Genomic DNA, 54,224 nt, shown 5'->3' on the forward strand with positions numbered 1-54,224 from the left:
GGGGCGCCCCCTGGGGGGGCCGCCTGTTACCCCCATTAAAAACCCCCACCCAAGGGGGCGCTTCACGGTGAGCGTTCTAGTGAATTGGACTTCCATTCGACCGATGACTCGATCGACCGTCCCATGCGTTCATTCCCGATACTAGAAAAGTTGATGCGGCGTGTGCGAGGATTTCGCGTGCCCGTTCGTCTTTGTGACGGCTCGGCCCCTTCTCAAGAGAACGAAACGTTCTTCCGGTTGGCACGGCACCGCCACTTTGACATATAAGAATGAAATCTGTCACACTCCTCGATCTAGCCCACCTTTTCCTTGGCGTATAACCGCAACTACGCGACCCGCTTCCCCAAAGAAACATGTTCGTCTGCCTCTCACGTCAGAGCGTGAGATCGGCGACAGCAAAAGGAGTAGGGAACAGTCCCACAATCGGGTTTACGCAAGCTGTCTCTCGTTTCACCGAGCCGGCATCGGTCAAACGTCTCGAAGATCGTTTCATCCGTCGCCCCCTTTCACTCCAATCTGTTGAATGAGGACTACATTAATACAATAGCCGTTTTCGCGGCCGTCAAATCCGTGTTCACCATTTCTCCAAATCTCTGATTCATACGTATTGATCCAAGGCGTAGGCGACGCCGTCAGCCTCGACGTCTCTCGTAATATGGGTGCTGATGTCTTTTAACGCATCTACCGCATTCCCCATCGCAATACACGTCTCCGCCACTTCGAACATGGAGACGTCGTTTAAATTATCGCCGATCGCCACGATATCTTGTTTTGCGATGTGATGATGTGCTGCCAACTGTTCGAGCGCCATCCCTTTACTCGCTTTCGGATGACCGATTTCGATTTTCGTCCACCCGGCTGTCGTGATCAAAATATCGGTCCGGGGCTCGTACAACTTCCGAAGCTTGTGGAGTTTACGCCGATCGAACGAGTAGATGAACACCTTATACACTTCATCCGCCTCAAAATCGATGTCTTCAATCGTCTCGACGTACGTCAACCCGAACTGTTCGTTTTGAATCTCAATCTCCCGCTCTCCCCATTCCCGCGTGAACGATTGATCGTGCGGGAGCACCTCGTCAAGCTCGCCTTTCAATAAATCCGTCCCTGAGCGGAGCACCTTCACGCCCGCATTCGTATAAAATTCAACGTACGTGTCGTGGGCGCGGGCGATGTCCCATAACTCTTGGACGACCTGTTTCGGAAGCGAATGATAGTAAATCCGCTCATTTTCATAAAAGGCGATCGCCCCGTTGCCCGATAAAATCGGACACGTCAAGTTGCTCCGTTTTAAAATTTCCTCGATATCATGAATCGAACGGCCTGACGAGATGGCGACGATATCGCCTTGGTCTTGCCGCCGTCGAATCGCCTCCTGGTTCGTCTCTGTGATGACACCCTTTCGCGACAACAGCGTCCCGTCTAAATCGATCGCAATCAACTTCATATGGGTCCCTCCTTTTTTTGCAGTCTTCTTCTTTCCCTTTCCCTGATTTTCAGCAGCTCAATGTCAAGATTGCACAATCGATGAAATTCTCGTTTCCTGATTTTATTTTTAGGGAATAATAATTACGCCTACATACTCGTTTTAGTTATAGGAAGGAGACCGTATGAATCATTCATCGAATAAGCCACGGCTGAACCGTGTGTTTTATATTTCGGCAAGCGTCATCGCCTTGCTCGTATTGTTCGGGGCCGTACGTCCGGCGTTGTTCGCAGAAATTGCCGGCAACATCTTCACTTTCACGACCCAGTCGTTTGGTTGGCTTTACTTGTTGGCCGTCTTTTTCTTCGTCCTCTTTCTCGTCTTCCTCGCGTTCAGTAAATACGGGAAGATTCGTCTCGGTACGGACAGCGACCGACCGCAGTATCCGTTCTTCACGTGGATCGGGATGCTCTTTTCGGCCGGATTCGGCGTCGGGCTCGTCTTTTGGGGCGTCGCTGAGCCGATGAGCCACTTTTTTACACCGCCTTATGCGGACACCGAAGCGTTGACGGTCGAAAGTGCCCGTCTCGCCATGGCATACTCGTTCTTTCACTGGGGAGTGAGTCAATGGTCCGTATTCGCCATCGTCGGTTTGATCATCGCTTATTTCCAGTTCCGGAGAAACGCTGATGGCCTCATCTCGACGAGTTTGTCCCCGCTCATGAAAGAGCGGCCGTATACGCGCCCGCTCAACCAGACGATTGACATTTTCGCTGTCATCGCGACGGTCATGGGTGTCGCCACGTCGCTCGGTTTAGGTGTGCTTCAAATCAACGGAGGGCTAAACAGCGTTTTCGGCTTGCCGAACACGGCACTCGTTCAAGTGTTGATCATCATCGTCTTGACCGCCCTGTTCTTGACGTCGACGACGACCGGGCTCGACCGCGGCATTAAATGGCTGAGTAACCTCAACTTGGCGACGGCGCTCACCCTTATGATTTTCGTCTTCTTCGCCGGTCCGACCGTCTTCATCCTCGAAACGTTCACGCTCGGGTTCGGTGACTATTTGCAAAACTTTATCCGCTATAGTCTCCGGCTCCAACCGTATCAACAAGGGACGTGGGTACAGGACTGGACGATTTTCTACTGGGCGTGGGCCATCGCGTGGTCGCCGTTCGTCGGGGCGTTCGTCGCCCGCGTCTCGCGCGGCCGCACCATCCGTGAGTTCATCATCGGCGTGCTCGTCGTGCCTCCGGTCATCGCACTTCTATGGATCGCGGTATTCGGCGGAACGGCGCTTCATCTCGATCTGTTCGAAGGGACATCGATCGCCCAGGCTGTCGATGCGGACGTCACGAGCGCCTTGTTCGTCACCTTCGCGGAATTACCGTTCAGCTTCATCCTATCGACCTTGTCGATCCTATTGATTCTGACGTTTTTGATCACGTCCGCCGACTCGGCGACGTATATCATCAGCAGCATGACGACGAATGGCAGCTTGAACCCGCCCCTCGCCGTACGCATCGTCTGGGGTGTGTTGCTCGGCGGCATCGCGGCCGTCCTGCTCATCGCGAGCGGTCTTGAAGGGTTGCAGACCGCTTCCCTGATCTCGGCGTTGCCATTCACCATCATCCTCATTTTGATGGTGTACACGCTGTTCAGTCTATTGCGGAAAGAAAACATGAAGAAAATCAAATGATGCCGCAAGAGCCGCCTTTTTCCTCGGCCGCTCTTTTAAGTCGATCGGCTCCACTCAGTTGACACAGTTGACGCCGATTGCTACGCTTTTGTCAGAATTGCACGACGAATTTTAGGGGGATGAACATGCTACACGATTTCACACGGGCTCACGCCGAGACGCTTGATAAAGGCGATACTCTGGCACGCTATCGGGGAGAATTTTATTTGCCGCAAGACGGGATTTACATGGACGGGAACTCGCTCGGATTGTTGTCTAAACGGGCTGAACAGACATTACTCGAGTCGCTCCAAGACTGGAAAGAGCTCGGGATTGACGGGTGGATGTCGGGGCGCCACCCATGGTTCAACTTGTCAGAACAACTCGCCGGCTTGAACGCCCCGCTCATCGGGGCCCGGGCAGAAGAAGTCATGGTGACGGGGTCGACGACGGTCAACTTGCATCAACTCGTCGCCACGTTCTTCAAACCAAAAGGAACCCGGACCAAAATTTTGGCCGACACGTTGACGTTTCCTTCAGACATCTACGCGCTCAAGAGCCAACTCGACCTGCACGGGCTCGACCCGGCTGAACATTTGATTCAAGTCGACAGTCCGGACGGCCGCTACTTGCGCGAAGATGACATCATCCGTGCCATGACCGACGACGTCGCCCTCATCGTCTTGCCGACGGTGCTTTATCGGAGCGGGCAAATTCTCGACATGGCGCGTCTTGCGAAGGCAGCTCACGAACGGGACATCTTGATCGGATTTGACGCCTGTCATTCGGTCGGTGCCATCCCGCACGCGTTTCACGATTGGGGTGTCGACTTTGCTTACTGGTGTAACTACAAACATTTGAACGGCGGACCTGGGAGCGTCGGAGGATTGTTCGTGCACGAACGTCATTTCGGAACGGCGCCAGGACTTGCCGGCTGGTTCGGCTCACGCAAAGACAAACAGTTCGACATGGACCACACGATGACACCGGCCGATCACGCCGGGGCGTTTCAAATCGGCACACCCCACGTCTTGAGCCTCGCCCCGCAACTCGGCGCCCTCGAGATGTTCAACGAAGTCGGGATGGAAGCGATTCGCGAGAAATCGCTCGCCTTGACGACATATATGATGGATTTGGTCGAGACGGTGCTCGCGCCTTATGGGTTTGTCATCGGCAGTCCGCGCGACGAGGTTCAACGCGGGGCCCATATCAGCCTCGAGCATCCGGAGGCTGCGCGCATTTGTAAAGCGCTGAAACAGCATCGCGTCATTCCAGATTTCCGCGCCCCGAACATCATCCGGCTCGCCCCGGTCGCTCTCTATAACACGTTCACCGACGTATATGACGTCGTGCACATATTAAAAACGATCATGGACGATAAAGAATACGAGGCGTTCGCGAACGTTCGCGAAGTCGTGGCGTGAGGAGGAAGAACGATGAGTGAACGAATTGAACATAAAGTCGAGACGACGATTCAAACCGATTTTTCAAAAGACATGTCCTACGGGGACTATTTGCAGCTAGAGCCGATTCTTTCAAGCCAACATCGCCTGTCGGACCACCACGACGAGATGCTCTTCATCATCATTCACCAGACGAGTGAGTTATGGATGAAACTCATCTTGCACGAGTTGACGGCCGCGACGACGGCCATCGCGAACGAAGACCTTGAACGATCGTTCAAGATGCTCGCCCGCGTGTCGAAAATTCAACAACAGCTCATTCAATCGTGGGGCGTGCTCGCCACCCTCACACCGGCCGAGTATCTCGAGTTCCGGGACAAGCTCGGCTCATCATCCGGCTTCCAATCGTATCAAAACCGTCAAATCGAATTCGCCCTCGGGTTCAAAAACGCACGGACACTGAGCGTGTATGCGCATGACGAGACGCTGTATCCGCTTTTAGAGGCATCACTTCACGCCCCAAGCATTTATGATGTGACGGTGCGTGAGATGCATCGCCGCGGCCTCGCGATCGATCAAGCCGTACTTGACCGTGACGTGACCGAAGATTGGGAATGGAATGAGAGCGTCGAAGCGGCGTGGGTCGAGGTGTATCGGGACGTCGACACGTACTGGGACTTGTATGAGCTCGGTGAGAAGCTGCTCGACATCGGCAGCCAGCAACAGATGTGGCGTTTCAATCACATGACCACCGTCGAGCGTATCATCGGCCAAAAAATGGGCACCGGCGGTTCGTCTGGCGTGAACTATTTGCGACGGGTGCTCGACCACCGCTTCTTCCCTGAACTTTGGACCGTTCGCACGAAACTATGAGGAGGGAAAATGAGATGACTTGGATTGATGTATCCCAACCGCTCGAGGACACGATCACGACGTGGCCGGGCGATACTCCGTTTCACTATGAGATCGCATGGCCGATGGCAGACAGCGGCTCGGTCAACGTCGGGAAAGTGACGATGAGCTTGCATACCGGCACCCACATCGACGCCCCGTTCCACTTTGACGATGCCGGCAAGCGTGTCATCGACCTTGACCCGGGTCTGTATATTGGGCCGGCCCGCGTCATCCATCTGCCTCGCCGCGATCGTATCGAGGCTTCTGATTTGGACGGCTTCGACTTGACCGGTGTGGAACGGCTCATCTTAAAGACAGACGGCTGGCCGGAGAAACACGTGTTTCCGGCGCGCATCCCCGAGCTGACCCCTTCCTTAGCCGACCGGCTCGGTGAACTCGGCATTTATTTGATTGGTCTCGATTTGCCGTCGGTCGACGCGATTGATAGCAAAGAGATGGCGGCCCATCACGCGCTCGCAAGAAACGGCGTCCATATCCTTGAAGGACTCGTCCTCGACCATATCGCGCCAGGTGATTACGAACTGAACGCCGTCCCGCTCCCAATCGTCGAAGGAGACGGCAGTCCGGTCCGGGCGTTGCTCCGTTCGCTCGACTAATTTGACATCCATCCGGACCCCCCGGGTGGATTTTTTTGTGGGAAACTGTGGGACGACGCTTGATTGTACGCCGAAGAGGGAAAAGAGGTACTACGCAAACTGTGTAGAAAGGAGTGTTTTTTTATGAAAGTCATCTCATTTATTCTCCCCGCCTATAACGAAGAAAAAAACATTCCACTCGTCTTTGAAGCTATCCGTGAGCAGTTCGAGGGGACGTCTTATGACTATGAGATCGTGTTCATCAACGACGCGAGCTCTGACAATACGCTAGATGCCATCAAACATTTAGCAACAGGACATCCCGAAGTGCGATACGTCTCATTTTCCCGGAATTTTGGAAAAGAAGCGGCCATTCTCGCCGGCCTGCAACACGTAACCGGGGATGCCGCCATTTTAATGGACACCGACTTGCAACATCCCCCGGCCCTCATCCCGCAAATGATCTCCGGTTATGAGGAAGGATATGACCAAGTCATCGCCAAGCGCGACCGGACCGGCGAGAGCGGATTCCGAAAGTTCGCCTCTCAGACGTACTATAAACTGATCAATAAAATTGTCGACGTCGAGCTTGAAGACGGGGTCGGCGACTTCCGTCTCTTGAGCCGTGAAGCGATCGACGCGCTGTTACGGATGAACGAGAATCACCGCTTCTCGAAAGGGTTGTTCTCTTGGATCGGGATGGAGCAAAAAATCGTCACGTACGAGAACGTCCTGCGTCAAAACGGTGAGACGAAATGGTCGTTCAATCAGCTGTTCAATTACGGCATCGACGGCTTGATTTCCTTTAACTCGAAGCCGCTCCGTTTCTGCTTTTATACGGGCGTCTCGATTTTGATGTTGTCGATGCTCTATATTTTGTTCACGCTGTTCGGCATCATTCAAGACGGTGTCGAGACACCAGGTTACTTCACGCTCATCTCGGCGATCCTGTTACTCGGCGGCATCCAACTCGTCAGCCTCGGGATTATCGGCGAATACGTCGGACGCATCTATTTTGAGACGAAACAGCGTCCCGCTTATTTGATTCAAGAAACCAATATGCAAAGGAAGAGTGTGAATGAACAAGCGAAAGGCAGAGTTTATAAGATTCATCGTCATCGGGGGAATTAACACCCTCAATTATTACTTGGTATACATGTTGTTTCATCACGTATGGAAAGTCGGCTACGGGGTCTCTCATGTGGTGGCGTTCACGCTCAGCATGGTCGCCTCTTTCTTTTTGAACAGCTATTTCACGTTCAAAGTGAAGCCGACCCTCCGCAAGTTCTTGCAGTTCCCGTTGACGCAAGTCGTCAACTTCACGGTCACGACCGTCTGCATCTACTTGCTCGTCGAACAGCTCGACGTCTCGACGTCGATCGCGCCGCTGTTCGCCATCTTCATCGCTGTGCCGGCGACGTTTATTGTCACGAGTAAAATTTTGAAGCGCGAGCATTCGGCCGTATGAAAAAAATCATACTCGTCGTCGCAGCTTTTCTCGTGTCAATCGTCGCCCATGCCTTTTTCATCTACTATCAATCACAAGGCGGCTACATCGCCGGCCCGAACGATGGATTGTCTCAGATGGTCCCGTTCAAACATTTCTTATACGAGACGTTCCATAACGGCAACCTCGTCTACGCCGAGAACTTCGGGTTCGGCGGCGGCGTCATCACGCAACTCGCCTACTATTACGCGACGTCTGTCGTCTTTTGGGCCACGGTCGCTGTCGTCTCTTTGTTCGATGTACTCGGCCTCGTCACGCCTGACCTTGAGTTATGGTTACGACTTTCTCTTGTCGTGAGCGTGTTCCGCCTGGCCATTGTGTTACTGCTCGCCACGTATGCCTATCGGCTGTTCCACGTAAAGATGCCTCATGCTTTCACAGGGGCCGTCCTTTACGGTGTGTCGGTCATGTACATTCGTCACGTGACGTTTTGGGAGTTTTTCGCAGACGCTTTTTTATGGGTCCCGCTCCTCGTCATCGGGCTCGAGCGGATCATCCGTCTCGGGCGGGCTGACTTTTTCATCGTTGTCAGTGCCATCATGCTCATCAACAATTTTTACTTCGCCTACATCAACTTGGTGTTCGTACTCGTTTACGTCTTGTTTCGCCAGTTCATCCGTTTCCCGGAAGATCGGACGAGACGCCGGCAACAATGGCTGCTCTATAGCGGGTCTGGCGTCATCGCGCTCTTATTGAGCGCGTTCGCTTTCGTACCAGCCACCTATGGGTTCTTGCAAAACGAACGTCCGTCACTGGCGCACGACATCCCATGGTTCCGTCCCGATAACGTGTTGTACGATAGCACCATTTTAATTATTCCAGCAGCCTTCTTACTGTTCGCACTCTATCGTCCGCTCTATCGCCACTCCGCGTTCCGCTTGTTCGCAGCGATGAGTCTGCTATTCGTCATGCTCCACTTCAGCCCGCACGTCGGCAGCTTTTTCAATGGCTTCTCGGCCCCGCAATTCCGCTGGGAGTATCTCGCGAGCTTCACGATCGGCGGTGCGGTCGCGGTCGGCTTGTCACATTGGCGGTTTGAGACCCGGGCATTTCTCGTCGCAGCAGCCGGAACGATCATCGTTTATCTCGGGTTCGGGCTGTTCGGCAACGTGTCTTCGTCTGTCGCTCTCGTCGTCTTTGGACTGATGATCGCCGCAGTCGTCTCGCTCTGGTGGAAACCGGTCGTTGCACCGTACATCCTCATCGCGTCATGTCTCATCGTCTTCAATGGGTATACGAAGCTCATCCTCCACGACAAATCGATCGTCAATACGAATGAGACGTTCGTGAACAGCTCAAGTTACGACAGTGCCGAACAACGGGAACTGATTGATATCGTGAAGGACGAGGCCGGACCACTCGAACGACTCGACTGGATGGTCCATCTGCGTAACAATACGCCGATCGTCCAATCGTTCCTCGGCACGAGCCTATATTCGAGCATTTTGAACGGCAACTTGCTGACGTTTTATTGGCGCGACCTCGAGATCGACATGTTGCGTGAAAGCGTGAGCCGCTACGGGACGCTCGGCAATCGCGCGAACTTGCACCATCTGTTGTCGAGCCCGTATTGGATGCGAAATCAAAACGTGTCGAGCGAAGCGCCTTACGGCTTTAGCTTGCTCGCCGAGACAGAACGGTACGCCGTCTATGAGAGCGGGACGCGGCTCCCGTTCGTCCGGACGACGACGTCCACGTATCGTCAAGCCGAACTTGAGGATGCCTCGATGTTGACCCGCGAACAAGCGATGCTCTCGGGCGTCATTTTAGAAGACGGGAGTGAGACGCCGAGTCCGGCCCGATCGATCGACTTCACGACGGAAGACGTCGATGCCGTAAGCGACGGGGAAACCGTTCGTGTGAGCGGCGATGAAGGTGGAATCGACTTGATTCCAGACATCCCAGAAACGGCCACAGGCGACTTGTACGTCTCCTTCAACATCCGAAAGCTTGAAGGTGACGGGTTCTTCATCAAACTCGGCGGTTACCGGACGACACGGAAGCCGGAGGCATCGATCTACCGGACCGACCTCACCTCGATGACGCTTCGCACCCCGTTGTCCGAGCGTGTGCCGCTACGCCTCCCGGAAGGCACGTACGCGCTCGAAGACGTGACGGTCGAGTGGGAAGATTATGCGACGCTCGAGTCTGTGCTCGACGAGACGAGTACGCGTCCTGACATCCCGGTCACTTGGGACGGTCCTGATCTCGACTTCACGGTCGAAGCAGCGTCGACCGAAACGTACGCCGTCTTGCCGGTCCCGTTCGAACGGGGCTGGAGCGCCAAAGTGAACGGCGAGCGCCGGGACATCTTACAAGCGAACTACGCGTTCAGCGCCATCGCTCTCGACGAAGGCCGAAACGAGGTCGAGTTGACGTATCGTCCGCCGTTTTTCACCGTCACGACCGCGATGACGCTGCTTGGCCTCGCCTTGTTCGTCGGTTATCTTCTGTATCTACGCCGTAAAGAGCATCCGTTCACGTGAACGGATGCTCTTTTTCTTGCATGATTTCGCTCGAACTTTTCCGATGATCGAACCGTTTTGAAATTTGAATCTTATACTTAAGATTTTCATCATAGTCTTTTGCAAACACACCGGCGTATAAGAAATCGAGCAGACAATGGATCGAGTCGTTCGAGGTGAAACTGCCGATTTTCGAGTAGAGACGTTCACGCGTCGTCAAGCGGAGCGCACAGTCCGCCTCATGCGAGATGGCGTTCTCTCCAAGGCTCGTAAGCGCGAGTATCGGGACGTTGCGCCGTTTTAAATACGGGATGAGACCGACCGTATAATCACTCTCCCCTGTATAGGAGATGAGGAGTGCGCACGTCCCTTCGTCTGCATTCGCCGCTTCAAACTCGGCGTCCACCTCACAAAGAGTGACTTGTTTGCCGATCCGGTTCATTTTGGATTTGAAGTCATGGCAGAGCAGCAAGTTATGAATGATTGAAAAGACTTTAATATGGCGGGCCTCATGCAACATCGTCACGGCTTGCTCGAACGCCTCATGGTCGAGGAGCGACAGCGTATCTTCAATCGTCATCTGCTTCAACGCCGCCACTTTGCTCGCCACCGTCATCAACCCGTCTTCAGCTGCAAACGGGTAGTTGGCGTCGATCGTCGAAAAATGACGGTTCAAATAATCGATTTCCTCTAAAAACGCCGTCTTCAAATCGACCCAACCCGAGAATTCGAGCTTTTCGGCGATTCGACTGAGGATTGACGGATGCGTATACGTCGCCTCGGCGATCTGCTTCATCGTTTTAGAAGAGATGTGTTCCCGCTGGTCAAATAAATACGCGATAACGCTTCGTTCAGACGACGAGAATAGATCTTGCTTTAACTTTTCGGTCAACAACATGGCGGTTCCTCCTGTAAATGAAATTCACAAAAATGAATGTTACATTGTGTTTGTTTGTAAACGCTTTCGGACTTCTCCCGTCTCGTATTGTCACTATTTTTCTTTATTCTATACTGAATGAGAAGCGAAGTTACATCTAATTCATTTACGTCTGAGATTTATTTTTGTGAATTGACAAGGAGGAGATTGACATGACAACTGGAATCAAGCTCGTCACAATCGGAGGCGGCAGCAGCTACACGCCAGAATTGATGGAAGGATTCATCAAACGCTACGAGGAGTTGCCAATCCGAGAGATTTGGCTCGTGGATATCGAAGCGGGAAAAGAGAAGCTCGAGATTGTCGGACAGATGGCCCAGCGCATGTGGGACGCTTCACCTTATGATGTCAAAGTACATCTCACGCTCAACCGGCGGGAAGCGTTGCAAGGCGCCGACTTCGTCACGACCCAGTTTCGCGTCGGATTACTCGATGCCCGCATCAAAGACGAACGCATCCCGCTCTCTTACGGCATGGTCGGGCAAGAGACGAACGGAGCCGGCGGCATCTTAAAAGCGTTCCGGACGATCCCGGTCATTCTCGACATCGTCGAGGACATGAAACAACTTTGTCCGGATGCATGGCTCGTCAACTTCACGAATCCGAGCGGCATGGTGACCGACGCGATCATCCGCTACGGGAAGTGGGAAAAAGTCATTGGATTGTGCAACGTCCCGGTCAACGCGATGATGGCCGAACCGGAACTGATCGGTAAACAACCGGAGGAATTGACGTATTCATTCGCCGGGCTGAACCACTTCCACTGGCACCGCGTCCACGATTTGAGCGGGACCGACGTCACGCGCGATATCATCGACAAGATGTACGATGGTAATTCCGGTATCCCGGCAAACATCCACGACATGCCGTTCTTCAAAGAACAGTTGCACCAGATGAACATGATCCCGTGCGGTTACCATCGTTACTATTATCGCGCCGAAGAGATGCTCGCCCATATGCTTGAAGAGTATCGGGACCCGGCTGTCGGAACACGGGCCGAACAAGTGAAGCAGACGGAAGCGGAACTGTTCGAACTGTACAAAGACCCACATCTCGACCATAAACCCGAACAACTGTCGAAACGCGGCGGCGCTCACTACTCGGACGCTGCGTGCGAGACGATCGCCTCGATTTATGCGAACAAGAATACGCACATCGTCGTCTCGACAAAAAACAACGGGGCCGTCCCGGACCTCGCTCCGGACGACGTCGTCGAAGTGTCCGCCTATATCGGTGCGACCGGCGCGAAGCCGATTGCGTTCGGTGCCCTCGCACCGGCCGAGAGAGGCTGGCTCCAAGTCATGAAGAACATGGAGCTGTGCGTCGAAGAGGCGGCCGTGACGGGCGACTACGGTCTCGCCTTGCAAGCGTTCATCATCAATCCGCTCATCCCGAGCGGTGAGACGGCGAAACGTGTGTTAGACGAGCTCCTCATCGCCCATAAAGATCACTTGCCGCAGTTCGCCGACAAAATCGCCGAGCTCGAGGCAGCCGGTGTGACGGTCAAAGATGAAGTCGTTCAAGCACTCCGTCCAATCACCCAATGATAAAAAACAGCCGGTGCGTCCCATGGACGCACCGGCTGTTGCCTTATTTGATGAGTTCGAGGTCGACCGGAATGTTGTCTTCCACCGTCTCACCTTTCAAGTAATTGACGGCTGCTTCGACACCGAGTTTCCCGATCTCTGTCGGTTTTTGTGCGACCGTTGCGGCCATCGTTCCGTCTTCAACAGCCTTTACGGCGTCATCTGTCGCATCGAATCCGATGACTTTGACGTCGCTCATCCCTGCGCTGTTCAACGCTTGTACGGCACCGAGCGCCATCTCGTCATTATGCGCGAACACCGCAACAATGTCTTTGTTGTCTTGGAGGATGTTTTCCATGACCGTCAATCCTTGAGCGCGGTCAAAGTTTGCCGATTGTTTCGCGACGACGTCGAGTTTTCCGTCAATCGCCTCGTTGAACCCTTGACCGCGGTCACGTGTCGCTGAAGCTCCTGGAATCCCTTCGAGTTCGACGACTTTTCCGCCTTCCCCAACGAGCTCGACCATGTATTCGCCTGCAAGCATACCACCGGCCACGTTGTCTGACGCGACGTGGGCCACGACTTCTCCTGATTCAGCGTTCCGGTCGACCGTGATGACCGGGATGCCCGCGTCGTTCGCGCTTTGAACGGCCGCTCCGACCGCTTCCGAGTCGGTCGGGTTAATGAGAATCAAGTCCATGCCTTTTTGAATCATGTCTTCGACGTCGCTCACTTGTTTCGCCGCATCGTTTTGCGCATCTGCGACCGTGAGTGTGGCATCGAGCGCGGCAGCTTGTTCTTCCGCCCCGTCTTTCAACGCGACGAAGAACGGGTTGTTTAACGTTGAGATCGAGAGACCGATTTTAAAGTCCCCATCTTTCACTTCTTGCTCTGAACTCGATCCCGGTTGTTCCGTCGAGCAGGCGGCCATGACGACCATTGTCAATACGAGTAGCCAAGCTGTCCATTTTTTCATCTTCCGTTTCCCCTTTCGATGATTACGCGTTTTGTTTCCGATCGAGCAATACCGCGAACAAGATGACGGCACCTTTGACGACGAGTTGGAAGAACGATGAAACCCCGAGCAAGTTCAATCCGTTGTTCAACGTTCCGATAATGAGCGCTCCAATGAGCGTCCCGACGATCCAACCGCGACCACCAGCTAAACTCGTCCCCCCGAGGACGACGGCTGCGATCGCATCGAGCTCGTATGACGTTCCGGCCGTCGGTTGCGCCGAGTTCAGCCGTGACGTCAAGATAATGCCGGCGAGTGCCGCGAGCATACCAGATAACGAATAGATCATGACTTTCACTTTATTGACGCCGATTCCCATCAGTTTGGCAGCTTCTTCGTTACCGCCGATCGCGTACGTGTGGCGGCCGAACGTCGTCTTTTTCAAAATGAAGTAGAGCACGCCGAACGCGATCAGCATTGTGACAGCCGGCACCGGAATGATCCAGAAGTAGCCGCGTCCTAACATCTCGAACCACGTCGAATCGCCTAAGCCGGTGATCGGCCGTCCGTCCGTATAGACGAGCGTCAAGCCTCGATAAATCGTCATCGTCGCAAGCGTCGCGATGAACGGTGCCACTTTCCCGTACGTGATGACCGCCCCGTTAAAGGCACCGAGCAAAGCCCCGGCAATCAATCCGAGCGCGATCGCCATGACCGCATGCTGTCCATCGACCATCATCCCGGCGACAAAAGCCGACGAGAGCGCTAAAATCGATCCGACCGATAAGTCGATTCCGCCCGTCAAGATGACGAACGTCATCCCGAACGCGATGAGGGCGTTGATCGATACTTGGCGTAAGACGTTAAAGATGTTATTGAGCGAAAGAAATCCTGGTTCGAGCGCCGTTACGACGACGATGATGACGAGTAGTCCGAACAACGGACCCAGTTTTTGACCCCACCCGAGCTTTTGCGGTCGCTGCAGTGCAGTCGTTGCTTTTAATTCCATGTCACTGTCCTCCTGTCGCATATGTCATGACTTTTTCCTGCGTCGCCTCGTCTTTCGACAACGTCCCGGTGACGACGCCTTCTCGCATGACGACGATGCGATCACTCATGCCGAGCACTTCTGGTAAATCAGACGAGATCATGATGATGGCGACGCCTGATTCGGCGAGTTCACTCATGATCGTGTAAATTTCTTTCTTGGCGCCGACATCGACCCCACGCGTCGGTTCATCGAGAATGAGGACGTCCGGTTCGACGCCGAGCCATTTCCCAAGGACGACTTTTTGCTGGTTCCCGCCCGAGAGCGACTTCACTTTTTGTTCCATCGAATGATGTTTGACACGTAGCTTTTTCAAGTAACTGTCGGCGAACGTCTCTTCCGCTTGTCTCGAGATAATCGTTCCTTTCGCCCGGCGATCGAGCGTCGGGAGCGACAGGTTTTCCCGGAGCGAGAAGTCGAGCAATAACCCTTCGCCTTTTCGGTCTTCCGTCAAAAAAGCGATTCCGTGACCAATGGCGTCAGCAGGTTTCTTGATTCGCACTTCTTTCCCGTTCAATTTGACGGTTCCGCCTTTGGCTCGATCTGCCCCAAACAAGGCGCGCATCACTTCCGTCCGTCCCGCCCCCATGAGTCCAGAGAACCCGACGATTTCACCGGCCCGGACGTCGAACGATACATTGTGGAACCGGTTACCTATCAATCCGTTCACTTCAAGCACGACGTCACCAATCGTCGCCGTTCGGTCCGGATAACGCTCCCCGATTTCACGGCCGACCATCTCTTTCACAATTTCTTCAAACGACGTCTCAACAATCGGGTGTGTCCCAATTGAAATCCCGTCACGAAGCACGGTAATGCGGTCGCACAGTTCGAAAATTTCTTCCATCCGGTGCGAGATGTATATGATGGAGACCCCTTGGTCACGCAGTGCACGCGATACCGAGAACAGCGCTCGAATCTCACGGTCTGTCAGCGCTGCGGTCGGTTCATCCATGACGATGACTTTTGCGTCCGTCATGAGCGCCTTGGCGATCTCGATCATCTGCTGTTGCCCGACTGACAAGTTTTTCGCAAGTTCATCGACTTCCATGAACACGTTCAGCTCGGCCAAATATTCACGGGCCCGCCGCTTCATCTCTTGTTGTTTGATGACGCCGAACGCCCCTGTCAACTCACGGCCGAGGAACAAGTTCTCAGTGACCGTCAATTCCGGCAAGATATTCAACTCTTGATGGATAAAGGCGATGCCTTCCCGCTCCGCTTCTTTCGGATGCTTGAATTGACGGACCGCCCCGTCGATGACGATTTCTCCTTCATCCTGTGCGTGAAGTCCGGTCATTACTTTCATGAGCGTCGATTTCCCGGCCCCGTTCTCGCCCATTAAGGCATGAATCTCACCAGGTAACAGTTCAAAATCGACACCTTTCAATACACTGACCGGACCGAACGATTTATGGATGCGTTTCAATTCGATATGCATCGAATCCCTCCTTAAAAGATGACGCCGGCGTGCAAGATGACGTTCGCGTATGGTGTTGCCTCTCCGGTTCGGATGACGACTTTCGCCGTTGCGACTTCCCGTTTGAAGTCTTCATGCGAACACGTCTTCACCGTATCGAACCGTTCGGTCAGCACGTTAGCAATCGGTTCATTTTCCGTGAACACCTCGTCGGCGACCGTGATTTGTTCGATGACCATATCCGCCTCGACCGCGTCCAACACGTCGAGAAACGAAGGTTCCCCGAGGCGAAGCGCCAAGTCGACTCGTTCAACCCCGTTTGGGATCGGCAAACCGCAGTCAGCGATGACGACTTTATCGGTATGGCCGAGATCGGCGAATACTTTCGTCAAGTGACTGTTCAAAATACCAAGTTTCTTCATCACACTCGCTCCAATCGTGTCTTGACTTCGTCTCGGGTCGGCATGCCGCCTTGCGCGCCGAACCCTTCCACGCTCATTCCTGAGGCGACGACGGCAAATCGTGCCGCTTCTTCTAATCGCATCCCTTCGACGAGAGCGACCGCCAAGGCTCCGTTGAACGTATCGCCGGCACCGGTCGTATCGACGACATCGGCGCGGATGGCCGGAATGTGCCGAATCGTCTCGCCGTCGAAGAAGCGAATTCCGCGGACTCCTTCGGTCACAATCAATTTGTTCGGATAGCGGCGCAACACGTCTTCGATTGTCACTTCACCGAACAGATCTCGGCACTCGTGCTCGTTCGGTGTTACGTACGTCACGTTTTCGAGCAGTGTTGCCGTGAGCGGTTGCGACGGCGCCGGATTCAACAGGACCGGGATATGGTGTTTCCGGCAGTACGCACTCACTTGCTCGACCGTCTCGAGCGGAATCTCAAGTTGCAACAAGACGAGCGTCTCTTCATCGAGCAAGGCGTCGAGCTCTGAATCGGTGAACTGCACATGCTTATTGGCCGATTGGACGACGACGATCGAGTTATCACCTTCGGCAAGGACGATGTGCGCCGTGCCTGTCACGTCTTCTTCGATCGTCCGCAAATGTTGCGTTAAGACGTTATTCCGATCAAAGTTTTGCCGAATGCTCGTACCGAACGCATCAGAACCGATGCACCCGACCATCTCGACCGTACCGCCGAGTCGCGCTGCGGCCACAGCTTGGTTGGCCCCTTTTCCACCTGGTACTGTTTGAAACGCCTCACCGATGACCGTCTCTCCTGCTTGTGGTCGTTTGTCCGTCGTGACGACCAAATCCATCGAGATGCTTCCAATCACTACAATTCGCTTCATGTGTCCTGCCCCTTCCGTTTCGTCGTCTGCCGCTCCGTCAACGTGACGGGCAATAAAATCTCTTTCGTCTCAATCTCTCTCTTTTCAATCAAATCGAGCAACCGTTCCGTCGCCCGACGCCCCATTTCATAGATGGGCTGTGCGATCGTCGTGAGAGGCGGGGACGTCATTTCGCCGAGCTCGATGCCGTCATAACCGATGACTTGCAAGTCTTCCGGCACACGCACGTTCCGGCGCACCGCTTCCTGCAGCACCGCCGCCGCGATGACGTCGTTGGCAGCGAACACACCATCGAACGGCCAATACGCATCAAACAAGTGTTTTGACGCCGTGACCGCCTCTTTAAACGTAAAACTCGAATGTGTCATCCCGACGAGTCGATCGCCGGCGACGTCCAAAAAGCCATCCGTCCGTCGTTTTACCGTCTGGAGCTGTTCCGGTCCCCCGATCTGGGCGAGCTTTGTCGCGCCACAAGCTAAGAGCGTCTCCGCCGCAAGCCGTCCGCCTTCATACCCGTCCGAGATGACGGCATCGATCCCAGATTTGACGATGCGGTCGAGCGCCACCATCGGCAATTCCAGCTTTTCGTAGTTCGGGTTGTCTGAATGATTCGTCGTGATGATCAAGCCGTCGACATGCATCGTCTGCAGCGCGACCAAGTACGTCTGTTCTTTCGCAAGTTGCTCGTCCGTGTTACAGAGCACGACTTGATAGCCGTGTTGATTGGCCACGTCTTCGATCGCCCGGGCCAACTGTGGAAAGAACGGATTTGTGATATCCGGCATGATCAAGCCGATTAAACCCGATGTTTTTGTAAATAGTGAACGGGCGACCCGGTTCGGGGCATAGTCGAGATCGGCGATGGCCCGCTCGACGGCTTCCCTAGCTTCTGCACTGACATATCCGTTATTGTTCATGACACGGGACACGGTCGCGACAGAAACGTTCGCCCGTTTGGCCACTTGTTTGATTGTCGCCATCTCGCTCCCCCTTTTTGGTAACGCTTACAAACACATCATAATGTGTAACCGGTTACATATCAATGATTTTTTTAAATTTCTTAAAAAAAACCATCTCAACGTCGAGATGGGGCGTGCTCATATTCTTGTTGTGTGATGACATACAGAAGACTTTGAACGGTCCGGCCGTCCAGACGCGTCAGTTGTTGCGATGTCGTGAAAACGTACGTGAAACCCGTTTTCTCGACGACGCGGCGCGACTGGTCGTTGAAATCGAAATGGCCGCACCACACCCGTTCAAGACCGAGATCTTCGAAACTATGGCGAATCACTTCCCGTACCGCTTCCGGGATGTATCCACGCCCCCAATGGTCGGGGCTGAGCACGTAACCGATCTCACGCTGGCGATCATGTTGAATTTCCGGGTCGGGCCGCCGGTCATGCAATCCGAGGCTGCCGATGACTTCGCCGGTCTCTTTCAGCGTGATGGCCCAGACGTCGCCGTCTTGTTGAAAAATACGGATGACATCTTGTGTCTCCTCAACCGATTGATGCGGCGCCCATCCGGCTTTTGGACCGACCCGCTCGTCTTTCGCATAGTAAAACATCTGCTCAGCGTCCTCGAGCTGAAACGCCCGCAATCGGAGCCGGTCTGTATCGAGTTGAATCATGTATCCTTCCTTTCCCTCGTTTCCCTCCGATTCGTTCCGGGAATGAATTCATGAGGAGGGATGACGATGCCGTTTGATTACGACTTAGATTTTGAGACGATTGACTTTCGAAAACAACCCGAACTGTACCGAGTCGGACGAGGGGAACAAGGCGTCCTGCTCGTCGAACCGTACAAGAGTGAGATTTTGCCTCATTGGCGCTTCAAGACACCAGCTATCGCCAAACAGTCGGCAGACGAAATCATGGAGCTGTTTGAAGCTTATCGGAAAAACGATGACTTCGTCGGGATGGACATGGCCCGCAAGTTCATTCAAATGGGTTATACGCGGGCCCGCCGTTACGCCAACTATAAAGGCGGGCGCAAGTATAAAGACGACGGTGACATCCACGAGCGCCAAATCGATGAAGAGAAAGCCGAGTCGGCCCGCATCTTCAAAGAGCGCTGGGATCAAATTCGGGCCGATGATGATTATTTGAGACGAAAAAAAGCCCACCAGAAACAGTATGGTTGATCAATCGGCCATGACGACGAATTCAGTGTCCGCTTTTTGAAACGAGGCGATCGGACGAAAACCGAACTGTTCGTATAAATGAATGGCTCTTAGATTGAACGCGGCCACGGTCAACCGGAGCGGCTTCCCGGCCCGCTTCGCCTCTTTCACCACGATGGCGAAGAAGGTCCGGCCGAGACCTCTCCCGGTATGGTCGGGACGCATACCAAGCCCGATATCCGTTCGTGTCTCGTCGTACACATACGTCTCGTTCGGCACTTGGGCATACGCACCGAGACAAAAAAATCCGATCAGCTCGGTTCCATCGTAAATCCCCTCGTAAGTCATCAGTTCGTCAATCCCGTCGTCAGACGGTGCTTGGTTATACAAATGATAAGGAGCCTCGTACGTCCACGCCTGAATCGCGCGGGCGTCTTCTTCTGTCACATGACGAATCTCCATGCCATCCTCCTTTCCTTCGTCTTTCTCTGTTCGTCCTTTCCGTTTCGAATTCCTGTCTTGCTCCACAAAAAAAGGATGGGTCGCCCCATCCTTACTTCCGCGTCCACGATGCCGTAATCTCGACATCAGCCGCATGCATCAAGTTATGGATCGGGCACCGGGCCTCGACCCCTTTTTGAAGCGCCGCGATGCGTTCATCTGACTCCGTCGTCTCGAGGACTACTTTGATGTGCACTTTCTCAAAATACGTTCGGACCCCTTCGACGCCTTGGAAGCCGCGCGGATCAAGCGTCCCTTCCGTCACGAACGTCACCCCGTCGTAGTCGAAGTTTTGATCTTGGGCGACGTAGGCGATCATAATGGTCGTACAGGATGAGTAAGCCCCAAGTAAGTATTCAAGCGGATTCGGTCCGGCGTCCGTTCCGCCGAGCCGTTCCGGTTCATCGACGATAAACGGTTCTAAGTCACGCACATGCACCGTCGTCTTCACACTTGTCGCTTCTCCTTCAGCACGCATCGTCACTAACGGTTTTTCGCTCATAGCGTCTCCTCCTCCAAAATGATGTCATCCTCCTATTCGTTCCCGTTATTTCGGACCGTGTAACACGTCATCGTAAATCGCATAATCATTTTTCCCTTGTTGTTTGATTTGATACATCGCTTGGTCCGCTTTATGGATGAGCGTATCTAGATCGTTTCCTTGTTCAGGCGATACACTCACCCCGATGCTCGCTCGAATCAAAACGGTCTCACGCCCGAGTCGGAACGGCCGCTCCGTCAACAGCGACTGCAACCGTTCAACGAACGTTACGATGTCATCCGCTTCGACATCCGTCAAATAAATATAAAACTCATCGCCCCCGACACGCGAGGCGAGGCCCGTCTCCGGTGTCGCCGTCTCGAGCAAGACACCGAGATGGACGAGAAAGTCGTCACCGACTTGGTGGCCATACGTGTCGTTGACCCCTTTAAACCCGTCTAGGTCCAGTATGATGAGCGCGAACGTATCCGCCCGCAACAGCGCTTGATCAGCTTGTTCGTAAAAGGCGCGGCGATTGGCTAGTTTCGTCAGCGGATCGTGATAGGCGAAGAAGCGAATCGTCTGCTCGGCTTCTTTGAATGAATGTACGTCCCGGATGAGAATCATCCCGTGAATCTTTTGGTCGATATAGACGAAATCACCATCGATGACGACGTAACGTTCTTGCCCCGTCTTCGTTAAAATTTTCGTCTCAAACTCGAGGAACTTCTTTTGGGCGTGGAAATGTTGGCGATAATGCTCGCACCATTCGTCCCGTTTTTTCTCCGGCAACAAGTCGACGAAGCGCTCATTGACGACTCGCACCGTATGGAACAACATACGCGCGGCCGGGTTGGCGCTCTCGATCCGCCCCGCGTCGTCGACGAGCAAGATGGCGGACGGGTTCAAGTTGTACAGGGTGCTGTATCGTTTTGCGTACGACGCCAAAAAATCGAGCCGGTTCATGGCCACGACGAGCGCGACCGCCCAGACGAGCCCGCCGAACATGTACCCGTACGGCGGCATGACGCCCCGGAACTGGAAGTAGCCGAAGACGACGTCCCAAATCAAGACGACCACCGCCGTCCAAATGAGCATCCGTAACACGCGCTGGTGCTCCGACCGTTCTGCTCGCTTGAGCGCGTAGATGAGCAACAAGATGATCAGAAAATGAAACACGTTCCCGACCGTCATCGTCGTCAAATAGGAGGCGTTGAACTCTGGATAAATCCATAGCCCGACACGATCAAAGCGTTGACTGTTGATGATGTTCTCTTGACGGATGAACGTCAAGGCGACCGGGATGAGCGGCAAATATATCGCATATGGATATATCCATTTTGGCAACCTCGCCCCGACCCCCGTCACTTTGACGATGAAGTGGACGGAGAAGACGAAAATGAGGATTCCGGCGTTGCCGAACCAGTAGGTGACGAAAGCTGGACTTTGTTCGATCGGCGACAAGTGACGTCCGAACTCCGCCATGAACAGCATCGCATAGCCGAATACAAATAGGCTGAGCAGACGATGTTCGACTTGCCTCGGGTTGCGCAGCAACACGTCGAGGGCCAGGTGGCTGAGCAAGAAGGCCGGTACGAGATAAACGGCCATGTATATAAACAGTGCGGTCATGGAGAGACCCCTTTCTCAAACGGATACGTCTTTACTTTCTCTATCGGACGTTTCGTTTCCTTTATCGAGCCAAAGGGCACATTCCAAAAAAAAACGAACGGACCAAAGTCCGTTCGCACGCATCATAATGTGTCTTCGATGGCCGTGTCACCTTTGACCAGGTCGATCGCTTTATTTTTCGCTGCCTCGTTCCCGATGACGTGGGCGAGGAAAGCGGCCACGTCTGCACGTGGAACCTCTCCGGTCGAGACGTCCCCGACCTTCACTTTGCCCGTGCCGGAATCATCCGTCAACGCCCCCGGACGGACGATCGTGTACGTCAGTCCGCTCTCTTCGAGCAAGCGGTCCGCATGATGTTTCGCCACATAGTATGGCTTCATCGAGTCCGGCCACGCCGAGCGGTCTTCAGCCTTCAAGGCGCTCACCATGACGAACTGTTTGACGTTCCCGTCGGCTTTGGCCGCTTCGACACTTTTCGCGGCACCGTCCAAATCGATCAGCAGCGTCTTGTCCGCTCCTGTGTCCCCGCCGGAACCGGCTGCGAATACGACGACGTCCATGCCCGCGATCGCTTGTTTCAACTGAGCGACGTCACCTTCTAAGTCACCTAAAACGGCTTGATAACCTTTCGATGTGAAATCGTCGAGTTGCTCTTGTTTGCGGACCATCGCCGTCACGTCATGCTTGCCTTCCTCATGTAAACGTTCGACGAGCTGTTTCCCAATCTGTCCGTTCGCACCAATTACAAATACGTTCATTTGCCTTCCTCCTCGAATCGAATTCAGAGACACTTGAAACGTCGTGTGGCTTCTGCCACGTCCGGCGCCGAAGCGATGGCCGAGATGATGGCGACCCCGTTGGCCCCGTCACGCCGAATCGAGTCGACGTGTTCAGGCCGGATGCCCCCGATCCCCACGATGGGGAGCTCCCGATACGCCGTCCGCACTTGACGGATGAGCGTCGTCCCGTTCACTTCTCCGGCGTCCTCTTTCGAGTCCGTCGGAAAGACGGGACCGATGCCGACATAGTCCGCGTGCTCAATCGCCGTCGCCGCTTCTTCGAGCGAGTGTACCGAGACACCGAGCCATTTGTCCGCCCCAATCATCTGTCTGACGCGGCGGGCCGACACATCTTCTTGGCCGACATGCACCCCGTCTGCATCGAGCTTCAACGCCAGCTCGACGTCATCGTTCACGATAAACGGGACGCCGTACGTGCGACAAAGTCGAAGCAACCTTTTTGCCACCGCTTCTTTTTCATCTCCATACAGTGCCTCATTTCCTTTTTCGCGAAATTGGAAACATGTCACACCACATTGGAGCGCCGTCTCGACCGTGCGGAAGATATTTTCAGTGTTCGTCGTCCCGCATATGAAGTACAGCCGCAAACGCTCAGCGAGCTCGGCTTGCCGTGATCGTTTCAATCGTCACATCCTCCCCTCTATACATCCCGTACGCCCAATGATTCGTCGGTCCATGTCCCGAACCGATGTGTAAGTCATGGACGATGGCACTTTGAATGAATCGTTTCGCCGTCACTGCCGCGTCGATCAACGCGTGTCCTTTCCCGAGTTCAGCTGTGAGCGCTGCCGAAAACGTACACCCCGTCCCATGCGTATTCGTTGTCGCCACGCGGGGAGCGGACAACACGAACGCCTCTGTCGCAGAGATCACGAGATCTTCAGCACGTTCGCCTTCGAGATGGCCTCCTTTCAAGATGACCGCCTTCGCCCCTAACGACAAGAGGCGTTCCGCTGCCTCGAGACGATCTTGAAACGTACGAATCGTCAATCCCGTCAACACTTCTGCTTCCGGCACGTTCGGTGTGACGACGGTCGCGAGCGGCAATAAGGACGTCTTGAGCGCGTCGACGGCTGTGTCTTGCAGTAGCGACGCCCCGCCTTTGGCGATCATGACCGGGTCGACGACGAGCCGTTTGAACGCATGCCGCTTCACTCCGAGAGCGACGGTCTCAATCCGACTCGCATCGAACAACATCCCCGTCTTGCACGCTTCGATCGAAAAATCGGAACCAATCGCATCAAGTTGTTGCGCGAGCAGTTCTGGTGAGACCGCTTCGACGCCATGGACACCGCGTGTGTTTTGCGCCGTGACCGCCGTCACGACACTCGTTCCAAACACCCCGAGCTCTTGAAACGTCTTTAAATCGGCTTGAATGCCGGCTCCACCGCCTGAATCCGATCCAGCAATCGTCAACACTTGGGGGCGCATCATGATACCACCTCAATTCGATCGCTCGGCAGTTCGATGGCGGTCATCTTTCCAAGTTCGTTCAAGAAGTGGATTGGGAAATCTCCCGACCCGTCGGCACGTGCTGTCGCAAGTTCCCCGCAGCGGGCATATCCGGCGAGCGCCGTCGCCGTCGCGCTCATCGCGTCTGCTTCGACCGCAAGAAACGCACCGACGACCGCACTGAGCAGGCACCCGGTCCCGGTCGTCCGAGTCATCACCTCAGTACCTCCTTTGATTTCAATCGTCACGTCCCCGTCACTGACGACGTCCATCTCTCCGGTCACAGCGACGACACAGCGATACCGTTTGGCCGCCTCGCGTGCGACATATGTCACGTCATGCAAGACTTCTCCTGCGTCGACACCACGGGCGTGACTCGTCTGGTCAATCAGTGTCGCAATCTCACCGGCGTTCCCACGAATGACCGTCACCTGCACCTGTTCAAGGATGGCGGTCGCCACTTGACGTCGAAATGCCGTCGCACCGACACCGACCGGGTCGAAGACGACAGGGCGTCCTGCAGTGTTCGCCGCTTGTCCGGCCCGAATCATCGTCGCTTCGGTCGTCGCATCGAGCGTGCCGATGTTCAACACGAGCGCGTCACTCACTGTCGCCATTTCCGCTACTTCCTCGATGGCTGATGCCATGACCGGGGACGCGCCGACGGCGAGCAGACCGTTCGCCGAAAAGTTCGCGACGACGATGTTTGTGATGTTATGGATGAGCGGCCGCTCGTCTCGGACTTTATCCCATAGGTCGCGCTTCATCGGCTCACCTCCACCGGTACGTCCCACGTCTCGAGCGTCCACGCCATCTGCCAAAACGCCACTTCGTAGTAACAGCTCTTTAAGAACGATTGACGGTACCGTTTGCGTTCGGCTTCCGTCGCCTGTTCGGCCAACAGATTGAGGCGTTCAATCTGTTCTTCGACGAGTTCGCGGAACCATTCCGATCCGTACGTCGCAATCCAAGCCGTATAAATCGGATGATTCGGCTTCGCACCTTTCAACCGTTCCCCAATCTCGTAGTACACCCAGTAGCATGGCAGAATCGCCGCGAGTACGTCGCCGAGCGTCGGTCCGGCTTGCTGCATGTGCATCGCATACGCGTATGCGGTCGGCGCCGGCTCGAACTGTCGGCGCTCCTCTTCGGTCACGTCAAGCATCGTGAAGAACTCCCGATGCAAGGCGTGTTCCGCCTCGATCGTGTGCAGTGCGTGCGTCAAAAAGCGGCTCGACAGTTCCATGTCTGATGCAACGATCGCGCCTCTCGCTTGTACTTTTGAAAACTGGTTCAAATAATACGAGTCTTGCATCACGTAATGTCGGAATTTCGCTTCATCGAGTGTCCCGTCACCGAGCGATTGGACGAACGGGTGGTCAAAACTCGCTTGGAATAAGGCATCCGCCTCTTGTCGGATTTGTTGTGTGAACGTCATTTCCGTCTCCCCCTTTTTGTATGAAAAAAGACGCCGCCTCCCATAACGGAAGCGGCGTCGGACATACACAGAGTGTGAGACAAGTCGTTTCGCCCACTTCCCTCCGCTAGCGTGAACTAGATCAGGTTCAAAGGGTCTGGACCATGTCCATCTCAGCCGCGTCACGCGACTCCCCTAGTGGCAAACATTATGAAATTCGGTCGTCTTCGGACACATCATACCAATAACAAATAAAAATTCAAACCTTTTTATCTAGATTTCATTCGTTTGAGTAACGTTGGGCAGGGAACAGTTTCAGTGAAATCTCAAATGATAGGAGCGATCAACATGAACACCATCTTACTGACGCTTGCCGTCTTATTCGTCGGACTGAACATATATACCTTCTTTCGACAAAAGACGTATCGGCAGACCGCCTTTGACGGGCGTCTCTTCAGCCATCTGTTCGTCAGCTTGTCAGGCGTGATGCTTGGATTCGCCGCCATCTACTATGCGCTTTCTTTGGACGGTATCATTCTCGTCACGTCGCTCGAATCGATGACCCCCGTCGAACCGTCCTGGCAGAACCTCATCTATTTTAGCGGTGTCACGCTCTTGTCGATCGGTTTCGGAGACTTGTTGCCAGTCGGCCCGGCCCGTCTGTTCGCGCTCGTCGAGGCTGCCATCGGCATCTTGCTCCCGACAGCATTTTTCGTAAAGTCCGTATACAAAAAAGAAGAAGACTGACAGGCAGTCTTCTAGCGTCCGGTAATGAGTAAATACATGTTAAATGCGACGAGGCCGAGCGGAAACAAAGCCACGACGATGATTGGCCACTTCTTCGTCCGGATGCCGACAAATAACAGTAAACTCCCTACTAGGAGCGCGATGAACGTCGTATACGGATTCAAGCGTCATTCCCCCTTCTATACAAGGGGGTTTCCCGACTCGGCTAAAACTTAATCGTTTGACTGCCAAAGCGTCGAAAAGCCGTCACGAATTTGATCGGCTTGTTCGTGTTTGTCGGGAAAGCGAGCCTGGTGCGCCACGCGGCGACTGACGTCTTGAAACTGTCGAACCGCCGCTTCAAACGCTCTCTCGAGCGCCGATGGGTCTGGGATCGTATACGTTTGCAAATAACCGGCCCAGTCATCGGTCGAGACGTAGTCTTTTAACCGATCGCCTGCTTTTCCTACGTTCACTGAAAAGTCCGTGGCAAACCCGACGTCCCACATCAACATTTGTCGAAGCATCGTCCGCATAATTCCCAAGTGATCGAGCGCATACAACATCTGCCCGCGCCGAAGCCCTTTCACGACGTAGAGCGACACCCACCAAAACTCGTTCCAACACTGGTCATACGCCCACCGTGTCGGACGGCGAATCCAATATGACTCATCTGTCGGAACCGGTGTCCCGGCCAGTCCGTCCCGATCGAGCAAGACGAGGCTGAGGGAATCTTCGGCGATCGCATCCCCCACCTCATGAAGCGGACGGACGGTCAAGTCGATGCGATGCCCGTCCTCATATTGGACGAGGAAAGCGAACCGGTCATAGACGAGACGTCCGGGTACTTCGTCGGGCGTTTGCATGATGAGCACCTTTCCGAAACGCCTTATCCATGAGCGGTCTTGCAAAAAGATCGATACGTCTCTCACGAAGCAAGTGACGTCGACGTCTTGATACGCGTCGGCCTCCACGTTCGGATTGACGAGCGATCCGTTCAAGACGAGGACGCGGACGTTGTCATCCGCTTTTGACAGCTCGCACAACTGCTCGATCACGGCTTCCTGGTTCATACGACAATTGCCCCGAGCGAGCGCGCCACTTGAACGGCCTGCATGACGTCTAGTTTCGTTTTCTTGAGCGTGACGTCCGAGAAATCAACCCCGTCCATCTGCGCACCACAAAAATCGGCAGCGGTGCAGTCGGCATGTTGTAAGATAGCGCGCGACATCACGGCGTTCGTCCATGTCGACTCGCTCAAGTCGGCACCGTATAAGTCCCCTTCGATGAGACGGACGTTCGACCAGTCCATTTTCCGGAGCGGGACGTGACGCAAGTTCACGAACGACCAGTCCCCTCCTTGAACGGTTACTCCTTCGAACGTACAGCTTTCAAACGACGTACCTGTCATTTTGCATTGATCGAACTCGCTTAAAAATAAGTTCGCCCCGTTGAACTGACAGTTCAAGAACGAGCTGCCGCGATGGCGGGATGCGTTCCACTTCGAATCAGTGAAGTCGCAGTCGATGAAACGGCATTGCTCCGTCTCGAACTCGGTCGCATCGATATACGTGAATCGGCAGTTCTCGAACGTCGTATGGGTAAGAAAGACGTCACGGAGCGTCTCGTCACGAAAATCTTCCCCTTCATATGTAGCGTGTGATTGAAACATGAGGCGCCTCCTTAGCGTATACTAGAAAATAGTAAAAGAATGGGAGTGATAAGAATGGATATCGTATTTCCGACCGAGCACGGTACGTTCAACTATCGCGTCGCTGGCATCTGGGTTCAAGACGGGCATTTGCTCGTTCACCGGAACGTGAACGATGACTTTTGGGCCCTCCCGGGTGGCCGGGTCGGCATCGGCGAAGAAGCCGAACTCGCCTTGACGCGGGAGTTGCAAGAAGAACTCGACGCCACACTGACAGGAACGACGTTCGCTTTCGTCTCCGAAAATTTCTTCACGTATTTAGAGCGCACAGTCCATGAGATCGGCATGTATTTTTATGTATCGGGTGACCTTCCGCTCCGGACCGGGGACTTTCACGGACCGGAAGGAGACCACTTGATTTATCGCTGGCAGCCGCTGCTTGAACTTCGGGATTTGAAACTGTTCCCTGAGACGCTCTACGCGTTGCCGCAATCACTGCCTCCACACTTTATCGACCGCTGAGTCAGTAACCACGTCTTGAATCTTGTCGTTTCTCACGCCTGACGCCGCGCCATATATGTGTGACGAAGGCGAGGCTCGAAATCCCGCACGTCGCTAAACATAAGTAAGTCGTCACGGTGTCACCTCCGAGCGCATACGCGTCGACGATAAAACCTTCCGTCCCAAGCAAGATGACGCTCGTCCCGATGATCGTGACGACGAGAAAACCGAGACCGAACGTGTTCAATCGCTCCGTCCGCTGGAACGCCGTCACCGCGAACATGATGACGCTCAGACAGAATAAAAACCAAAAGACAAATCGGAAGTACGTGAACACGTCCATACGGACTCACCCCTTAAAGAATGGTTTTCAACTCGTTCAAGTCGCGAATCTCATACGTCGTCTCGACCGTCGCCGCTACTTCGTTCGGATTATACCAACATGTGTCCAGCCCATACATCCGTCCGCCGGCAATGTCAGCCGTCAGCGAGTCACCGACGATCAGCCCGCGTTCGGGTGACACGTTCGGCACACGGTTAAACACGTAATCGAAGAACGGTTTCATCGGCTTCTGTGAACCGGTCGCGTCGGAAACGAACACGTCCTTGAAATACGGGAGTAACCCCGAGGCTTCAAGCCGCTTGAACTGTGTCTCGGTTACACCGTTCGTGACGATGTAGAGCGGATACTGCTCACTCAAGCTTTGCACGAGTTCAAGCGCCCCATCGATGATGTGCACTCCTTCGTGCAAATGCTCCCGATAGCGCTGCTCGACGTCGTGTCCGTCGATTGCGATACCGAGCGTGTCGAACAATTGTGTATGGCGGCCGATCAAGACGTCGTCCCGCCCGACCTCGCCGCGTTCGAATGCGCGCCAAAGTCCGTTGTTAATCGTCACGTATTGTTGTTTCAGTTCGTCGGTCATTCGGACGTTGTGCGAAGCGAGCAGCTGCTCCAAGGCAACGTGCTCACTCCGCTTAAAGTCGAGCAACGTGTCATCGACGTCAAATAAAATTGCATCATATCGTTTCATATTCTTTATTACCCCTCTCTGTCTTTAATGTACAGGAACACACATCGAAGTTCAAAAAAGGAGCGAACCATATGCCGAAAAAGCCAATCACCAACCTCGCGTATTCCGATAAAGAACTCGCATCGTTTTTTTACTTAGCCGATGAGACATTCGGTATCGACTTTCGCGAGTGGTACAATGCTGGCGAATGGACTGACCGCTATCGCTGTTATTCATTCACGTTCTATCGAAATGTCATCTCGAACGTCGGGATGAGCCGGATGACAGTGATGACGGACGGAACTGCTCGCGAGGCGTACCAAATCGGGACGGTTATGACGGATGAGATCAGACAAGGACAAGGACTCGCCACCCGCATCTTCAAGCACTTGTTCAAGCAACATGATACGGATGGGTTACCTTATTTTTTAGCTTGCGACGAAATCGTCGAACCGTTTTACGAGAAACAAGGGTTCACCGCCCAATCCGAACCGGAGCTGTTCATTTCCGTGTCAGGGGCGGCACCCCCGCTCGAACACGTCCGTGTCGATGCCGAACAGTGGCGTCGTTTCAAACTCGAGTCGCTCCCGTATTCACCGCGGCTGTACACAAAGGACGACATGCACATTTGGATGTTCCATTACTATCAAGGGATGGACGAGGACGTATATCGTTTCGATGACGTCCATGTCATTTATATGATTGAGCGCTCGCGCTTAAATCTGTACGCCGTGCTGTCGCCGCGGCCTGTCGACATGCGTGACGTCGTGGCACGGCTCTCCTTTGAAGGAATCACGGAAATCGTCTTTAAATTCACGCCCGATCTTGACGGTGTGGAACAACGTCCGTCCCGTGACGGTCAATGGATGTTTCGTATGAACGATGGACAGCTTTTCCCGGAAGGTTGTCGCTTCCCTTATTTGTCGAAAGCATGAAAACACTCGCCTCAAGGGCGAGTATTTTCATGTGTGAATGCATCTCGTAACGCGCGGGCTGCCTCTTTCACGGCCCGTTTTGCTTCTGGCACGTAAAAGTAATAGTTCGCAAACCCGTGAATCAATCCGGCATAGTTCTTATAGTCAACGGGGACACCGAGGCTGACGAGCTTGTTCGCATACGCCCGCCCGAGGTCCCGAAGCGGATCGTACTCGGCCGTGAGGAGAGTCGTCGACGGCAGCTTCTCTAAATACGGGGAGAAAATCGGTGACGCATATGGATCCGTCAACTCTTTCTCGTCATTAAAATACTGATGTTGGAACCACCGAATCAACCCTTCATCGAGCAAGTAGCCGTTCGCATACTCGATCAAGGACAGCGGTAAATTTTCCTCCGTCCCGGTGACCGGGTAGAACAAGAGCTGATGCGTGACGGCCGGGCCGCCCCGCTCAAGCGCGATCAAGGCGCTCACTGTTGCGAGCGTACCGCCGGCGCTGTCGCCTCCGACGGCGAGACGTGAGGCGTCCACCCGAAGTGTTTCCGAATGCTCGGCGACCCAAGCGAGCGCGTCATACGCATCTTCGACGGCAGCCGGGAACTTGTGCTCCGGAGCAAGACGATAGCCGACAGAGATGACCGTGCAATCCGCCTCGTTCGCGAGCGTCCGGCAAATCGCATCGTGCGTATCCAGACTCCCCGTGACATACCCGCCTCCATGGTAATAAACGAGCGTTGGCGCGATTGAATCGTTTGCCCGATAAATCCGGGCCGGGATCGATCGTCCATTAAGCGCCATCTCAAGATTCTCCACGTCATGCACACGCTCTTTATGTTGAAATCGGGTCATCATCGCGTCTTCTTGTCGTCTCAATTCGAACGGATCCAATCGATCGTACGTCGTCGGTAAATCATTTTGAAGCTGGTTCAAATAAAATTGAATCGTCGGATTGACTGGCAATGGGAATCCCTTCTTTCTCTATTGGCTTTCAGTTGCCTATTCCCACCGTTGCCTTCCTCTAAGCAGACATATCTGCTCGCCGCCATAGCGACCTTTATGGTTACTTTTCCGACGAAATCGCGCCCCCCATTGTTATATGTTTGTTCCTTCTTTCCGATCAGTTTCCCGTTTACCCATCAAAAGGTTTATTTTTTCAAATCAGGTGAATACTTCTTAAGGTGAAGCAAAAAGAAAAAGGAGTGTTGTTATGCATACCGATTTTACAAAGATGTACATCGACGGGCAGTGGGTCGAAGGCTCGAGCGACAAGTCAATCGACAATGTCAACCCGTTCACGGACGAGACGTTGTTCTCGATTCGCTCGGCCGATGAGAGCGATTTAGACAACGCCTACCGCACAGCCAAAGAAGCGCAAAGTGAATGGGCCTCCATGTTGCCGCAAGACCGGCGCGCCTTGATCGAGCGTTTCGCGGAACTGACGCTCGAACATAAAGAAGACATCATCGACTGGCTCGTCAAAGAGTCGGGCAGTACGCGCATTAAAGCGGAAGGTGAATTTTTAGCCTCGATGGCGATCATTAAAGAAGCGGCGACGTTCCCGTTCAGGATGGACGGGCTCATCAAGCCGTCGATCGTCCCGCATAAAGAGAACCGGGTGTATCGCAAACCGCTCGGCGTTATCGGAGTCATCAGCCCGTGGAACTTCCCGTTCCATCTCGACGTCCGCTCGATCGTCTCGGCGCTCGCGCCAGGCAATACGGTCGTCGTCAAACCGGCGACCGCGACACCGGTTACGGGCGGTCTCCTCTTCGCTTCATTATTTGAAGAGGCGGGTCTTCCGAAAGGCGTGTTGAACGTGATCGTCGGCCGCGGCTCGGAGATTGGCGACGCCATCGTCGAGCATCCGATTCCGAAACTCATCTCGTTCACCGGGTCGACCGAGGTCGGAAAAGGAATTGCCGAGAAGGCCGGTCGCATGTTGAAAAAGACCGCGCTCGAACTCGGGGGCAACAACGTCTTCGTCGTGCTAGATGATGCCGACATCGACCGCGCCGTCGAATCGGCCGTCTACTCGAAGTTCTACCATCAAGGTCAAATCTGTATGTCGACGAACCGGATTCTCGTCGCCGAGTCGGTTCACGACGCCTTCCTCGAAAAATTTGTCGAGCGGGTCAAAGCCTTGAAATTTGGTAATCCGAACGAGCCGGACACGCAAGTCGGTCCGCTCATCGACCACGACCAAGTCGAGCGCATCCTCGACCAAATCGATCAGACGGTCGAGGCCGGGGCGACGCTCCAAACTGGCGGCAATGCCGACGGAAACGTGCTCGAACCGACCGTCGTGAGCGGTGTCACGAACGACATGCCACTCGCGAAAAATGAGATTTTCGGACCGGTCGCCGTCATCTTGTCGTTCAAAGACGATGCCGAGGCGCTCCAAATCTCGAACGAACTCCCGTACGGACTGAGCGGTGCCGTCCACGGCTCGATCTATCGCGCGACCGAGTTCGCCCGCCAAGTCGAGACGGGGATGATTCACGTCAACGACCAATCGGTGAACGATGAGCCGCATTTGCCGTTCGGGGGCGAGAAAGACTCAGGGCTCGGCCGTTTCAACGGTGAATGGGTGCTCGAGGAGTTCACGACGCTCCAATGGGTCTCTGTCATGCATGAACGCCGTGAATACAAACCGTTCTTCTCTTAAGCAAAAAGCTGTTTCGGTCCACGGACCGAAACAGCTTTTTTATAGTTTTTTGACGAATTCCGACTTCAGTTTCATCGCGCCGAACCCTTCGATTTTGCAATCGATATCGTGGTCGCCTTCGACAAGACGGATGCCCTTCACTTTCGTACCTTGTTTGACGACGAGCGACGTCCCTTTCACTTTCAAGTCTTTGATGACCGTGACCGTGTCTCCGTCTCGGAGCACGTTCCCGTTCGCGTCTTTCACTTCAGCGTCTGCTTCGGCTTCGGCCGCCTCAGTCGGTGACCATTCGTAGGCGCATTCCGGGCAGACGAGTAAAGCACCGTCTTCATATACATACGTGGACTGGCATTTCGGGCAATTCGGTAGTTCTGTCATCTTGCATCCTCCATTCGCTTCTCTGTCGCCAGTATAACGTATTTTCGGGATGCCGACATCTGCCCATCACCCTTCCTGCGGGGTGTCCGGGCCTTCCAAAGTTAACTGATAGAACGACAAATCGAGCCACTTGCCGAATTTGTAACCGGCTTGCTTGATCGTGCCCGAGTGGACGAAGCCGACTTTTTCGTGCGCCCGGATGCTCGTCACGTTCGACGCATCGATGCCCCCGATGACCGTCTTATACTCCTGCACTTCGGCGAGCCGGACGATTTCACGCAACAATTTATTGCCAATCCCTTTTCCGCGATACCCTGGATGGACGTAAACGGAATGTTCAACCGTGTATTTGTAAGCCGGCCATGGACGAAACGGACCGAACGTGGCAAACCCCATGACGACGTCTCCTTCTTCCCAAACGATCATCGGGAATGCTTGGGCTTTCTTGTCTTCATACCACTCGACCCGGTTTTGAAGCGTGACCGGTTCGTAATGGTACACGGCAGTACTGTTGACGATGGCATCGTTATATATATGTAAGACGGCTTGAAGGTCGTCACGACGGCAATTTCGAATCATACATCCACCACTTTCATGAGTTTTTCTTCATTATACGTATCCTAATCGCAAAACACACGCGGCGACGCGCGCTTCCATTAAAAAAGGTCAGTCGCATCGACTGACCGTACGTTGCTCACGCCGCCAAACGATCACACATCGAGGCGCACTCGAAGCAGACGCGGGCACACTCTTGGCAATGCTCGTGCTTATGTTTCTCACACTCTTGAGCACACGCCTTGCAGATGATCGCGCAAGCCCGGGCAAGTTCCGGCACGAACGCCGAATCACGCGTCATCGCCTCGGCGAGAAACGCACACATCGCCGCGCACTCCCGGTCGAGCCGGATACAGTCGACCATCATCTTCACATCATGTTCCTCAAGACAAGATTCGAGACAGTAATTGCACGTCTCAACACAATCGTGCAGCGTTTCCAATTCGTTCGCGTAAATCCGGTGCATACGTACATCCTCCTTTTAAGAAGTGACACGACAACGACGACACGTTATTGATGTTCCCTAATCTGCAAAAGAAAAACGACCGTCGACTACCGCCTCGGGTCGTTTACGAACGTTCGATAAACGTAAGCGATCCCGTTCAACAAGCGCTCGGAATAACGCTTCGGTACGAAGCGAAGCCGGTAAATGCGATACATCCGTTTCAAGTCTTCCCATTGGTGATCGATCTGTTGACCTTGGCGAAATCTGGCCAAATCGATTAAAAAGATCCGTCCGTCCGAGCTCAAGATGATGTTCCGCAAATGAACATCTGACGGGGTGAGACCGCGCCCACGCGCCGCTAAAAGCGCGTTGTCGACGTCGTCCAGATACGCCGCGTCAATCCAAATCCCTTCGGTCAGACATTCGAACAGCGTCTTCCCTTCGATATAGTCGATCACGATATAATTCGGTCCGGCCTCGTGCAAGCGTGAAAACTGCGGAAGATCTGCCAGCGTCTCATAAACGACCGCTTCCTCGGCTGCGATATGGGTGAATCCAGGGAAAAAGACTTTGATGACGAGACAGGTGCCGTTAATCCGAAACACAGCGGCGCTGCGCCCGATGCCATGCAACTCGAGGCTCTCGTGCATATGTCTCACACGCGTCTCCTCGCCGGACTGGTCAAACGATACATCAGCAAATAAATCATAACGGTTCATGAGGGACTCCTCTTTCAAGTTGTGTCCTTAATCATACCGGATTTTTGAACGTTTGACTTGCTCCTTGAATCGACAAAGTGACGCTCGGTCTGTTTATCCGTATAATGAAAGCGACAGACAATTTAGGAGGAATCGATTATGCAACGAATCGCACTAACGGAAGACTTATCGTTTTCACGTATCGTCCACGGGATGTGGCGTCTCGCTGAATGGGACATGTCCGCACAAGAACGCCTCACTTTTATCGAGCAATGCATTGAGCTCGGCATCACGACGTTCGATCATGCCGACATTTACGGCGGATATACGTGTGAAGGCCTATTCGGAGAAGCACTTCGCTTGAAGCCGGAGCTTCGTGACCAAATCGAGATCGTGACGAAGACCGGGATTAAATTGACGGGCGACTTCAACCCGGGCCAAACGCTCAACCACTACGACACGACGAAAGCACATATTATCCGTCAAGCCGAACGGTCGTTGCAAGAGCTTGCCATCGACCACATCGACACGTTGTTGATTCACCGTCCCGACCCGTTGATGGATCCGGACGCAGTCGCCGAGGCGTTCACCGCGTTACATGAGAGCGGGAAAGTCCGGACGTTCGGGGTGTCAAACCACTTGCCGTCGCAACAACGTCTGCTCCAGTCGCGTTTGTCGTTCCAGCTCGTGACGAATCAGCTTGAACTGTCTCCGATGCAACTGAAGCATTTTGAGGACGGGTCAGTCGACTTGTGCCATGAAGAACGGATGCCGCTCATGGCGTGGAGCCCGCTCGCCGGCGGCCGTCTCTTCTCAGAAGAAGACTACGCCCCGCTCCGTGACACACTTCAGACGATTGCCTCACGCCATGACGTGAGCGGGATCGATACGGTCGTGTACGCCTGGTTGCTCGCACATCCGGCCCGCATCTTGCCGATCATCGGTTCTGGGAAAATAGAACGAGTCCAAAGCGGTGTCGAAGCGCTCAATATCGAGCTCACACGAGAAGAATGGTTCGAAATTTTGAAGGCCGCGCGCGGTCGTGACGTAGACTGAAGGTAAAAATAAACAGTTTAATCCTTTTATAAACCATTCGAAAAAGAGGGGAATGAATATCGCTTTACTTGAGCGATTGATAATTCTAGCTTTTTCGTCAAAAATCGACACTGCGAAAATCTCGAAATACCATTTCATATCCATAAGTGTAAACGAAGCCCGCTCAGTTCAAGTCGAGCGGGTTTTTCGTCTTTTTTTCAAAAAAACACTTTAATTTTCCTAAGCCTAAAGTCACAAAAAATTGGTGCTAAAATGATGAAAGTTATTCATTGAAGGAGAGCATCGATGTGAAAAAGTACCTGATTTTCTGTACACTTGCCATTTTAACGTTTTTGTTCGGATGCGAAGAAGAACAAGCGTTTCGCTTACATACAGCGCCAGAGTACTATCAAGGCCGCGCGACGTTACCGTCCGGGCAACAAATCGAGATGACCGAAGCGGACCGGACGAGCGTCCTAGACGCTTGTTATCCGGACGACGCCCTCGCCCTCGCTCCCGACGGCGAACGTCGTTGGATCGGCACGGTTACGTTGTCCCAACCGCTGACGACGAACGCTTCGACTCAAGCATTCCCGACGGCCACATTTTTTGAAGTGGAAAATCAAACGTATGTAGAATGTCGCGTCGACAAGATTTCTTACATGAAGCAAATCGACGCGGTTCCCGACAGTCTCGTTCCACACCGTGAACAAGCGGTCACGTACCCTTCCGTCGCCAAGCTACGGAACGCCCAACCGCACGAACGGTTGCACTACTTAAAGGAAATGAACAAACCTATCGGAAATGAACCTTATCCAAAACGGACGGCGCTCGAGCAGACGCTCGTCCACGTGACGATGCCGTTCAACGGATCGTTCGAAATGACGTTCGAGTCCTCAGAGGGTGTCGAGACGGTCACCGTGCCGATCGATGCAGCATCACGCCACCCGTACTTGTCGCTCGGCTTCGGGATCGAGACAGCGGAAGGCACGAACCGATACGGAATCTATACTTCAGTAAACCAAGATCTGTACCAAGACGTCATTCGGCCAAAAGACGCTTCGTTCGATCAACTCCTTGGGGCCCGCCGAACTGACACCCTCCCGTCGACACTCGTCCCGGGCCAACGCTATCCGTTGTTCAGTTTTTCGTTCATGCGTGACAACGTCCCGCATAAAGAAGTCGTCTCACTCACGTACAAACAGCCGGTCCTCCTGCGAGGAGAAGCGCTGAAACGCGAAATGCGCGCCGAGTTTTCCAATCGTCAGCATGCCGTCTTTCATGAACTCGCCCTCATCGGTACTGAGTCGAGAGACGCTGCATTTTTGACCCATTTGACAGCCGATGAGACACGTTTCGTCTTCAAGGCGATCGAGCGTTCCAAAGCGACGACCGAGACGGGCGAACCGGCCTCGATTCCGTATTTGACCGTGTTCGAAGGGATCTGTGCCCAAACGTTTGACGTCAGTTATAAAGGAGACGATGTCTTTTTGACGAATACGAAAACAGGGTCCCACTTTAAGCTACTACGGGATGATGCAAACAAATGGCACGACCGCTTTGACAACTAAAGGAGGAATCTTGTGCACAGAATCAGCATAGCCGCCTCACTTCTACTCACATTGGCTCTGGTCGGCTGCACGGAAGAGGAGACGGCGCTCGAACTCAACGTTCGCCCCCTCTTGTTTGACGGCTATCGCCTCGAGATTGGAAAGACGTTGACACAGATGGACGAGGCGGAGCATACGGCCGTCCATACGATTTGCGACGAGACGGACGTCACGTCGCTGCCGGACCGCCAGTTCGTCTTCGATGCGTCATATCGTAGCTTCACACGGTTCTCACCCGAGACGATTTCGCCCCTGACAGGCCTCACCGTCTTCCATGACGACGAAGCGACATACGCCTACTGTGAGACCGGCCACAGCCGGTATGTGAAACAGATCGACCCGGAACTCATGCCAATTGCTTATCGTGAAGCAGACCCTGAGCCGCTTCGCCCGCGTGCAGCCCGTGTGTCCGCCGATACACAGCAGGCGCTTCTTGAACAACTCGAGGACGACACTCCATATTTCGAGTTCAAACCGTTCAACGCGCCGTTTGTCGCGTTACAGGCGCCCCTGTTCACGACGCTTTCGATTGAAGTAAACACGCAGGACGCATCGATGACATTCTCTCGTCCTTACGAACCAAGCTTGAGCTTGCAACATGTGACGCTCTCGCTTCATATCGTTGAGATGAATGGGTTCGTCCAACCGGCGCTCTTTGAGTCTTCTGAGGCGAACACATCGCAGTGGCTGCTCGACCCGGTGCCTGACGGTGGTGTCCCGACACTGTCAGACACGTATCTGTTACCCGAGACGCTCGAGTTCGGGAAGACGTACCCGCTCTGGCAACTTTCCTATGATGTCGAAGGGGAAATCGTCGAGCAGACTGTCTCACTTCGCTATGAGCCACCCGTCACGATGACGCAAACCGAGGTTAATGCCGCAACGATGACGGCCGATGAGGAAGTCACCATCGGTTATTTCCACAAGACACCGCTGTCCGGGAAGACCGAGCTGCACGCCTTAGACGCGGTCCAGACGTTGACGACGGACGGTGCAATGTTGAAACAGATGGTGGCGCGGGCCGAACCGGTCAAACGGAGCGGCGAACCGGCCGACTATCCGTTGTTCACGTTAATCGAGGGTGTGACATCCCAGACGTTCGAGGTGACGCTCCATAAGCGCTCGAAAAAAACGGACGTCTTCCTCACGACCGAAGGCAAACATTACAAACTGAACTCTGAGGACAGCGCCTCGTGGCTGTCGCTCGCCCCTTACTGACAGACGGTCTTCCCGTCTGTCTTTTGCATGTTCTGTAAGCAACATCGTCCAATCACAAACCGAGACTGTGCGACAATGAAACAAATGACACGAAGGAGTGGATTCGATGACAACACGATTCGAACGCGACGTCGCCGACAGTTGGCGCGTCTCCTATAAACAAAACGGCTATCCGCACGTCCAACAAGGCTGGGTGTTGCCGCCTGAGCGTAAAGACGAGTTCGACCCGTTCATTTTGATGGCCGAGGACTGGTTCAAGCGCGGCACCTTTTCTGACCATCCGCACCGTGGCTTCCAGACAATCACGTACGTGATCGATGGCCGACTCGAACATATCGACAACCACGGCGGTCATTCGATTCTCGATGCCGGGGATGTGCAGTATATGAACGCCGGTTGGGCTGCCCGCCATGCCGAGGAGGCGGTGGCGGACGATTTGATCCACACGTTGCAGTTGTGGCTCAACTTGCCGAAGTCGCTGAAGACGACGACAACGTCTTATCAAAACGTCTACGTCGAAGATGCCCCGGTCGTCCCGGTCGATGGCGGGCACGTCCGCGTCTACTCCGGTGACATCGCCGGTGTGAAAGGACCGCTAGACAGCCTCGTCCCGATTACGATGAGCGAGATCCAATTGCGTGACGGGGCAACATATGAACACGTCTTGCCGGCGAACCATAACGCCTTCGTCTACGTGCTTGCCGGCTCTGTCGAGATCGGCTCACACGCGACACCGCTCGAGAAGACGGATGTCGCGACATTGACGTTCGATGAGACGATAGAGGGTGAGAGCGGCCTCTCAATCAAAGCAACGTCCCGGACGAAGCTCCTCGTCTATTCGGGAGTACCGCTCCGTGAAGATTATATCGCCCACGGTCCGTTCGTCATGAACACGGAGGACGAGATTCGCCAAGCGTTCCGCGACTATCACGCCGGCGTCTTCGGACCGCCCGCAGTGAAATAAAATGAGCCACGCGCGATGCGTGGCTCATTGTTTGTCCGGCTTCAATACCGTCTGCTGTGTCGGAATGCGTCCGATCGGCACGGTACGCTCGAAAAGGACGTATCGTTTCCCGTCCACTTCAAATTTCCGGTCCCCAAGATAGTGTGCGGACTTGCCGTCCTCGTATAACTTCGTCAAAATCGCCGGTACGTATTCATTCAAGTTCGTATAATGCTCATCGAGCGTCATGACGATATTGCCTTTCTCATAACCCATCCACTGGTTCGACATGAAGAACATCAATGAAATTGTTCCGATGACCCCAATCACTAAAATAACCGTTTCCATCAAACCCCTACCTTCGCTGTTTTCTAAACTGCTCGTCATAGCGACAACTTCTAATGATTTCGCAAGTGTTTCGTGACAATTTGACGTTTCGCCTGAAACCCCATTTGGTCATAAAATCTAGACGCCTCTTTATTCGCGACCCAATAATCTAGCTCGATGGAGGCAAAATCATGAGCATGTGCCCACTGTTCCACATATTCCATCATTTGTCGGCCGAAGCCGTTCCGCTTGTGAGTTGGCAAGATGCTGATTTGTCTGACATATAGCGTGCGTATTTGTTGACGAAACGCAGTACCTTTACTCACTATCTCTTCAAACCAAACATATCCGATTGGTTCCTCCTCAAATTTGCCGATGATAAAATGATGTCCGCTTTGCTTCATCGTATCAGCGATCGTGTCACGAATTCGCGAATGATCGTAAGGAGCAAAAAAGCTCGGCATCAGCTGAAGGTGGTGTTCATGAATGGGGCGATTCAACGTCGCAATCAAATCCGCGTCTCTCGTTTGTAGAAATCGCATCATCCCCCATTGCCTCCATATGGAGAGTTGCGGTCTTCCGTCACCCCGTGCGGCTTCTCGTTGCCGCGCAGCTCGTGCCGTTTTGACCCGCGCGGTTTCCCATGAAGACGATGCTGGATTGGACGGGCGAGCACATAGCCGCCGAACAAGGAGAGCGGGAATGCGATGAACGCCATTCCGAATAGAATTAGAATTTGATTATTCGACCCGCCATACGTCTCCGTCAAAAAGCTGATTCCAAAATAAAAGCCGACAAACAACACGCCTACGAACGCATACTCGATGCATTTCCCAAGAAATCGTTTCATCGATTCACTTCCTTTCGTTGTTACTCCCTTATACGAAAGATCGATACAAAACGTTTCATTTTGTTTGTTCGGCCACATACCAAATCGTCGCAACGCGTTCCGTCTCCGACACCCATTCTTGTTTCCCTTGAATGTAGCTTTCGATATCGCTCGGGTGCTGCTCAGCGAGTGTTCGTTTCAAGTCGCCATATTCGGCACGCACGTCCGGGAACGCTTTTAAATATTCACGAAACGCCAAATGGCGGGTCACACCTTCATCGCCCGCCTCGAACACGTGAACGTGAAACGTCCGCACCTCGTCACCTTTTGCAAAAAAACGACGCCGTGGAATACCATGCTCCCCAAAACTGCGATAGCCGAGTGCCTCCATGTGACCAACCAACTCGTCCACTTGCTCAATCTCTTGTACGACCGGCATGATGTCGATGATCGGCTTCGCTTCGAGTCCCGGCACCGACGTGCTCCCGATATGATGGACCTCGACCACGGTGCCACCGAATAGCCGTTTCAACTTGTCCGCCTCTTCCTCGAAGCGCGCCGACCATGCTGAATCGTACGGTACAACCTCTACTCGTCTCATGATGTCCCTCCTTGTCTTTGCTTCGATCCCCTTCTTCCATCATCATACCCGTTCTCGCTTCTGTTTACAGCCGGAAGTCGTGCGAGATGGTTTGTCGCATCAGAAAATGGGAAATGCTATTACTAATGAAATGAGAACTGGAGTGTGAAACTATGTTGACACAAGAGCAAATCGAGACGTTCAAAGAGCGTTTGTTAAAAGAGAAAGCGAAGACGGAAGGATACATGGAAAACCGAGAAGAAGTGTACGACGAAGGGGAACTGTCACACTACGACAACCATCCGGCCGACTCTGGGGAAGAGCTGTTCCTCCGTGAGCGTGACCAGGCCCTGACCGAACTCGATGAAGAGTTTTTGACCGACGTCGATAAAGCGCTCCTCGCCATCGAGAACGGCACGTACGGCAAATGTGAAGTGTGCGGTGAAGAAATTGAGATCGACCGTCTCGAAATCATCCCGGAAGCGACGCTTTGTATCGAACACGCACGTGAACGAGAAGCGGAAGAGCACAAAACCGATCAGGAACGCCCGGTCGAAGAAGACGTCCTTGATCCGTCGGAAACGGCACGCCGAAAACAACTTGATGGCAGTGACGACATCAACCAGAGCACCGATGCGTTCAGCCAAGTCGAGGATTTCGGGAGCTCCGATACAATCGCCGATAGCGAAGGAAACCACGATCCGACAAGAGAATGACGTCAAGCCGCCTCGGGCGGCTTTTTTGCGCAAAAAAGACGCAACGTGTCCGTTGCGTCAGTACGTGGCTTTAATGGCTGAAGCGCCACCGAGCAGTTGCGCTACTTTCATCGGATCGACTGTGTTCCCTGCCGAACTTGGCGAGAACGAGTAAGTTCCTTTGTGCACTTCGAAATGCAAATGCGGACCAGACGAGTTGCCGGTGTTACCGATTTGGCCGATGCCTTCGGCTTGGCGGACCGTCTGTCCTTTTTTTACATCAATCTTATGCAAGTGCGCATACACGGTCGTCCATTTCTGACCATCGATATTGTGCTCGATTTTGACGTGCTTGCCGTATGGCCCACGCCCGCTCACTTCGATGACTTTCCCATCGGCCGCCGCATACACCGGTGTGCCGATTTTCGCGGCGATATCGATGCCGTTATGGAACGTATAACCGAACTGTCCGCTCGCCGGGCCGAACCCTTGCGACAGACGGCCGTTCGCCGGCATCATGAACTTGTCCGGCGCCATCGCCGCATGTTGCTTTTTCAAGTCGCTCAACTTCGTCGCCTGCGCCTTCATTTGTTCAGATGCGACCGTATAAGATGACTGCGTCTTTTCTTTCGCCGCTTTGACTTCCGCTTGCTTCGCCGTCAATTCGTCGAGTGTCTGCCTCGCCGCCGCCTTCTGGTCTAAGATGTCTTGATGCTTCTTTTCAGATTCGGCCGCTTCGGCTTTCGCGTTCGGCAAGACGGTCGACAGTACTTGTTTGAACAACGAAGTCTCTTCCGGATCGATGGCCGCTTGATACGCCTCAATCTGTTCAGTCACTTCATCGATACCCGCCTGAAGGTCCGCTGCTTCCGACTCGATTTTTTCAATTTGTTGTTCGGCTTTCGCCACAGCTTGTTTTGACTCGGATAGCTGATGTGTAGTTTGTTCGATTGTTTTTGTCGTCTCGAGGAGTTGTGCCGGGGTGATGTCATTTGCCGACGCCGATTGCGCACCACTAAAGATGAACACACCTGCGCCTGCCGTAAGGATGAGTTGTTTCAACATATATATAGAAAACCTCCAAATGGGATCATTCGCTAGCTCAATAAAAAGCTACATGTGCGAATATAGCACCCCATCTAAAAAAGTTCAATATATGAAACATTTCATTTGTATGTCGATTTCATCACGACAATTGATTCCCATCCCATAGTCTTCACCGAATTTTCGCGGAGTTTCTCCTGTTCAGCCCCGCTTCGCTTTTAGCACGATGACGACGATGCTGACCGCTGCGAGGACGGTCAATGTCGGCCCACCGAACAAAAATAGCCGTGTGACGACGGATGATAAGTTCGTCGTCAGGCCGAGAATCGTCAATAAATTGCCGACGATCAGCACGATCATCAGCGCAGGCAACAGCCTCACCATCACGTCTCCTCCTTTTTCACCATCTCGAACTGGGCGACCGTGTCTTTTACGAATCCGAGCGCTTCCGCCGCCTCGATGAATGCCGGACGATCGGACGTAAACGTCAAATGAACCGGACGTTCACGACCGGCGGCCCGTAACAGCCAGTCGGCATCTTCGTCACGGCCGAACACGTCGAGGAGCACGTTATCCCGGAACAAGAGTGCTCCTTCTCGCCCGCCTTCTGTCACCCGAACGAGCGTGGCCTGTTGTTGGGTCGTCCGCACGTCCCGTTGCCAAATCGGACGGTGTGCAGCTTTCGGATATTCCTGTTCGAACAGCTCCTTGATCGAAACAGTGGCAAACGTCGCCGTCGTCTCGGTCGGGACGGATCGATAATAAACGATCTCCCGCACGACGTCATAACCGAGCCTGTCGTACAAGTCGAATGCCTGCTCATTTCCTTGAATGACCTCGAGCAGCCGCGTCCCTTCCGCTTGTTCGTCGAAGCGGCGCATCAATTCTCTTGCGATGCCGAGCCTGCGGTAGCCTGGTGCGACGGCCAACCCGCCGCAGCGAGTGACCCAGCCCGTGTCTAGATGGGCGATCCCGCTCAGCATGACACCGACCGGTCGCCCATCGACGTACGCCACGACGGACCGGGACGGCTGATTTTGATCGCGGACGAGGAAGATCGCCTCAAACGCAGCCTCGTCTATATCAAAACGAATCATATAATCGGAAAAACCGTCCATGAAAGCCCGATACAAATCGGCGATCGGTGGATTTTGTTGATAGGATACCACTTGATTCGGCATATCTCTTTTCCCCTCTTCATATCGTTCAGTATAATAAGACAAACTTCTAAATCAGGAGGAATGACCATGTCCCACGTCACGTTAGAAACGCTTCACAACGGCCACTGGCCCGCACTTGAGGCGTTCACGTTACCGCTCGATCAAGAAAAATATACGACCCTTCCTCGCGACATTGACTCCCCGCTCCCTGAAGGCGTGCATCCGATCGTCATCGTCGCCGACAGTCCCGTCGGTTTCTTTTTGCTGCACGACACCGAACAGGTTCGAACTTATACGGAGTCCGAACATGCGCTCTTGCTCTCGATCTTTTCCATCAATCACCCGTCCCAAGGAAGCGGCTATGCGAAAGCAGCGCTCCGACAACTGCCTGCCTACGTTCGTCAAAAATTTCCGAAAGCGCCGGAAGTCGTCTTATCTGTGAATTTGAAAAATGACGCCGCCTTCGCGCTCTATGAGAAAGTCGGTTTCTCAGACACCGGACGACGTATCACAGGACCGGTCGGAGAACAACGAATCATGTCGCTCACGCTCTGAACGGGATTCACTTCCGGAAACACCAGACTAAAAGCCCGCCAATCCCGAGAACGAGTAGGACGTTCAACAGCTGCCAAATGAAATCAATCATGTCGCTCATCCGCAAACGCTTTGATCCCTGTCATCACGTCGTTCCAATATGATGTCGGGTGCGGGACGAGAGAGGCGCACGTGACGTTATGCGGCTCCCCGGTCAACGCTGACGTCGCTTCTATCGTCTCAATGTCCCCTGTGACCAAAGCCGTAAACCGTTCACGGTCGACCGTGACGAGATCGGCGACCTCGGCCGCATCGAGCGTGAACGGTTCACCCGCATACGAATAGACATACGTATGGGCGAACTCGCGGTCGAGAAACGTCTCTGTCTCGATGACGTCTTCGAACACTCCTAAGGCGGTCAATTCGTCGAGCGTCACCTCAAGCCCGATCTCTTCCTGAACTTCCCGTACCCCGTCCCTGACCGTCTCCCCGGCCGCCAAATGACCGGCCGCTGTGATGTCGAACAGTCCCGGAAAATCTTGCTTCGTGTCACTGCGACGTTGCAAAAAGAGGCGTCCCCCTTCCACGAGCCAACAATGGAACGTCTCGTGCCAGTCTCCATCGCGATGGACGTCAGCCCGTGGTTTCAGTCCGATTTTCTTTCGCCGTTCGTCGACGACAGTAATGAATTCAATCATGTCCTTCCTCCTATCCCACACCTAGAACAAATCAGGGTCTTCTGAAAGCGTCCGAACTTTGCGGATCTTCCGCACCCGGCCCGTCCAACCGAGCGTCGTGAAGAAAAAGCCGCCCCCGATGACGAGCGACAGGCCGACCAAGCCTGCGACCACACCGTCAAATCCGTAACGTTCTCCGCTCATGACGAGCAGCCAAGGCGAGAGAAAGAATGTGGTCGCCAACAAGAATAAACCACCCCACATCCGTCGTCGTGGAAATCCAATCGTCCACCATCCGAACGCAACCAATGCCACACCGATCAATCCGACCATCCCGATTAGAATCATCGTCAGCGCCTCCGCTCTCCAAGTTGTCTTCATTACATTCCGCGGACCAATGACAAATTCCTGTCAAAACGGTTCGATAGATTACCTGATTGAGGGTAAATAAGTAGTAGACACCAGTGGACCGGGCTTTCGTAGAGGAGGCGCCTCATGAGAACTCGAATCATCTTTGCCCTCACGTTTATCGGACTTTGTTTGGCGGCCGTGTATTGGATCAGCACGTGGAACGACCATCAGATTGAAGGGACGATCGAACAAATCAACATTCCCCAACTGATGATCACAACGGAAGACACAGGGAGTGAGATGAAGTTGCGGACAGTGCTCATCAATGCAGAGACGAAAGTGACGGGAGATGTGCGTGACGTCCAACAACTTCGCACCGGTCAACGTGTGACCGTCGAACTCGTCCCGGACGGTAATTTGAACGTCGCGGTCTCCATTCATGTGCAATCCGATTGAATCGCACGTTTTTTCATAAAACGAGCATAGTTTTCACGGAACGGTGGAATATGAGAACAGGAAGCTGAAAGGAGCGAATGGTATGATTTCAAATACATTGTTGTCGGGGAAGGTCGCGTTCGTCACTGGCGCGGCATCAGGAATCGGACGGGCGGCGGTCATCCGGTTCGTCCAGGCGGGCGCAAAAGTCGCCATCGTCGACTTGAAACTAGAAGATGCCGAACAACTGGCGAGTTTGATCGGTGAGGAACGCGCCGTCGGGATCAGTGCCGATGTCGCCAATGAAGAAGAGATGAAACGAGCGTACGAACAGACAGTCGAACGGTTCGGCCGCGTCGACATCGTCTTCGCGAACGCCGGAAGGAACGGGACGATCACACCGATCGAGCATCTATCGCTCGAAGACTGGAACGGCGTCGTCGAAACGAATTTGACAGGGACGTTCGTCACCGTGAAACAAGCCATTCCGTACTTAAAAGAACAAGGCGGAAGCATCATCATCACATCGTCGATCAACGGAAATCGTTATTTTAAAAACTTTGGGTTCAGCGGCTATGCGACGACGAAAGCCGGACAGACCGGATTCGCGAAAATGGCCGCCGCCGAGCTCGCCCAGTTCGGTATTCGTGTCAATTCGATTTGTCCCGGCGCGATCGATACGAACATCGACGACTCGACGAACCGTGACGACGCCTTGCTAGAAGAGATCGTCATCCCGATCGAGTATCCGGAAGGCAACCAACCGCTCGCCGGAAAATCTGGATCGGCCAAGCAAGTCGCAGACGTCGTCTTGTTCTTCGCCAGCAACATGTCGAGCCACGTCACCGGTTCCGAAGTGTACGTGGACGGTGCCGAATCTTTACTTTAACGCCAACAGGTCGCCCCGCGGGGCGACCTGTTTACTTGAGGATCGGACTTTTCATCACAGCTTTCTGATAAAACGGCTGGAACCCTAACCGTTCCATGTTCCGTCCTGAAGCGGTATCCACTTTCGTCGTGACCGTCACGTACTCGCATCCGGACGCTTTCGCATGGGCGATGCGCTCGAGAATAAGTTGGGTTTGATAGCCTCTCCCTCGATAAGCCGGGATCGTGCTCGTCAAAAACAACTCCCCCATTCCGTCTTGAATGGCGAGAATACCGCCAGCGACCGCCTTCTCGCCGTCACGGACGAGAAACGCCTTATTTTCCGGGAGCGCATAAAAGCCTTTCGCCGTATCGACCGTCTCTTGAACAACCGAGCCCGCCTCCGCGAAGCCTGCCGCGATGGCCCGGGCCCACTCGTTCACGTTATCCGCGTCGACCCGTTCGACTTGATTCGGGTCCGGCAGCGTCGTCTCAAACTGCGTCACATCGAGCAACCAGACGTCAAGGAAGTGATCGAGCGTATAGTTCCGTTCCTGAAGGAGCCGGATGAGCGACATATCGGCGAGCGGACAGACCTCGATATGGAGACGGGAAACGTTTTTCCCACGGACCCACTTCTCCATTTGGTGCAAATCATAAAAACTCGTCGGGCGATTCAATCCGAAGCCGACCGCGAAGCTCATATTGCCCATTCGGAAGACGTGTCCTTTGTTCTCGACAATCAACTCCGAACCTTCATAGGGAGGGGTCTGTTTACGATGCCGAATATAAGCAGACGTCCCTTCCGCTTTGATGCGTTCGATTCGTCTGGCTAATTCTAAGCGTTTCATCTTGTTCCCTCCCTCTAATCTTCCCTGAGTTTACCACACTTCAATTGCGAACATGTTGTGATTCCGTTACAAGGCCAGTTACAGACGGACTTCGTCCACGACGAACGACGACGACCCTTCGATTTCTTCGATGAAGTGCGATCCGAACAACATCGCCGGTGTGAAACTGCCTGGAATAACCGGCTTCGAGTCGATGAGCCGCTTTACGACCTCGAGCGCACCGTAAACGGTGAAGGCATACGTGCTCGCCGTCTTGATCCGGACGATGACTTTACGTCCCTCGCCATTTGTCGCCTCGCCCCACACGTACGTTGACGAGCGTTCCCGTTCCGATTCGTCCGGTCCGCTGACGTTTTCATCCACGTAACGCAACAGTTTGCCTTGCACTGCGTCGCTGCCAAGAATCGGGCTAAACCATGACAATAACCGTGCCCCGTATGCATACACCGGCGGCACCGGGACCCACGTCGTGATGTTCGGAACACCTGTCGTATAGTACGCGGTCGAGACGTCGCCCCACGGAATGGCGATTGCTGTTTTCTTCCCGCGCCCAAAGTCGATTTGTCGTCGCTTCGCCCCGAGCGGGAACGGCGACAGTTTCCCGTCTTTTCGCTCGGCACTGCTCGAGCCGAGCCCACGAATCGCCGTTTTCATTGTCCCGCGCGAAATACCCGCCGCAGCCGAGAACCCGAGAGCGAGATTCGTCGCATCCGGCATCAACTCTTTTAACTTACGGGCGACGCAATCGGTCGGGATGACATCGAACCCGACACCGGAGCACAACAACACACCGGCTTCTTGCGCGAGCTTGACTCGTTTTTTCGAGTGAATGTACTCGAACACCTCGATTTCCCCGGTAATATCGAGGTAATGCGTCTTCGAGGCGACACACGCCTCGACCATCGGCTGACTCGTGTCAGCGAAAGGTCCGGCACAATGTAACACGAGGTCGATATCGACGAGTTCTTGTTTCGCTTGATCGAATGACAAACTGAACACACGCGTCTCACACCCGAGCTCTTTGCCGAGCCGTTCGATCGCCTCCGCACTCCGTCCCGCGAGTACCGGTGCCATACCTTCTTCCACTGCTTGGCGGGCGATCAGTTCACCCGTATAGCCGTTCGCACCATAAATCATCCATTTCATCACGATTCCTCCTTCAACTCTATGAACATGTCCTTTTCTTCTTCCCTATCCGTCCGACTTTCATCCGTACAGATGATGTACGATATTTTGAATCTGACGTTCGATAGTGGCACACCAACACAATCCCGAATCCGATATGTAAGCTGCGATGATCTTCCGATCCCTTTTGCCCACTCTTCCAACTCTTTTCAACTTTACACGACCCATCAAAAAAGCGCACAAAAAAGCCAGCCTATTGAAAGGCTGGCCGACTGCTCAGTTGTTTGCTGCTTCTGTTGTTTCTGCCGCTTTTGTGCGGACCGTCTGCATCGCTTCCGTCCATGGGACGAGTTGGTCGAGCATATCGTTCACCGATTGGACTTGAACGTCTTTCGGTGCGAAGTGTGTACCGTTCTCGAAGTCTGTGAAGAGCGAGAGTGCCGGGTGGACACGAACGTGAGCGATCAACAGCTCACTCAAGACACCGCGCAAGTGTTCTGTCGCCCGGGCACCGCCGACAGAACCGTACGAAACGATGCCTGCCGCTTTGTTATGCCATTCGTTGCGTAAGTAGTCGAGGGCGTTTTTGAGCGCACCTGTGATCGAGTGGTTGTATTCTTGAACGATGAAGACGAAACCGTCCATCTCAGCGATTTTCTCTGACCAGGCGCCAGCACCTGTCGCATCGCCGCCTGGTTCACCGAGGAGTGGCAAGCTGTAGTCGGCGATGTCGATGATTTCATAGTTGGCGTCACCGCGTTTGTCGGCGAGTTCTTTCACCCATTCTCCGACTTGCGGGCTGACGCGTCCTTCACGAGTAGATCCGAGTACGATTCCAATTTTCAACATAGTAGTTCCTCCTTGTAAGTTGGTTGCTTCTTCTTGTTTACCGAACAGACGATTGAAAAAACTCATGATTTCATTCCCTCATATTCTTTCTCGAACGTTTTAGTGCTTCTGACCGTATCGATCGGCCGGACCATTGCTTCGATTTGTTCCCGCTTCGCTTCTAAGAACGGCGGGAGCGACAGCTTCTCACCGACTGTCTCGTACGGCTCATCACCCATGAATCCCGGTCCGTCTGTTGCCCATTCGAACAAGATTTGCGGTGCGACCCGTGCATACGACGATTCAAAGAAGAAGCGATCGACGTAACCAGACGTCGGTAACCCGAACTGTTGAAGTCGTGCCGTCCACTCATCGAGAACGCTGCGGTCGTCGACGCGGAAAGCGACGTGGTGTACCGTACCGAACCCTTGACGTGCTTGTGGTGACGTCTCGTCATGAATGACGATGACTTGCGCTCCGTTTCCACCCTCACCTCCTTCAAAGAGATGCGCGTCGCCTTCTTGCCCGATTTCTTTGAACAACATGACTTGCTCCATCACTTGTTTGAAATACGTGAAGTCCGCGACGCGGATGAAGATCGGACCGAGGCCAGTGATGGCGTATTCGAGCGGAATCGGCCCGTTTTGCCACGGCTCACCGGAAGCAATCCCGACGTTGAACTCGTCCGAGATGAGTTGATACGCCTGCTCATCGAAGTCGATGAACGAGAGCGTCTTCTTCCCGAACTGCTCGGTGATGCCCTCATGTTTCACACCGAGACGGTCGAAACGGCGCACCCAGTATGTGAGCGCCTCGTCGGTCGGGACGCGGAATGACGTCTTGGCGATCTCGTTCGTCCCGTGCACGCCTTTCGGGATACCCGGGAAGTCGAAAAACGTCATGTCTGTCCCAGCGCTGCCTTTGTCATCAGCGAAGAATAAGTGGTACGTCTGAATGTCATCTTGGTTGACCGTCTTTTTGACGAGTCGCATACCGAGTACGTTCGTGAAGAAGTCGTAGTTCTTCTCGGCACTGCTCGTGATGGCCGTTACGTGGTGAATCCCTTTTACATGGTTCATAGAAATCGCTCCTTTAAAATCTTGATTTCGAGATAATTAATTAAAAAAATTTGACGCTTCGGCGCGCTTGCCGACCGTCTTCAATTGTGTGATTGTGTCATCTAGGTCGAGCCCATCGAACAGCTCATCGATTCGTCTCGCGTGGGCTGGGAAAATTTGATTCATCAAGTCGGTTCCCGTTTCGGTCAGTGCCGCATACGTGACACGCCGATCGCTCGGACACGCTTTTCGCTGCAAGTATCCTTTCGCCTCAAGCCGGTCGACGATATACGTCATGCTACCGCTCGAGAGCAACACGTTCTTGCCGATCATTTGAATCGGTTGGTCGCCTTTATGGTAGAGCAGTTCGAGCACCGAAAACTCGGTCGGGTTCAAACCGTACGCAGCGACTTCTTGCTTCACCATGTCTTGGATGGACTGTGAGGCCCGAAACAATACGGTGATCGCTTTTAACGCTTGCCGTTCTTCCATGTGTTCCCCTCCTTTGCTGAGAGAAAACAATACTTTAAATTTAATTATCTTTAATTTGAGATAAATATAACACGTCATTTTCCAGCGGTCAATCAATTTGATTTAAAAAACAAGACGAGCGAACTCGTCTTGTCATGTGCGGCGAATGACTGCCCTCTCACGGCCGAAGCGATGGCCCTCGTCCACAAAACCTAGGCTTGCGTATAACCGATGCGCGCCCGTATTGTCAGGGTGATAGCCGACGACGATCGGTTCAGGCCCGAACCGTCCCATTTCCTCAAGCATGAGCTCGGTCGCTTTCCGGCCAATCCCTTTTCCTTGATGCGCGTGGTCGACCATGATGCGATACACCCAGCGCGCGTCCAACTCTTCGGGAACGGTGTTATACATGAGAAAGCCGACCATCGTCTCGTCCTCGTAGATGGCACGGGCCTCGAGCGTCGGTTCATACATCGCTTGCAGTAGAGAGATGGCGTTCGGTTCCATGTACGTCTGTTGCGTTTCGCTCAACGTGAGCTGACAACACACATACCAGTTTTGTTCCGTGATCGGTTGAAGTGTGACCATTCGTGTCTCCTTACTCATATGTCTCGTCCAAGTTGCGCGCATAGAAAGCGATGGCGCGGCGATAACGCGTGATGCTGTCATCAGGCTTCGGATTCGCGAGCAGTTCGAGCAATGCGCCGGTCGCTTCCGCATGGCGGCCGAGATTGTAATGGGTCATCGCCCGGAACACTTTAAGCGCACCGATGTCCGGAAACTGTTCGATGGCTCGGGTGAACAGCTCTTCGGCGTCCTCATAGCGGCCGAGCGCCCGATACGTGCTGCCGAGACCGATGTATGTCTCACGGAGCTCATCTCCGGTGAGGCCGAGACGAATCGCCCGTTCATAGTGCGGGACGGCTTGACCTTCTTCGCCGAGCGCGTCGTAACACGCGGCACAGTGGGCATGCAGGCGAGGGTTCTTTTCATCTTGCCGGAGCAACATGATAAACAACTGTTTCGCCCGCTCGAGCTCACCGTTCTCACGCAGGCGAATCGCTTCGTCGAGTCCTTTCTCTTCCGCCCGAATCGGCACTTGGAGATCACTCAAATCGTCGAGCCATACTTGGAGCCGTTCATAGTAGCGACCGACGTGCACACCGTCGACGAGCGCGTGATGCGCTTGAACCGAGAGCGGCATCGTCAGTCGGTCACCGGATGGCATAAATTTGCCCCAGGCGATTCGCGGTACGCTGTCGTGTCGTTGGTCATGCGTCGGGTGGCTGATGCTTGTGAACGAGACCCACGGCACACTTGTGATGTAAAGAAGGTCGTCAGACTCCTCATCACCGACATAGACGTGTTGCTTTGCCTCTTCCATCCGCGCGGTCACGTCCTCCACGAATTGAGAAAACGTCTCTTTATAAGACACTGTGCAGAAATTGAAAACATCCTCATCCATCATGACGGTGAACGACGGATGGACGACGTCATGCTCGACGACTTCGTCGCCGCGCATCCGATACCGAAGCTCTGGAATCTCATTCGCCGTTTTGACCGCACCATACAAGAACAGCTTGAAAAACGACTGGCCGCTCGTTTTCGCGAGCGTATGTAGCTTCGTCACGTCGACGTTCGCCGTCACGTTGAAGTGCGGTGCGTCAAACGATTTGAAGAACTCATAATGTTTCTTTCGTGGCCACGTCTCCATTTGAATGCGTTTCATGCTTTTTCCCCCTGCGTTTTCTTTCACTGTATCAAAGGAGGCCGCGCGTTCAAAGTTTTTGCTTCAACACGTCGTAATGCCCTCTCGCCAAATCAAAGTAGACGAAGTCCTTTCGATCAATCCGTTGAAGCGTCTCTTCAAAATCTCGCCATCCTCTCTCGACGAGTTCAGGTGTCAGTTCACCTGACTGTGCCGCCGCTTCAAATTCATCCTCGTCTTTACGAACAACGTCCCCGTTCGGGAAGACCAAAATGTCGAGCAACAGATCGTCCATATAGGGGATCCCGTCCTCATACCCGATCGCTTCGACGATGTCGATGTACCATTGGACAATCTTTCCGTTGTCATCGAACATGACCGTCACTCCGAACGGTTCATCGTCCGGAAAATATTGGAGCCAGGCATAGCCCCCATCGGCGACGATGAATTCTTCACCTTTATGCTGTTTATATTGCGGGTCCCGGACAGCGTCAATTTGAAACAAAGCGACCGTGCCAGAGAAACGGTCATCGTGGACGGCCATTTGGGCGTAACGATTCTCGCGGATTCGTTCCCAGTCTCGGCGGTTGGCAAATTTTCGTTTTGGCATCGTTCTCTCTCCTTTTGTCATCGTGTCTTATCTAAGTGTTCGCCAAAATCCGACATTTCCCTGTTCCGTCGTACAGATTATATACGCAAAAGCAACAGTAGTACCGCTCCTTTCACCTCGATGAGAAAGTGTTCAG

General features: G+C 53.7%; 65 protein-coding genes and 1 riboswitch. Of the genes, 21 read left to right on the plus strand and 44 right to left on the minus strand.

Going from position 1 to position 54,224, the window contains the following annotated elements:
- Positions 1 to 598 precede the first annotated feature (598 nt).
- Complete coding sequence (locus JJU47_RS12130; RefSeq protein ID WP_228619817.1) at positions 599 to 1,447, minus strand: Cof-type HAD-IIB family hydrolase; 849 nt, start codon at positions 1,445 to 1,447, stop codon at positions 599 to 601.
- 163 nt (positions 1,448 to 1,610) lie between these two features.
- Here JJU47_RS12130 and JJU47_RS12135 point away from each other — a divergent pair, with 163 nt between their 5' ends.
- The 7 genes from JJU47_RS12135 (at position 1,611) to JJU47_RS12165 (ending at position 9,990) form a co-directional block, all read left to right on the plus strand.
- Positions 1,611 to 3,125, plus strand: a complete 1,515-nt coding sequence (locus tag JJU47_RS12135; RefSeq protein ID WP_228619818.1) for a BCCT family transporter — start codon at positions 1,611 to 1,613, stop codon at positions 3,123 to 3,125.
- Positions 3,126 to 3,250: 125 nt separating this feature from the next.
- The gene (gene kynU / locus JJU47_RS12140) at positions 3,251 to 4,528 is read left to right on the plus strand and encodes a kynureninase (protein ID WP_228619819.1); all 1,278 of its coding nucleotides are present in this window, start codon (positions 3,251 to 3,253) and stop codon (positions 4,526 to 4,528) included.
- 12 nt (positions 4,529 to 4,540) lie between these two features.
- Positions 4,541 to 5,380, plus strand: a complete 840-nt coding sequence (kynA, locus tag JJU47_RS12145; RefSeq protein WP_228619822.1) for a tryptophan 2,3-dioxygenase — start codon at positions 4,541 to 4,543, stop codon at positions 5,378 to 5,380.
- A gap of 14 nt (positions 5,381 to 5,394) precedes the next feature.
- The gene (gene kynB, locus JJU47_RS12150) at positions 5,395 to 6,018 is read left to right on the plus strand and encodes an arylformamidase (RefSeq protein WP_228619824.1); all 624 of its coding nucleotides are present in this window, start codon (positions 5,395 to 5,397) and stop codon (positions 6,016 to 6,018) included.
- 123 nt (positions 6,019 to 6,141) lie between these two features.
- A complete protein-coding gene (locus JJU47_RS12155) occupies positions 6,142 to 7,128 on the plus strand; it encodes a glycosyltransferase family 2 protein (protein ID WP_228619826.1) in 987 nt (328 codons plus the stop codon).
- Complete coding sequence (locus JJU47_RS12160; RefSeq protein WP_228619829.1) at positions 7,076 to 7,465, plus strand: GtrA family protein; 390 nt, start codon at positions 7,076 to 7,078, stop codon at positions 7,463 to 7,465. The genes JJU47_RS12155 and JJU47_RS12160 overlap by 53 nt, the downstream gene beginning before the upstream one ends.
- On the plus strand, positions 7,462 to 9,990 hold the full coding sequence (locus JJU47_RS12165; RefSeq protein WP_228619831.1) for a YfhO family protein: 2,529 nt from the start codon (positions 7,462 to 7,464) through the stop codon (positions 9,988 to 9,990). Before JJU47_RS12160 ends, JJU47_RS12165 begins: the two co-directional genes overlap by 4 nt.
- On the opposite strand, the gene JJU47_RS12170 is transcribed toward JJU47_RS12165, so the two are convergent.
- The gene (locus JJU47_RS12170; protein WP_228619834.1) at positions 9,983 to 10,867 is read right to left on the minus strand and encodes a MurR/RpiR family transcriptional regulator; all 885 of its coding nucleotides are present in this window, start codon (positions 10,865 to 10,867) and stop codon (positions 9,983 to 9,985) included. The genes JJU47_RS12165 and JJU47_RS12170 overlap by 8 nt on opposite strands.
- A gap of 191 nt (positions 10,868 to 11,058) precedes the next feature.
- On the opposite strand from JJU47_RS12170, the gene JJU47_RS12175 reads away from it, so the two are divergent.
- Positions 11,059 to 12,453: a 6-phospho-beta-glucosidase gene (locus tag JJU47_RS12175; protein WP_228619836.1), complete on the plus strand. Its 1,395-nt coding sequence runs from the start codon at positions 11,059 to 11,061 to the stop codon at positions 12,451 to 12,453.
- 43 nt (positions 12,454 to 12,496) lie between these two features.
- Here JJU47_RS12175 and rbsB read toward each other — a convergent pair whose 3' ends face one another.
- The 7 genes from rbsB to JJU47_RS12210 all read right to left on the minus strand — a co-directional run bounded on the left by rbsB (position 12,497) and on the right by JJU47_RS12210 (position 18,791).
- The gene (gene rbsB / locus JJU47_RS12180) at positions 12,497 to 13,408 is read right to left on the minus strand and encodes a ribose ABC transporter substrate-binding protein RbsB (RefSeq protein WP_228619838.1); all 912 of its coding nucleotides are present in this window, start codon (positions 13,406 to 13,408) and stop codon (positions 12,497 to 12,499) included.
- 22 nt (positions 13,409 to 13,430) lie between these two features.
- Positions 13,431 to 14,396 (minus strand): ABC transporter permease subunit, encoded by a 966-nt coding sequence (locus tag JJU47_RS12185; protein WP_228619841.1) that lies wholly within the window; start codon positions 14,394 to 14,396, stop codon positions 13,431 to 13,433.
- Between the two features lies 1 nt (position 14,397).
- Positions 14,398 to 15,876, minus strand: coding sequence for a sugar ABC transporter ATP-binding protein (locus JJU47_RS12190; RefSeq protein WP_228619844.1), 1,479 nt, complete (start codon positions 15,874 to 15,876; stop codon positions 14,398 to 14,400).
- 11 nt (positions 15,877 to 15,887) lie between these two features.
- On the minus strand, positions 15,888 to 16,277 hold the full coding sequence (gene rbsD / locus JJU47_RS12195; RefSeq protein WP_228619846.1) for a D-ribose pyranase: 390 nt from the start codon (positions 16,275 to 16,277) through the stop codon (positions 15,888 to 15,890).
- A complete protein-coding gene (rbsK, locus tag JJU47_RS12200; protein WP_228619848.1) occupies positions 16,277 to 17,161 on the minus strand; it encodes a ribokinase in 885 nt (294 codons plus the stop codon). The genes rbsD and rbsK overlap by 1 nt, the downstream gene beginning before the upstream one ends.
- Positions 17,158 to 18,141 (minus strand): LacI family DNA-binding transcriptional regulator, encoded by a 984-nt coding sequence (locus JJU47_RS12205; protein WP_228619850.1) that lies wholly within the window; start codon positions 18,139 to 18,141, stop codon positions 17,158 to 17,160. Before JJU47_RS12205 ends, rbsK begins: the two co-directional genes overlap by 4 nt.
- A 95-nt stretch (positions 18,142 to 18,236) precedes the next feature.
- A complete protein-coding gene (locus JJU47_RS12210; RefSeq protein WP_228619852.1) occupies positions 18,237 to 18,791 on the minus strand; it encodes a GNAT family N-acetyltransferase in 555 nt (184 codons plus the stop codon).
- Between the two features lie 66 nt (positions 18,792 to 18,857).
- On the opposite strand from JJU47_RS12210, the gene JJU47_RS12215 reads away from it, so the two are divergent.
- Positions 18,858 to 19,304: a DUF4385 domain-containing protein gene (locus JJU47_RS12215; RefSeq protein ID WP_228619855.1), complete on the plus strand. Its 447-nt coding sequence runs from the start codon at positions 18,858 to 18,860 to the stop codon at positions 19,302 to 19,304.
- Here JJU47_RS12215 and JJU47_RS12220 read toward each other — a convergent pair whose 3' ends face one another.
- The 8 genes from JJU47_RS12220 to tenA all read right to left on the minus strand — a co-directional run bounded on the left by JJU47_RS12220 (position 19,305) and on the right by tenA (position 25,587).
- A complete protein-coding gene (locus JJU47_RS12220) occupies positions 19,305 to 19,745 on the minus strand; it encodes a GNAT family N-acetyltransferase (protein WP_228619857.1) in 441 nt (146 codons plus the stop codon).
- Positions 19,746 to 19,836: 91 nt separating this feature from the next.
- Positions 19,837 to 20,286: an OsmC family protein gene (locus tag JJU47_RS12225; RefSeq protein WP_228619859.1), complete on the minus strand. Its 450-nt coding sequence runs from the start codon at positions 20,284 to 20,286 to the stop codon at positions 19,837 to 19,839.
- Between the two features lie 45 nt (positions 20,287 to 20,331).
- On the minus strand, positions 20,332 to 21,897 hold the full coding sequence (locus JJU47_RS12230; RefSeq protein WP_228619862.1) for a diguanylate cyclase domain-containing protein: 1,566 nt from the start codon (positions 21,895 to 21,897) through the stop codon (positions 20,332 to 20,334).
- Positions 21,898 to 22,019: 122 nt separating this feature from the next.
- Entirely contained in the window at positions 22,020 to 22,655 is a 636-nt protein-coding gene (locus JJU47_RS12235) for an SDR family oxidoreductase (protein ID WP_228619865.1), read from the minus strand.
- A 23-nt stretch (positions 22,656 to 22,678) separates the two neighbouring features.
- Positions 22,679 to 23,320 carry a thiamine phosphate synthase gene (thiE, locus tag JJU47_RS12240; RefSeq protein ID WP_024371267.1) on the minus strand — a complete coding sequence of 214 codons (642 nt, stop codon included), beginning with the start codon at positions 23,318 to 23,320 and terminating at the stop codon, positions 22,679 to 22,681.
- Positions 23,289 to 24,128, minus strand: a complete 840-nt coding sequence (gene thiD, locus JJU47_RS12245; RefSeq protein ID WP_228620007.1) for a bifunctional hydroxymethylpyrimidine kinase/phosphomethylpyrimidine kinase — start codon at positions 24,126 to 24,128, stop codon at positions 23,289 to 23,291. The genes thiE and thiD overlap by 32 nt, the downstream gene beginning before the upstream one ends.
- On the minus strand, positions 24,128 to 24,916 hold the full coding sequence (gene thiM / locus JJU47_RS12250; RefSeq protein ID WP_228619867.1) for a hydroxyethylthiazole kinase: 789 nt from the start codon (positions 24,914 to 24,916) through the stop codon (positions 24,128 to 24,130). The genes thiD and thiM overlap by 1 nt, the downstream gene beginning before the upstream one ends.
- Positions 24,913 to 25,587, minus strand: coding sequence for a thiaminase II (gene tenA / locus JJU47_RS12255; protein ID WP_228619870.1), 675 nt, complete (start codon positions 25,585 to 25,587; stop codon positions 24,913 to 24,915). The genes thiM and tenA overlap by 4 nt, the downstream gene beginning before the upstream one ends.
- Before the next feature lie 81 nt (positions 25,588 to 25,668).
- A riboswitch (TPP riboswitch) is annotated at positions 25,669 to 25,773 on the minus strand.
- Between the two features lie 141 nt (positions 25,774 to 25,914).
- Between tenA and JJU47_RS12260 the strand changes: the two genes are divergently transcribed.
- Positions 25,915 to 26,313, plus strand: a complete 399-nt coding sequence (locus JJU47_RS12260) for a potassium channel family protein (protein WP_228619872.1) — start codon at positions 25,915 to 25,917, stop codon at positions 26,311 to 26,313.
- Between the two features lie 11 nt (positions 26,314 to 26,324).
- Here JJU47_RS12260 and JJU47_RS12265 read toward each other — a convergent pair whose 3' ends face one another.
- The 3 genes from JJU47_RS12265 to JJU47_RS12275 are packed head-to-tail and all read right to left on the minus strand — an operon-like array spanning position 26,325 to position 27,964.
- Positions 26,325 to 26,477, minus strand: coding sequence for a hypothetical protein (locus tag JJU47_RS12265; RefSeq protein WP_034807783.1), 153 nt, complete (start codon positions 26,475 to 26,477; stop codon positions 26,325 to 26,327).
- Between the two features lie 48 nt (positions 26,478 to 26,525).
- Positions 26,526 to 27,365, minus strand: coding sequence for an aminoglycoside 6-adenylyltransferase (locus tag JJU47_RS12270; RefSeq protein ID WP_228619874.1), 840 nt, complete (start codon positions 27,363 to 27,365; stop codon positions 26,526 to 26,528).
- The gene (locus tag JJU47_RS12275; protein WP_228619876.1) at positions 27,362 to 27,964 is read right to left on the minus strand and encodes a pentapeptide repeat-containing protein; all 603 of its coding nucleotides are present in this window, start codon (positions 27,962 to 27,964) and stop codon (positions 27,362 to 27,364) included. Before JJU47_RS12275 ends, JJU47_RS12270 begins: the two co-directional genes overlap by 4 nt.
- A 54-nt stretch (positions 27,965 to 28,018) precedes the next feature.
- On the opposite strand from JJU47_RS12275, the gene JJU47_RS12280 reads away from it, so the two are divergent.
- On the plus strand, positions 28,019 to 28,465 hold the full coding sequence (locus JJU47_RS12280; protein WP_228619878.1) for an NUDIX hydrolase: 447 nt from the start codon (positions 28,019 to 28,021) through the stop codon (positions 28,463 to 28,465).
- Position 28,466: 1 nt separating this feature from the next.
- Here JJU47_RS12280 and JJU47_RS12285 read toward each other — a convergent pair whose 3' ends face one another.
- Entirely contained in the window at positions 28,467 to 28,787 is a 321-nt protein-coding gene (locus tag JJU47_RS12285) for a hypothetical protein (RefSeq protein ID WP_228619881.1), read from the minus strand.
- A gap of 13 nt (positions 28,788 to 28,800) precedes the next feature.
- Positions 28,801 to 29,478 carry a YjjG family noncanonical pyrimidine nucleotidase gene (locus JJU47_RS12290; RefSeq protein WP_228619883.1) on the minus strand — a complete coding sequence of 226 codons (678 nt, stop codon included), beginning with the start codon at positions 29,476 to 29,478 and terminating at the stop codon, positions 28,801 to 28,803.
- A 71-nt stretch (positions 29,479 to 29,549) separates the two neighbouring features.
- Between JJU47_RS12290 and JJU47_RS12295 the strand changes: the two genes are divergently transcribed.
- Positions 29,550 to 30,392 (plus strand): GNAT family N-acetyltransferase, encoded by an 843-nt coding sequence (locus tag JJU47_RS12295; protein WP_228619886.1) that lies wholly within the window; start codon positions 29,550 to 29,552, stop codon positions 30,390 to 30,392.
- An 11-nt stretch (positions 30,393 to 30,403) separates the two neighbouring features.
- Here the strand turns inward: JJU47_RS12295 and JJU47_RS12300 are convergent, their stop codons facing one another.
- Entirely contained in the window at positions 30,404 to 31,351 is a 948-nt protein-coding gene (locus JJU47_RS12300; protein WP_228619889.1) for an alpha/beta hydrolase, read from the minus strand.
- Between the two features lie 247 nt (positions 31,352 to 31,598).
- Between JJU47_RS12300 and JJU47_RS12305 the strand changes: the two genes are divergently transcribed.
- Positions 31,599 to 33,056: an aldehyde dehydrogenase family protein gene (locus JJU47_RS12305; protein WP_228619892.1), complete on the plus strand. Its 1,458-nt coding sequence runs from the start codon at positions 31,599 to 31,601 to the stop codon at positions 33,054 to 33,056.
- Between the two features lie 39 nt (positions 33,057 to 33,095).
- On the opposite strand, the gene JJU47_RS12310 is transcribed toward JJU47_RS12305, so the two are convergent.
- The 4 genes from JJU47_RS12310 to JJU47_RS12325 all read right to left on the minus strand — a co-directional run bounded on the left by JJU47_RS12310 (position 33,096) and on the right by JJU47_RS12325 (position 35,153).
- Entirely contained in the window at positions 33,096 to 33,434 is a 339-nt protein-coding gene (locus JJU47_RS12310; protein ID WP_228619894.1) for a zinc ribbon domain-containing protein YjdM, read from the minus strand.
- Between the two features lie 66 nt (positions 33,435 to 33,500).
- The gene (locus JJU47_RS12315; RefSeq protein ID WP_228619896.1) at positions 33,501 to 34,013 is read right to left on the minus strand and encodes a GNAT family N-acetyltransferase; all 513 of its coding nucleotides are present in this window, start codon (positions 34,011 to 34,013) and stop codon (positions 33,501 to 33,503) included.
- 115 nt (positions 34,014 to 34,128) lie between these two features.
- Complete coding sequence (locus JJU47_RS12320) at positions 34,129 to 34,455, minus strand: four-helix bundle copper-binding protein (RefSeq protein ID WP_228619899.1); 327 nt, start codon at positions 34,453 to 34,455, stop codon at positions 34,129 to 34,131.
- Between the two features lie 86 nt (positions 34,456 to 34,541).
- The gene (locus JJU47_RS12325; RefSeq protein WP_228619901.1) at positions 34,542 to 35,153 is read right to left on the minus strand and encodes a protein kinase family protein; all 612 of its coding nucleotides are present in this window, start codon (positions 35,151 to 35,153) and stop codon (positions 34,542 to 34,544) included.
- 138 nt (positions 35,154 to 35,291) lie between these two features.
- Here JJU47_RS12325 and JJU47_RS12330 point away from each other — a divergent pair, with 138 nt between their 5' ends.
- From JJU47_RS12330 to JJU47_RS12345, 4 genes are all read left to right on the plus strand, one after another.
- On the plus strand, positions 35,292 to 36,188 hold the full coding sequence (locus JJU47_RS12330) for an aldo/keto reductase (RefSeq protein ID WP_228619904.1): 897 nt from the start codon (positions 35,292 to 35,294) through the stop codon (positions 36,186 to 36,188).
- Between the two features lie 287 nt (positions 36,189 to 36,475).
- Complete coding sequence (locus JJU47_RS12335) at positions 36,476 to 37,738, plus strand: hypothetical protein (protein ID WP_228619906.1); 1,263 nt, start codon at positions 36,476 to 36,478, stop codon at positions 37,736 to 37,738.
- A 12-nt stretch (positions 37,739 to 37,750) separates the two neighbouring features.
- Complete coding sequence (locus tag JJU47_RS12340) at positions 37,751 to 38,995, plus strand: hypothetical protein (protein WP_228619909.1); 1,245 nt, start codon at positions 37,751 to 37,753, stop codon at positions 38,993 to 38,995.
- 106 nt (positions 38,996 to 39,101) lie between these two features.
- Complete coding sequence (locus tag JJU47_RS12345) at positions 39,102 to 39,959, plus strand: pirin family protein (RefSeq protein ID WP_228619911.1); 858 nt, start codon at positions 39,102 to 39,104, stop codon at positions 39,957 to 39,959.
- Between the two features lie 24 nt (positions 39,960 to 39,983).
- Here the strand turns inward: JJU47_RS12345 and JJU47_RS12350 are convergent, their stop codons facing one another.
- Genes JJU47_RS12350 through JJU47_RS12365 form a run of 4 tightly spaced genes read right to left on the minus strand, consistent with a single transcriptional unit; the run spans position 39,984 to position 41,695 of the window.
- Entirely contained in the window at positions 39,984 to 40,286 is a 303-nt protein-coding gene (locus JJU47_RS12350) for a hypothetical protein (protein ID WP_047375160.1), read from the minus strand.
- A 50-nt stretch (positions 40,287 to 40,336) separates the two neighbouring features.
- Complete coding sequence (locus tag JJU47_RS12355; RefSeq protein WP_228619913.1) at positions 40,337 to 40,810, minus strand: GNAT family N-acetyltransferase; 474 nt, start codon at positions 40,808 to 40,810, stop codon at positions 40,337 to 40,339.
- Positions 40,807 to 41,115: a hypothetical protein gene (locus JJU47_RS12360; RefSeq protein ID WP_228619916.1), complete on the minus strand. Its 309-nt coding sequence runs from the start codon at positions 41,113 to 41,115 to the stop codon at positions 40,807 to 40,809. The genes JJU47_RS12355 and JJU47_RS12360 overlap by 4 nt, the downstream gene beginning before the upstream one ends.
- 55 nt (positions 41,116 to 41,170) lie before the next feature.
- Positions 41,171 to 41,695, minus strand: a complete 525-nt coding sequence (locus JJU47_RS12365; RefSeq protein WP_228619918.1) for a GrpB family protein — start codon at positions 41,693 to 41,695, stop codon at positions 41,171 to 41,173.
- A 152-nt stretch (positions 41,696 to 41,847) separates the two neighbouring features.
- Between JJU47_RS12365 and JJU47_RS12370 the strand changes: the two genes are divergently transcribed.
- Positions 41,848 to 42,390 (plus strand): TraR/DksA C4-type zinc finger protein, encoded by a 543-nt coding sequence (locus JJU47_RS12370; RefSeq protein ID WP_228619921.1) that lies wholly within the window; start codon positions 41,848 to 41,850, stop codon positions 42,388 to 42,390.
- A gap of 57 nt (positions 42,391 to 42,447) precedes the next feature.
- On the opposite strand, the gene JJU47_RS12375 is transcribed toward JJU47_RS12370, so the two are convergent.
- The 3 genes from JJU47_RS12375 to JJU47_RS12385 all read right to left on the minus strand — a co-directional run bounded on the left by JJU47_RS12375 (position 42,448) and on the right by JJU47_RS12385 (position 44,594).
- Positions 42,448 to 43,434, minus strand: coding sequence for a M23 family metallopeptidase (locus JJU47_RS12375; RefSeq protein WP_228619924.1), 987 nt, complete (start codon positions 43,432 to 43,434; stop codon positions 42,448 to 42,450).
- A gap of 180 nt (positions 43,435 to 43,614) precedes the next feature.
- On the minus strand, positions 43,615 to 43,797 hold the full coding sequence (locus JJU47_RS12380; RefSeq protein WP_228619926.1) for a hypothetical protein: 183 nt from the start codon (positions 43,795 to 43,797) through the stop codon (positions 43,615 to 43,617).
- The gene (locus JJU47_RS12385; RefSeq protein WP_228619929.1) at positions 43,797 to 44,594 is read right to left on the minus strand and encodes a GNAT family N-acetyltransferase; all 798 of its coding nucleotides are present in this window, start codon (positions 44,592 to 44,594) and stop codon (positions 43,797 to 43,799) included. Before JJU47_RS12385 ends, JJU47_RS12380 begins: the two co-directional genes overlap by 1 nt.
- A 66-nt stretch (positions 44,595 to 44,660) precedes the next feature.
- On the opposite strand from JJU47_RS12385, the gene JJU47_RS12390 reads away from it, so the two are divergent.
- On the plus strand, positions 44,661 to 45,128 hold the full coding sequence (locus JJU47_RS12390) for a GNAT family N-acetyltransferase (protein ID WP_228619930.1): 468 nt from the start codon (positions 44,661 to 44,663) through the stop codon (positions 45,126 to 45,128).
- A gap of 83 nt (positions 45,129 to 45,211) precedes the next feature.
- Here the strand turns inward: JJU47_RS12390 and JJU47_RS12395 are convergent, their stop codons facing one another.
- Both JJU47_RS12395 and JJU47_RS12400 read right to left on the minus strand, forming a co-directional pair.
- Positions 45,212 to 45,805, minus strand: a complete 594-nt coding sequence (locus tag JJU47_RS12395) for an NUDIX hydrolase (protein ID WP_228619933.1) — start codon at positions 45,803 to 45,805, stop codon at positions 45,212 to 45,214.
- A gap of 21 nt (positions 45,806 to 45,826) precedes the next feature.
- Entirely contained in the window at positions 45,827 to 46,132 is a 306-nt protein-coding gene (locus tag JJU47_RS12400) for a hypothetical protein (protein ID WP_228619935.1), read from the minus strand.
- Positions 46,133 to 46,279: 147 nt separating this feature from the next.
- Between JJU47_RS12400 and JJU47_RS12405 the strand changes: the two genes are divergently transcribed.
- Complete coding sequence (locus JJU47_RS12405) at positions 46,280 to 46,591, plus strand: hypothetical protein (protein ID WP_047375173.1); 312 nt, start codon at positions 46,280 to 46,282, stop codon at positions 46,589 to 46,591.
- Positions 46,592 to 46,673: 82 nt separating this feature from the next.
- Positions 46,674 to 47,459 (plus strand): SDR family oxidoreductase, encoded by a 786-nt coding sequence (locus JJU47_RS12410; protein ID WP_228619938.1) that lies wholly within the window; start codon positions 46,674 to 46,676, stop codon positions 47,457 to 47,459.
- A gap of 31 nt (positions 47,460 to 47,490) precedes the next feature.
- On the opposite strand, the gene JJU47_RS12415 is transcribed toward JJU47_RS12410, so the two are convergent.
- The 8 genes from JJU47_RS12415 to JJU47_RS12450 all read right to left on the minus strand — a co-directional run bounded on the left by JJU47_RS12415 (position 47,491) and on the right by JJU47_RS12450 (position 54,088).
- Positions 47,491 to 48,288 (minus strand): GNAT family N-acetyltransferase, encoded by a 798-nt coding sequence (locus tag JJU47_RS12415; protein ID WP_228619941.1) that lies wholly within the window; start codon positions 48,286 to 48,288, stop codon positions 47,491 to 47,493.
- A gap of 78 nt (positions 48,289 to 48,366) precedes the next feature.
- Positions 48,367 to 49,434, minus strand: a complete 1,068-nt coding sequence (locus tag JJU47_RS12420) for a saccharopine dehydrogenase family protein (RefSeq protein WP_228619943.1) — start codon at positions 49,432 to 49,434, stop codon at positions 48,367 to 48,369.
- 255 nt (positions 49,435 to 49,689) lie between these two features.
- On the minus strand, positions 49,690 to 50,328 hold the full coding sequence (locus JJU47_RS12425) for an NADPH-dependent FMN reductase (protein WP_228619946.1): 639 nt from the start codon (positions 50,326 to 50,328) through the stop codon (positions 49,690 to 49,692).
- A complete protein-coding gene (locus JJU47_RS12430) occupies positions 50,325 to 51,320 on the minus strand; it encodes a ring-cleaving dioxygenase (protein WP_228619948.1) in 996 nt (331 codons plus the stop codon). The genes JJU47_RS12425 and JJU47_RS12430 overlap by 4 nt, the downstream gene beginning before the upstream one ends.
- Positions 51,321 to 51,356: 36 nt before the next feature.
- Positions 51,357 to 51,791, minus strand: coding sequence for a MarR family winged helix-turn-helix transcriptional regulator (locus tag JJU47_RS12435; RefSeq protein WP_228619950.1), 435 nt, complete (start codon positions 51,789 to 51,791; stop codon positions 51,357 to 51,359).
- Positions 51,792 to 51,923: 132 nt separating this feature from the next.
- Complete coding sequence (locus JJU47_RS12440) at positions 51,924 to 52,358, minus strand: GNAT family N-acetyltransferase (protein ID WP_228619953.1); 435 nt, start codon at positions 52,356 to 52,358, stop codon at positions 51,924 to 51,926.
- A gap of 10 nt (positions 52,359 to 52,368) precedes the next feature.
- On the minus strand, positions 52,369 to 53,499 hold the full coding sequence (locus JJU47_RS12445; RefSeq protein ID WP_228619956.1) for a tetratricopeptide repeat protein: 1,131 nt from the start codon (positions 53,497 to 53,499) through the stop codon (positions 52,369 to 52,371).
- Between the two features lie 49 nt (positions 53,500 to 53,548).
- Positions 53,549 to 54,088, minus strand: a complete 540-nt coding sequence (locus JJU47_RS12450) for a ribonuclease FAU-1 family protein (protein ID WP_228619958.1) — start codon at positions 54,086 to 54,088, stop codon at positions 53,549 to 53,551.
- Between the last annotated feature and the right edge of the window lie 136 nt (positions 54,089 to 54,224).

The sequence above is a fragment of the Exiguobacterium sp. genome (assembly GCF_020832205.1).
GTDB lineage: Bacteria > Bacillota > Bacilli > Exiguobacteriales > Exiguobacteriaceae > Exiguobacterium.

Bases quoted from the DNA above. Each gene is read 5' to 3' on its own strand.
- JJU47_RS12130 (WP_228619817.1), bottom strand. From the start codon at position 1,447: ATGAAGTTGATTGCGATCGATTTAGACGGGACGCTGTTGTCGCGAAAG.
- JJU47_RS12135 (WP_228619818.1), top strand. From the start codon at position 1,611: ATGAATCATTCATCGAATAAGCCACGGCTGAACCGTGTGTTTTATATT.
- kynU (WP_228619819.1), top strand. From the start codon at position 3,251: ATGCTACACGATTTCACACGGGCTCACGCCGAGACGCTTGATAAAGGC.
- kynA (WP_228619822.1), top strand. From the start codon at position 4,541: ATGAGTGAACGAATTGAACATAAAGTCGAGACGACGATTCAAACCGAT.
- kynB (WP_228619824.1), top strand. From the start codon at position 5,395: ATGACTTGGATTGATGTATCCCAACCGCTCGAGGACACGATCACGACG.
- JJU47_RS12155 (WP_228619826.1), top strand. From the start codon at position 6,142: ATGAAAGTCATCTCATTTATTCTCCCCGCCTATAACGAAGAAAAAAAC.
- JJU47_RS12160 (WP_228619829.1), top strand. From the start codon at position 7,076: ATGAACAAGCGAAAGGCAGAGTTTATAAGATTCATCGTCATCGGGGGA.
- JJU47_RS12165 (WP_228619831.1), top strand. From the start codon at position 7,462: ATGAAAAAAATCATACTCGTCGTCGCAGCTTTTCTCGTGTCAATCGTC.
- JJU47_RS12170 (WP_228619834.1), bottom strand. From the start codon at position 10,867: ATGTTGTTGACCGAAAAGTTAAAGCAAGATCTATTCTCGTCGTCTGAA.
- JJU47_RS12175 (WP_228619836.1), top strand. From the start codon at position 11,059: ATGACAACTGGAATCAAGCTCGTCACAATCGGAGGCGGCAGCAGCTAC.
- rbsB (WP_228619838.1), bottom strand. From the start codon at position 13,408: ATGAAAAAATGGACAGCTTGGCTACTCGTATTGACAATGGTCGTCATG.
- JJU47_RS12185 (WP_228619841.1), bottom strand. From the start codon at position 14,396: ATGGAATTAAAAGCAACGACTGCACTGCAGCGACCGCAAAAGCTCGGG.
- JJU47_RS12190 (WP_228619844.1), bottom strand. From the start codon at position 15,876: ATGCATATCGAATTGAAACGCATCCATAAATCGTTCGGTCCGGTCAGT.
- rbsD (WP_228619846.1), bottom strand. From the start codon at position 16,277: ATGAAGAAACTTGGTATTTTGAACAGTCACTTGACGAAAGTATTCGCC.
- rbsK (WP_228619848.1), bottom strand. From the start codon at position 17,161: ATGAAGCGAATTGTAGTGATTGGAAGCATCTCGATGGATTTGGTCGTC.
- JJU47_RS12205 (WP_228619850.1), bottom strand. From the start codon at position 18,141: ATGGCGACAATCAAACAAGTGGCCAAACGGGCGAACGTTTCTGTCGCG.
- JJU47_RS12210 (WP_228619852.1), bottom strand. From the start codon at position 18,791: ATGATTCAACTCGATACAGACCGGCTCCGATTGCGGGCGTTTCAGCTC.
- JJU47_RS12215 (WP_228619855.1), top strand. From the start codon at position 18,858: ATGCCGTTTGATTACGACTTAGATTTTGAGACGATTGACTTTCGAAAA.
- JJU47_RS12220 (WP_228619857.1), bottom strand. From the start codon at position 19,745: ATGGAGATTCGTCATGTGACAGAAGAAGACGCCCGCGCGATTCAGGCG.
- JJU47_RS12225 (WP_228619859.1), bottom strand. From the start codon at position 20,286: ATGAGCGAAAAACCGTTAGTGACGATGCGTGCTGAAGGAGAAGCGACA.
- JJU47_RS12230 (WP_228619862.1), bottom strand. From the start codon at position 21,897: ATGACCGCACTGTTTATATACATGGCCGTTTATCTCGTACCGGCCTTC.
- JJU47_RS12235 (WP_228619865.1), bottom strand. From the start codon at position 22,655: ATGAACGTATTTGTAATTGGTGCGAACGGACAGATTGGGAAACAGCTC.
- thiD (WP_228620007.1), bottom strand. From the start codon at position 24,128: ATGCGCCCCCAAGTGTTGACGATTGCTGGATCGGATTCAGGCGGTGGA.
- thiM (WP_228619867.1), bottom strand. From the start codon at position 24,916: ATGAAGCGCGACCTATGGGATAAAGTCCGAGACGAGCGGCCGCTCATC.
- tenA (WP_228619870.1), bottom strand. From the start codon at position 25,587: ATGACGTTCACACAACAAATCCGACAAGAGGCGGATGCCTTATTCCAA.
- JJU47_RS12260 (WP_228619872.1), top strand. From the start codon at position 25,915: ATGAACACCATCTTACTGACGCTTGCCGTCTTATTCGTCGGACTGAAC.
- JJU47_RS12270 (WP_228619874.1), bottom strand. From the start codon at position 27,365: ATGAACCAGGAAGCCGTGATCGAGCAGTTGTGCGAGCTGTCAAAAGCG.
- JJU47_RS12275 (WP_228619876.1), bottom strand. From the start codon at position 27,964: ATGTTTCAATCACACGCTACATATGAAGGGGAAGATTTTCGTGACGAG.
- JJU47_RS12280 (WP_228619878.1), top strand. From the start codon at position 28,019: ATGGATATCGTATTTCCGACCGAGCACGGTACGTTCAACTATCGCGTC.
- JJU47_RS12285 (WP_228619881.1), bottom strand. From the start codon at position 28,787: ATGGACGTGTTCACGTACTTCCGATTTGTCTTTTGGTTTTTATTCTGT.
- JJU47_RS12290 (WP_228619883.1), bottom strand. From the start codon at position 29,478: ATGAAACGATATGATGCAATTTTATTTGACGTCGATGACACGTTGCTC.
- JJU47_RS12295 (WP_228619886.1), top strand. From the start codon at position 29,550: ATGCCGAAAAAGCCAATCACCAACCTCGCGTATTCCGATAAAGAACTC.
- JJU47_RS12305 (WP_228619892.1), top strand. From the start codon at position 31,599: ATGCATACCGATTTTACAAAGATGTACATCGACGGGCAGTGGGTCGAA.
- JJU47_RS12310 (WP_228619894.1), bottom strand. From the start codon at position 33,434: ATGACAGAACTACCGAATTGCCCGAAATGCCAGTCCACGTATGTATAT.
- JJU47_RS12315 (WP_228619896.1), bottom strand. From the start codon at position 34,013: ATGATTCGAAATTGCCGTCGTGACGACCTTCAAGCCGTCTTACATATA.
- JJU47_RS12320 (WP_228619899.1), bottom strand. From the start codon at position 34,455: ATGCACCGGATTTACGCGAACGAATTGGAAACGCTGCACGATTGTGTT.
- JJU47_RS12325 (WP_228619901.1), bottom strand. From the start codon at position 35,153: ATGAACCGTTATGATTTATTTGCTGATGTATCGTTTGACCAGTCCGGC.
- JJU47_RS12330 (WP_228619904.1), top strand. From the start codon at position 35,292: ATGCAACGAATCGCACTAACGGAAGACTTATCGTTTTCACGTATCGTC.
- JJU47_RS12345 (WP_228619911.1), top strand. From the start codon at position 39,102: ATGACAACACGATTCGAACGCGACGTCGCCGACAGTTGGCGCGTCTCC.
- JJU47_RS12350 (WP_047375160.1), bottom strand. From the start codon at position 40,286: ATGGAAACGGTTATTTTAGTGATTGGGGTCATCGGAACAATTTCATTG.
- JJU47_RS12355 (WP_228619913.1), bottom strand. From the start codon at position 40,810: ATGATGCGATTTCTACAAACGAGAGACGCGGATTTGATTGCGACGTTG.
- JJU47_RS12360 (WP_228619916.1), bottom strand. From the start codon at position 41,115: ATGAAACGATTTCTTGGGAAATGCATCGAGTATGCGTTCGTAGGCGTG.
- JJU47_RS12365 (WP_228619918.1), bottom strand. From the start codon at position 41,695: ATGAGACGAGTAGAGGTTGTACCGTACGATTCAGCATGGTCGGCGCGC.
- JJU47_RS12370 (WP_228619921.1), top strand. From the start codon at position 41,848: ATGTTGACACAAGAGCAAATCGAGACGTTCAAAGAGCGTTTGTTAAAA.
- JJU47_RS12375 (WP_228619924.1), bottom strand. From the start codon at position 43,434: ATGTTGAAACAACTCATCCTTACGGCAGGCGCAGGTGTGTTCATCTTT.
- JJU47_RS12380 (WP_228619926.1), bottom strand. From the start codon at position 43,797: ATGGTGAGGCTGTTGCCTGCGCTGATGATCGTGCTGATCGTCGGCAAT.
- JJU47_RS12385 (WP_228619929.1), bottom strand. From the start codon at position 44,594: ATGCCGAATCAAGTGGTATCCTATCAACAAAATCCACCGATCGCCGAT.
- JJU47_RS12390 (WP_228619930.1), top strand. From the start codon at position 44,661: ATGTCCCACGTCACGTTAGAAACGCTTCACAACGGCCACTGGCCCGCA.
- JJU47_RS12395 (WP_228619933.1), bottom strand. From the start codon at position 45,805: ATGATTGAATTCATTACTGTCGTCGACGAACGGCGAAAGAAAATCGGA.
- JJU47_RS12400 (WP_228619935.1), bottom strand. From the start codon at position 46,132: ATGATTCTAATCGGGATGGTCGGATTGATCGGTGTGGCATTGGTTGCG.
- JJU47_RS12405 (WP_047375173.1), top strand. From the start codon at position 46,280: ATGAGAACTCGAATCATCTTTGCCCTCACGTTTATCGGACTTTGTTTG.
- JJU47_RS12410 (WP_228619938.1), top strand. From the start codon at position 46,674: ATGATTTCAAATACATTGTTGTCGGGGAAGGTCGCGTTCGTCACTGGC.
- JJU47_RS12415 (WP_228619941.1), bottom strand. From the start codon at position 48,288: ATGAAACGCTTAGAATTAGCCAGACGAATCGAACGCATCAAAGCGGAA.
- JJU47_RS12420 (WP_228619943.1), bottom strand. From the start codon at position 49,434: ATGAAATGGATGATTTATGGTGCGAACGGCTATACGGGTGAACTGATC.
- JJU47_RS12425 (WP_228619946.1), bottom strand. From the start codon at position 50,328: ATGAGTTTTTTCAATCGTCTGTTCGGTAAACAAGAAGAAGCAACCAAC.
- JJU47_RS12430 (WP_228619948.1), bottom strand. From the start codon at position 51,320: ATGAACCATGTAAAAGGGATTCACCACGTAACGGCCATCACGAGCAGT.
- JJU47_RS12435 (WP_228619950.1), bottom strand. From the start codon at position 51,791: ATGGAAGAACGGCAAGCGTTAAAAGCGATCACCGTATTGTTTCGGGCC.
- JJU47_RS12440 (WP_228619953.1), bottom strand. From the start codon at position 52,358: ATGGTCACACTTCAACCGATCACGGAACAAAACTGGTATGTGTGTTGT.
- JJU47_RS12445 (WP_228619956.1), bottom strand. From the start codon at position 53,499: ATGAAACGCATTCAAATGGAGACGTGGCCACGAAAGAAACATTATGAG.
- JJU47_RS12450 (WP_228619958.1), bottom strand. From the start codon at position 54,088: ATGCCAAAACGAAAATTTGCCAACCGCCGAGACTGGGAACGAATCCGC.